The sequence below is a fragment of the Bradyrhizobium sp. ORS 111 genome, from assembly GCF_045571485.1.
In the GTDB taxonomy this organism is placed as follows: domain Bacteria; phylum Pseudomonadota; class Alphaproteobacteria; order Rhizobiales; family Xanthobacteraceae; genus Bradyrhizobium.
Map to the genome: position 1 here is coordinate 6,383,565 of NZ_CP120701.1, position 55,072 is coordinate 6,438,636.

Annotated in this window: 58 protein-coding genes and 1 riboswitch (2 of these 59 only partly in view); of the genes, 31 read left to right on the plus strand and 27 right to left on the minus strand. The window is 65.0% G+C overall.

Annotation, left to right across the window (positions count from 1 at the left end; translation table 11 throughout):
• On the minus strand, window positions 1-961 hold the 5' portion of the coding sequence (locus P6U30_RS29355; protein ID WP_407166294.1) for an acyltransferase family protein. It extends 269 nt beyond the left edge of the window; 961 of the gene's 1,230 nt are visible here — the first part of the coding sequence; it begins with the start codon at window positions 959-961; its stop codon lies off the left edge, out of view.
• A gap of 245 nt (window positions 962-1,206) precedes the next feature.
• On the opposite strand from P6U30_RS29355, the gene P6U30_RS29360 reads away from it, so the two are divergent.
• The 3 genes from P6U30_RS29360 (at window position 1,207) to P6U30_RS29370 (ending at window position 5,014) form a co-directional block, all read left to right on the plus strand.
• Complete coding sequence (locus P6U30_RS29360; RefSeq protein WP_407166295.1) at window positions 1,207-1,893, plus strand: L,D-transpeptidase; 687 nt, start codon at window positions 1,207-1,209, stop codon at window positions 1,891-1,893.
• 217 nt (window positions 1,894-2,110) lie between these two features.
• Window positions 2,111-3,679 (plus strand): DUF4403 family protein, encoded by a 1,569-nt coding sequence (locus P6U30_RS29365; protein ID WP_407166296.1) that lies wholly within the window; start codon window positions 2,111-2,113, stop codon window positions 3,677-3,679.
• A gap of 126 nt (window positions 3,680-3,805) precedes the next feature.
• A complete protein-coding gene (locus tag P6U30_RS29370; RefSeq protein ID WP_407166297.1) occupies window positions 3,806-5,014 on the plus strand; it encodes an ABC transporter substrate-binding protein in 1,209 nt (402 codons plus the stop codon).
• Window positions 5,015-5,336: 322 nt separating this feature from the next.
• On the opposite strand, the gene P6U30_RS29375 is transcribed toward P6U30_RS29370, so the two are convergent.
• The 3 genes from P6U30_RS29375 to P6U30_RS29385 all read right to left on the minus strand — a co-directional run bounded on the left by P6U30_RS29375 (window position 5,337) and on the right by P6U30_RS29385 (window position 6,832).
• Entirely contained in the window at window positions 5,337-5,627 is a 291-nt protein-coding gene (locus P6U30_RS29375) for a hypothetical protein (protein WP_407166298.1), read from the minus strand.
• Window positions 5,628-5,851: 224 nt separating this feature from the next.
• Window positions 5,852-6,376 (minus strand): PRC-barrel domain-containing protein, encoded by a 525-nt coding sequence (locus P6U30_RS29380; RefSeq protein WP_407166299.1) that lies wholly within the window; start codon window positions 6,374-6,376, stop codon window positions 5,852-5,854.
• A gap of 78 nt (window positions 6,377-6,454) precedes the next feature.
• Window positions 6,455-6,832 carry a PRC-barrel domain-containing protein gene (locus P6U30_RS29385; protein ID WP_407166300.1) on the minus strand — a complete coding sequence of 126 codons (378 nt, stop codon included), beginning with the start codon at window positions 6,830-6,832 and terminating at the stop codon, window positions 6,455-6,457.
• A 353-nt stretch (window positions 6,833-7,185) separates the two neighbouring features.
• On the opposite strand from P6U30_RS29385, the gene P6U30_RS29390 reads away from it, so the two are divergent.
• Window positions 7,186-7,923: a response regulator gene (locus P6U30_RS29390; protein WP_407148029.1), complete on the plus strand. Its 738-nt coding sequence runs from the start codon at window positions 7,186-7,188 to the stop codon at window positions 7,921-7,923.
• Between the two features lie 2 nt (window positions 7,924-7,925).
• Window positions 7,926-9,281 (plus strand): ATP-binding protein, encoded by a 1,356-nt coding sequence (locus P6U30_RS29395; RefSeq protein WP_407166301.1) that lies wholly within the window; start codon window positions 7,926-7,928, stop codon window positions 9,279-9,281.
• Between the two features lie 14 nt (window positions 9,282-9,295).
• Here P6U30_RS29395 and P6U30_RS29400 read toward each other — a convergent pair whose 3' ends face one another.
• Window positions 9,296-9,493: a hypothetical protein gene (locus tag P6U30_RS29400; RefSeq protein ID WP_407166302.1), complete on the minus strand. Its 198-nt coding sequence runs from the start codon at window positions 9,491-9,493 to the stop codon at window positions 9,296-9,298.
• Between the two features lie 354 nt (window positions 9,494-9,847).
• On the opposite strand from P6U30_RS29400, the gene P6U30_RS29405 reads away from it, so the two are divergent.
• The 6 genes from P6U30_RS29405 (at window position 9,848) to thiC (ending at window position 15,545) form a co-directional block, all read left to right on the plus strand.
• Complete coding sequence (locus P6U30_RS29405; protein ID WP_407170562.1) at window positions 9,848-10,336, plus strand: transglycosylase SLT domain-containing protein; 489 nt, start codon at window positions 9,848-9,850, stop codon at window positions 10,334-10,336.
• Between the two features lie 189 nt (window positions 10,337-10,525).
• Window positions 10,526-10,667, plus strand: a riboswitch (TPP riboswitch).
• Complete coding sequence (locus tag P6U30_RS29410; RefSeq protein WP_407166303.1) at window positions 10,655-11,668, plus strand: FAD-dependent oxidoreductase; 1,014 nt, start codon at window positions 10,655-10,657, stop codon at window positions 11,666-11,668. It overlaps the preceding riboswitch by 13 nt.
• On the plus strand, window positions 11,659-11,856 hold the full coding sequence (gene thiS / locus P6U30_RS29415; RefSeq protein ID WP_280976265.1) for a sulfur carrier protein ThiS: 198 nt from the start codon (window positions 11,659-11,661) through the stop codon (window positions 11,854-11,856). The genes P6U30_RS29410 and thiS overlap by 10 nt, the downstream gene beginning before the upstream one ends.
• 188 nt (window positions 11,857-12,044) lie before the next feature.
• Entirely contained in the window at window positions 12,045-12,827 is a 783-nt protein-coding gene (locus P6U30_RS29420; protein ID WP_407166304.1) for a thiazole synthase, read from the plus strand.
• Window positions 12,814-13,422, plus strand: coding sequence for a thiamine phosphate synthase (locus P6U30_RS29425; protein ID WP_407166305.1), 609 nt, complete (start codon window positions 12,814-12,816; stop codon window positions 13,420-13,422). Before P6U30_RS29420 ends, P6U30_RS29425 begins: the two co-directional genes overlap by 14 nt.
• 257 nt (window positions 13,423-13,679) lie before the next feature.
• Entirely contained in the window at window positions 13,680-15,545 is a 1,866-nt protein-coding gene (gene thiC / locus P6U30_RS29430) for a phosphomethylpyrimidine synthase ThiC (RefSeq protein WP_407166306.1), read from the plus strand.
• Between the two features lie 171 nt (window positions 15,546-15,716).
• Here thiC and P6U30_RS29435 read toward each other — a convergent pair whose 3' ends face one another.
• Window positions 15,717-17,402, minus strand: coding sequence for a flavin-containing monooxygenase (locus P6U30_RS29435; protein ID WP_407166307.1), 1,686 nt, complete (start codon window positions 17,400-17,402; stop codon window positions 15,717-15,719).
• Between the two features lie 182 nt (window positions 17,403-17,584).
• On the opposite strand from P6U30_RS29435, the gene P6U30_RS29440 reads away from it, so the two are divergent.
• Entirely contained in the window at window positions 17,585-17,983 is a 399-nt protein-coding gene (locus tag P6U30_RS29440; protein ID WP_407166308.1) for a hypothetical protein, read from the plus strand.
• 105 nt (window positions 17,984-18,088) lie between these two features.
• Here the strand turns inward: P6U30_RS29440 and P6U30_RS29445 are convergent, their stop codons facing one another.
• Complete coding sequence (locus P6U30_RS29445) at window positions 18,089-19,033, minus strand: IS110 family transposase (RefSeq protein ID WP_407166309.1); 945 nt, start codon at window positions 19,031-19,033, stop codon at window positions 18,089-18,091.
• Between the two features lie 367 nt (window positions 19,034-19,400).
• Here P6U30_RS29445 and P6U30_RS29450 point away from each other — a divergent pair, with 367 nt between their 5' ends.
• Together P6U30_RS29450 and P6U30_RS29455 are read left to right on the plus strand one after the other, a co-directional pair.
• Complete coding sequence (locus P6U30_RS29450) at window positions 19,401-19,880, plus strand: NUDIX domain-containing protein (RefSeq protein WP_407166310.1); 480 nt, start codon at window positions 19,401-19,403, stop codon at window positions 19,878-19,880.
• Window positions 19,880-20,401: a mismatch-specific DNA-glycosylase gene (locus tag P6U30_RS29455; RefSeq protein ID WP_407166311.1), complete on the plus strand. Its 522-nt coding sequence runs from the start codon at window positions 19,880-19,882 to the stop codon at window positions 20,399-20,401. Before P6U30_RS29450 ends, P6U30_RS29455 begins: the two co-directional genes overlap by 1 nt.
• A gap of 232 nt (window positions 20,402-20,633) precedes the next feature.
• Here the strand turns inward: P6U30_RS29455 and P6U30_RS29460 are convergent, their stop codons facing one another.
• A complete protein-coding gene (locus P6U30_RS29460; protein WP_407166312.1) occupies window positions 20,634-21,068 on the minus strand; it encodes a hypothetical protein in 435 nt (144 codons plus the stop codon).
• Window positions 21,069-21,218: 150 nt separating this feature from the next.
• Between P6U30_RS29460 and P6U30_RS29465 the strand changes: the two genes are divergently transcribed.
• The 3 genes from P6U30_RS29465 to P6U30_RS29475 are packed head-to-tail and all read left to right on the plus strand — an operon-like array spanning window position 21,219 to window position 22,550.
• A complete protein-coding gene (locus P6U30_RS29465) occupies window positions 21,219-21,692 on the plus strand; it encodes a YeeE/YedE family protein (protein WP_407166313.1) in 474 nt (157 codons plus the stop codon).
• Between the two features lie 2 nt (window positions 21,693-21,694).
• Window positions 21,695-22,159: a DUF6691 family protein gene (locus P6U30_RS29470; protein WP_407166314.1), complete on the plus strand. Its 465-nt coding sequence runs from the start codon at window positions 21,695-21,697 to the stop codon at window positions 22,157-22,159.
• A 4-nt stretch (window positions 22,160-22,163) separates the two neighbouring features.
• Window positions 22,164-22,550, plus strand: a complete 387-nt coding sequence (locus P6U30_RS29475) for a RidA family protein (RefSeq protein WP_407166315.1) — start codon at window positions 22,164-22,166, stop codon at window positions 22,548-22,550.
• Between the two features lie 255 nt (window positions 22,551-22,805).
• On the opposite strand, the gene P6U30_RS29480 is transcribed toward P6U30_RS29475, so the two are convergent.
• On the minus strand, window positions 22,806-23,567 hold the full coding sequence (locus P6U30_RS29480) for an SOS response-associated peptidase (RefSeq protein ID WP_407166316.1): 762 nt from the start codon (window positions 23,565-23,567) through the stop codon (window positions 22,806-22,808).
• 62 nt (window positions 23,568-23,629) lie between these two features.
• Between P6U30_RS29480 and P6U30_RS29485 the strand changes: the two genes are divergently transcribed.
• From P6U30_RS29485 to P6U30_RS29505, 5 genes are all read left to right on the plus strand, one after another.
• The gene (locus P6U30_RS29485; RefSeq protein ID WP_407166317.1) at window positions 23,630-24,130 is read left to right on the plus strand and encodes a hypothetical protein; all 501 of its coding nucleotides are present in this window, start codon (window positions 23,630-23,632) and stop codon (window positions 24,128-24,130) included.
• A 99-nt stretch (window positions 24,131-24,229) separates the two neighbouring features.
• On the plus strand, window positions 24,230-24,649 hold the full coding sequence (locus P6U30_RS29490) for an NUDIX hydrolase (RefSeq protein ID WP_407166318.1): 420 nt from the start codon (window positions 24,230-24,232) through the stop codon (window positions 24,647-24,649).
• A gap of 77 nt (window positions 24,650-24,726) precedes the next feature.
• Window positions 24,727-25,104, plus strand: coding sequence for a TIGR02301 family protein (locus P6U30_RS29495; RefSeq protein WP_407148053.1), 378 nt, complete (start codon window positions 24,727-24,729; stop codon window positions 25,102-25,104).
• Window positions 25,094-25,750, plus strand: coding sequence for an HAD family hydrolase (locus tag P6U30_RS29500; protein WP_407166319.1), 657 nt, complete (start codon window positions 25,094-25,096; stop codon window positions 25,748-25,750). The genes P6U30_RS29495 and P6U30_RS29500 overlap by 11 nt, the downstream gene beginning before the upstream one ends.
• A 153-nt stretch (window positions 25,751-25,903) precedes the next feature.
• Window positions 25,904-26,170 (plus strand): hypothetical protein, encoded by a 267-nt coding sequence (locus P6U30_RS29505; protein ID WP_407166320.1) that lies wholly within the window; start codon window positions 25,904-25,906, stop codon window positions 26,168-26,170.
• A 5-nt stretch (window positions 26,171-26,175) separates the two neighbouring features.
• On the opposite strand, the gene P6U30_RS29510 is transcribed toward P6U30_RS29505, so the two are convergent.
• Window positions 26,176-27,510, minus strand: a complete 1,335-nt coding sequence (locus tag P6U30_RS29510; protein WP_407166321.1) for a dihydroorotase — start codon at window positions 27,508-27,510, stop codon at window positions 26,176-26,178.
• A 129-nt stretch (window positions 27,511-27,639) separates the two neighbouring features.
• Between P6U30_RS29510 and P6U30_RS29515 the strand changes: the two genes are divergently transcribed.
• From P6U30_RS29515 to P6U30_RS29535, 5 genes are all read left to right on the plus strand, one after another.
• Entirely contained in the window at window positions 27,640-28,521 is an 882-nt protein-coding gene (locus P6U30_RS29515; protein WP_407166322.1) for a YgfZ/GcvT domain-containing protein, read from the plus strand.
• Complete coding sequence (locus P6U30_RS29520) at window positions 28,518-29,144, plus strand: DNA-3-methyladenine glycosylase I (protein ID WP_407166323.1); 627 nt, start codon at window positions 28,518-28,520, stop codon at window positions 29,142-29,144. Before P6U30_RS29515 ends, P6U30_RS29520 begins: the two co-directional genes overlap by 4 nt.
• The gene (locus P6U30_RS29525) at window positions 29,141-29,749 is read left to right on the plus strand and encodes a hydrolase (protein WP_407166324.1); all 609 of its coding nucleotides are present in this window, start codon (window positions 29,141-29,143) and stop codon (window positions 29,747-29,749) included. The genes P6U30_RS29520 and P6U30_RS29525 overlap by 4 nt, the downstream gene beginning before the upstream one ends.
• Window positions 29,750-29,820: 71 nt before the next feature.
• Complete coding sequence (locus tag P6U30_RS29530; RefSeq protein WP_407166325.1) at window positions 29,821-30,327, plus strand: tyrosine phosphatase family protein; 507 nt, start codon at window positions 29,821-29,823, stop codon at window positions 30,325-30,327.
• A gap of 112 nt (window positions 30,328-30,439) precedes the next feature.
• Window positions 30,440-33,124 carry a DUF2339 domain-containing protein gene (locus P6U30_RS29535; protein ID WP_407166326.1) on the plus strand — a complete coding sequence of 895 codons (2,685 nt, stop codon included), beginning with the start codon at window positions 30,440-30,442 and terminating at the stop codon, window positions 33,122-33,124.
• Between the two features lie 25 nt (window positions 33,125-33,149).
• Here the strand turns inward: P6U30_RS29535 and P6U30_RS29540 are convergent, their stop codons facing one another.
• From P6U30_RS29540 to P6U30_RS29570, 7 genes are all read right to left on the minus strand, one after another.
• Window positions 33,150-33,383, minus strand: a complete 234-nt coding sequence (locus tag P6U30_RS29540) for a DUF6894 family protein (protein ID WP_407148062.1) — start codon at window positions 33,381-33,383, stop codon at window positions 33,150-33,152.
• Between the two features lie 144 nt (window positions 33,384-33,527).
• Entirely contained in the window at window positions 33,528-34,115 is a 588-nt protein-coding gene (locus P6U30_RS29545; protein ID WP_407166327.1) for a hypothetical protein, read from the minus strand.
• A 178-nt stretch (window positions 34,116-34,293) separates the two neighbouring features.
• Complete coding sequence (locus tag P6U30_RS29550; RefSeq protein ID WP_407166328.1) at window positions 34,294-35,280, minus strand: MDR family oxidoreductase; 987 nt, start codon at window positions 35,278-35,280, stop codon at window positions 34,294-34,296.
• A 47-nt stretch (window positions 35,281-35,327) separates the two neighbouring features.
• Window positions 35,328-36,572, minus strand: a complete 1,245-nt coding sequence (locus P6U30_RS29555) for an MFS transporter (RefSeq protein ID WP_407166329.1) — start codon at window positions 36,570-36,572, stop codon at window positions 35,328-35,330.
• 237 nt (window positions 36,573-36,809) lie between these two features.
• Window positions 36,810-38,279, minus strand: coding sequence for a cell wall hydrolase (locus P6U30_RS29560; RefSeq protein WP_407166330.1), 1,470 nt, complete (start codon window positions 38,277-38,279; stop codon window positions 36,810-36,812).
• 421 nt (window positions 38,280-38,700) lie between these two features.
• Window positions 38,701-41,577 (minus strand): pyruvate, phosphate dikinase, encoded by a 2,877-nt coding sequence (gene ppdK, locus P6U30_RS29565; protein ID WP_407166331.1) that lies wholly within the window; start codon window positions 41,575-41,577, stop codon window positions 38,701-38,703.
• Window positions 41,578-41,667: 90 nt separating this feature from the next.
• Complete coding sequence (locus P6U30_RS29570) at window positions 41,668-41,823, minus strand: DUF3096 domain-containing protein (RefSeq protein ID WP_407148068.1); 156 nt, start codon at window positions 41,821-41,823, stop codon at window positions 41,668-41,670.
• A 238-nt stretch (window positions 41,824-42,061) separates the two neighbouring features.
• Between P6U30_RS29570 and P6U30_RS29575 the strand changes: the two genes are divergently transcribed.
• The gene (locus P6U30_RS29575) at window positions 42,062-42,421 is read left to right on the plus strand and encodes a DUF1236 domain-containing protein (RefSeq protein WP_407166332.1); all 360 of its coding nucleotides are present in this window, start codon (window positions 42,062-42,064) and stop codon (window positions 42,419-42,421) included.
• 195 nt (window positions 42,422-42,616) lie between these two features.
• Here the strand turns inward: P6U30_RS29575 and P6U30_RS29580 are convergent, their stop codons facing one another.
• The 9 genes from P6U30_RS29580 to P6U30_RS29620 all read right to left on the minus strand — a co-directional run bounded on the left by P6U30_RS29580 (window position 42,617) and on the right by P6U30_RS29620 (window position 50,567).
• Window positions 42,617-43,708: a hypothetical protein gene (locus P6U30_RS29580; RefSeq protein WP_407166333.1), complete on the minus strand. Its 1,092-nt coding sequence runs from the start codon at window positions 43,706-43,708 to the stop codon at window positions 42,617-42,619.
• 92 nt (window positions 43,709-43,800) lie between these two features.
• Window positions 43,801-44,211: a GFA family protein gene (locus tag P6U30_RS29585; RefSeq protein ID WP_407166334.1), complete on the minus strand. Its 411-nt coding sequence runs from the start codon at window positions 44,209-44,211 to the stop codon at window positions 43,801-43,803.
• Window positions 44,208-44,807: a class I SAM-dependent methyltransferase gene (locus P6U30_RS29590; RefSeq protein WP_407166335.1), complete on the minus strand. Its 600-nt coding sequence runs from the start codon at window positions 44,805-44,807 to the stop codon at window positions 44,208-44,210. Before P6U30_RS29590 ends, P6U30_RS29585 begins: the two co-directional genes overlap by 4 nt.
• Before the next feature lie 3 nt (window positions 44,808-44,810).
• Window positions 44,811-46,907, minus strand: a complete 2,097-nt coding sequence (glyS, locus tag P6U30_RS29595; protein WP_407166336.1) for a glycine--tRNA ligase subunit beta — start codon at window positions 46,905-46,907, stop codon at window positions 44,811-44,813.
• Window positions 46,907-47,857 carry a glycine--tRNA ligase subunit alpha gene (locus tag P6U30_RS29600; protein ID WP_407148075.1) on the minus strand — a complete coding sequence of 317 codons (951 nt, stop codon included), beginning with the start codon at window positions 47,855-47,857 and terminating at the stop codon, window positions 46,907-46,909. The genes glyS and P6U30_RS29600 overlap by 1 nt, the downstream gene beginning before the upstream one ends.
• A 275-nt stretch (window positions 47,858-48,132) precedes the next feature.
• Entirely contained in the window at window positions 48,133-48,324 is a 192-nt protein-coding gene (locus tag P6U30_RS29605) for a hypothetical protein (RefSeq protein ID WP_280976225.1), read from the minus strand.
• A 116-nt stretch (window positions 48,325-48,440) separates the two neighbouring features.
• Complete coding sequence (locus tag P6U30_RS29610; RefSeq protein ID WP_407166337.1) at window positions 48,441-49,352, minus strand: S49 family peptidase; 912 nt, start codon at window positions 49,350-49,352, stop codon at window positions 48,441-48,443.
• Window positions 49,353-49,579: 227 nt separating this feature from the next.
• Window positions 49,580-50,347: a tRNA1(Val) (adenine(37)-N6)-methyltransferase gene (locus tag P6U30_RS29615; protein ID WP_407166338.1), complete on the minus strand. Its 768-nt coding sequence runs from the start codon at window positions 50,345-50,347 to the stop codon at window positions 49,580-49,582.
• Entirely contained in the window at window positions 50,340-50,567 is a 228-nt protein-coding gene (locus tag P6U30_RS29620) for a DUF2007 domain-containing protein (RefSeq protein ID WP_407148078.1), read from the minus strand. The genes P6U30_RS29615 and P6U30_RS29620 overlap by 8 nt, the downstream gene beginning before the upstream one ends.
• A gap of 132 nt (window positions 50,568-50,699) precedes the next feature.
• Here P6U30_RS29620 and P6U30_RS29625 point away from each other — a divergent pair, with 132 nt between their 5' ends.
• Together P6U30_RS29625 and P6U30_RS29630 are read left to right on the plus strand one after the other, a co-directional pair.
• Window positions 50,700-51,710, plus strand: coding sequence for a polyprenyl synthetase family protein (locus P6U30_RS29625; protein WP_407166339.1), 1,011 nt, complete (start codon window positions 50,700-50,702; stop codon window positions 51,708-51,710).
• Between the two features lie 312 nt (window positions 51,711-52,022).
• Entirely contained in the window at window positions 52,023-53,240 is a 1,218-nt protein-coding gene (locus tag P6U30_RS29630; protein ID WP_407165572.1) for an IS4 family transposase, read from the plus strand.
• A 244-nt stretch (window positions 53,241-53,484) separates the two neighbouring features.
• Here the strand turns inward: P6U30_RS29630 and P6U30_RS29635 are convergent, their stop codons facing one another.
• On the minus strand, window positions 53,485-54,324 hold the full coding sequence (locus tag P6U30_RS29635; protein WP_407166340.1) for a GyrI-like domain-containing protein: 840 nt from the start codon (window positions 54,322-54,324) through the stop codon (window positions 53,485-53,487).
• Between the two features lie 292 nt (window positions 54,325-54,616).
• Between P6U30_RS29635 and P6U30_RS29640 the strand changes: the two genes are divergently transcribed.
• A protein-coding gene (locus P6U30_RS29640) for an ABC transporter substrate-binding protein (protein ID WP_407166341.1) crosses the window boundary here: on the plus strand, window positions 54,617-55,072 show its 5' end (the start). 774 nt of this gene lie beyond the right edge of the window; only the first 456 of its 1,230 coding nucleotides appear in the window; the start codon lies at window positions 54,617-54,619; its stop codon lies beyond the right edge, outside the window.

Sequence of the window (55,072 nt, forward strand, 5' to 3'; positions counted from 1 at the left end):
ACAGGTAGATCCCGTAGGAATAGTCGCCCTTGGAGAATAGCGGCAGGCGCGGCAGTTTCGACACGCCAAGAAACGCTGTGATGTAGACCAGCGCCGGACAAACCAGGGCATTGAGCACGGGCTGGGTCATCCAGTCCGCCGGCCCGAGCAGCGCGACCACCGCGCAGAGTGCGCAGCAGGCGGCCAGAATGCGGCCGTCATAGGGAATCCGGTTGCGATAAAGGTAGATCGCAATGCCGAGCATAAAGGCGACCGGCAGCTTCGCGCCGCGTCCGAGAAAGGGCGCCGTGCTGAAGATCTTGTCGTGGAGCGAGCCGGCGACGCCGGCCGGCAGCTCCGAGGGTTGTGCCGTATGCCCGGTGACCTGGAGCGCAAGGCCGATGCTGACCAGCACGACAGCACCGAGGACGATGGCCGACGGCTTGCGCAACAGCCCGAACACGATGAACACCGTCATCAGTGCGTAGCAGCCATATTCGAACGGCACGGTCCAGAGCGAGCTGTTGACCTCCGGCGCGGGATTGCCGGCGAACACGCCCGGCAGGACGTAATTCACGAGGCCGACGATGTTGGTGAAGTATTTGTAGGTGCCGGCGCTGCCAAAATAGTCCGACAGCGGCAGCGCGGTGAAGATCGGTCCGAGGATCAACGCCGACAGCACGATCTCGACCGCGAGCGCGGGAACGATCCGCATTCCGCGGTTGACCAGAAACTCCTTCAGGCTGAGCCGCAGGCCGCTCGCTGCGATCAGAAATCCGCTCAGCGCGAAGAACATCACGAGAATGGCGTATTGCGGAAACCAGACGATCCACATCTGCTCGGGCGCGCTGCCGCCCGTGGCGACATAGGGCGTATGGGCCGCGACCACCGAGATCGCCAGCGCGATACGCAGAAAATCGAATCCGGGACCGAAGCCTTTTTGCTGATCCAGCATGCTGCCGATCGAGGGGCCCTGCATCATTTCGTCTCCGTCCTCAAACCACGCGTTGGGACAGCAAGGGCCGTGCCAAGGATATTTGTCCTGAGCTGGTACACCTCCCGGTAACCTTGGTTTAGCCGCGCGACGAAACACGCGCGAAACATTGCCTAACGCGACGAAACCATTTTGGCGATTTCGTGCAAACGTCCTGAAACGCCGCACCTGTACTGATTTGCACCAACGACGCGCCGCAATGGCGCGCAAGGCGCAAACAACAGGGGTCGACAATGTTCAATTCGATGAAGCTGAACTCGCGTCTCGCTGCCGCCGCGCTTGGTGCGCTTGCGATCGGCACCGTTGCCTTCTCCGCTCCCGCGGCAGCCGCTCCGCTGCCGCTCTTCCCGTTCATCCTGCTGCCGCCACCCCAGGCCGTGCCGCCGGTGCAGTCGGAACCGCAGGTGCAGGATGAAGGCCGCACCGCCGAGCTGCCGGCACGGTTGCGCCGCCAGATCGTCGACTATCCGACCCGCGAGGCGGCCGGCACCATCATCATCGATACCCCGCACACCTATCTTTATTATGTGCTCGGCGGCGGCCGCGCGATCCGCTACGGCATCGGCGTCGGCCGCGACGGCTTCACCTGGTCGGGCACCCAGACCATCACCAAGAAGGCGGAGTGGCCGGACTGGACCCCGCCGCCGGAAATGATCGCCCGCCAGCCCTACCTGCCGCGCCACATGGCCGGCGGCCCCGGCAACCCGCTCGGCGCCCGCGCGATGTATCTCGGCGGCACCGTCTACCGGATCCATGGAACCAACGCGCCGGAGACCATCGGCACCCACGTCTCCTCCGGCTGTCTGCGCCTCACCAACGCTGACGTCATCGACCTTTATTCGCGGGTCAGCGTCGGCACCAAGGTGATCGTGCTGCCGATGACCGACCGCCGCGCCGATCTCGGAACAGCCGTGCGCTGAACCGGATCGCATTGGACATCGCAACGGCCTCGGCATCGCGCCGGGGCCGTTGTCATGTTGGGGGCCGTTAACCGCTTCGCCGCCGCCAGTTAACCTGTTCGCCGCATTGATGGCACGCGACGCGTTCCGCCCCCGAGAGAGCTTGATCCGGCCACACTGGCGCCCTGCTCCGCAGGCCTGTACAACCGGCGTCACTTTCATTTCATCCGGGGGGATGATGCGTCTGCCGATGCATCCAAGGACGATATTGCTCGGGATCGCAGTGCTGGCGGCCTCGTTCGTGGTCAGCCTCAAGGCGATGGACTGGCTCGCGCCCCGATCGACGGTGCCGAAGCCGCCGCTTGCGCAATTGCCACCGCTGCCGCCGGCGTCACGCTCGTCGACGATCGCGGCCAAGGTCACCGTCGCGCTGTCGGCGATCCGCGACGCCGCCGAGCGCGGCGCCCCGAAGACGTTTGCCGGCAAGGTCAACAATCCCGCCACCCAAATCCTGGAGAACGCCGACATCGGCTGGACCGCCTCGCGCGGACCGATTGCGGTCAGCGGCGCGCAGGACGTGCTGACGCTGGCAACCCCGATCAACGGAGCGCTCAAGGTCACCGGCTCCTTGTCGGCCAAGGCAAGCGGCGCGGTCGGCAACGCGCTCGGCAGCCTGCTCGGCGCCAATGTCGCCAAGCAGATCGGCGCGGTGAACATCAAGCAGATCAACGCCAACGCCGACATCAAGGGCAGCGTCACCCTCACCTCGCGCCCGAAGCTCGGCGCATCCTGGCGGATCGAGCCGAACCTGCAGGCGCAGGTCAATCTCGACGACTCCAGCCTGTCGGCGGCGGGCGTCCGCGTCAGCGTGCCGGCCCAGGTCAAGCCGGTGATCGACAAGACGGTCGCCGATCAGATCGCCGCGGTGGAAGCGAAGCTGCATAACGATCCGACCTTCGAGAACAATGCCCGCGCCCAGTGGGCCAAGGCCTGCCGCTCGATCCCGCTGCAAGGCACCGGCGGAACCTCGTCGATGCCGCCGATGTGGCTCGAGCTGCGGCCGACCAGCGTGATCGCGGCCCAGCCGAAGGTCGATGCGTCGTCGATGAGCATCACCATGGGGGTCCGGGCCGAGACCCGCATCACGGAAACCCAGACCACCCCGAATTGTCCGTTCCCCGAAAAGCTCTCGATCGTGCCGCCGATGTCGAGCCAGGTCTCGATCGACCTGCCGGTTGATCTGTCGTTCACCACGCTGACCCAGCTTGTCGAGGAGCAGCTCAAGAACAAGACCTTTCCGGAGGACGGCTCTGGCCCGGTCGATGTCACCGTCAAGCATGCGAGCGTCGCTGCCTCCGGCGATCGCCTGCTGATTTCGCTGTTGGTGCACGCCAAGGAAAAGACGAGCTACTTCGGCCTCGGCGCCGAGGCCAACGTCTATATCTGGGGCCGGCCCCGTCTCGACGAGCAGGCACAGACATTGCGGCTGACGGATGTCGAGCTGGCGGTCGAATCCGAGGCGGCCTTCGGCCTGCTCGGCGCCGCGGCGCGCGCGGTGATTCCACACCTGCAACAGGCGCTCGCCGATCGCATGGTCGTCGATCTTAAGCCGTTCGCGAGCAACGCGCAGCGGAAGATCGCCGCCGCCGTCGCCGACCTGCAGAAGAACGAGGAAGGTATACGCGTCGACGCCGACATCACCAGCATCCGCCTCGCCGGCATCGATTTCGATTCGAAGACGCTGCGGGTGGTGGTGGAAACCGAAGGCACCATCAGCGCCGCCGTGAGCGCGCTGCCGGCGCTGTAGACTGCGGACGCGAGCCACAATCCGATACCGGCATGCTCAAAAAGTCGTCTTTGCGACAGCTCGCCGCACCGGATAGAAGGGCCTCGCGAAACCAGTCCTCACCAAGAAGTCAGGGAGAAAAACACGATGAAATCGCTCTTGGCCGCAGCGGCGGCCGGCCTCGCACTTGCTGCCTCAGCCTCCGCAGCCAACGCCCAGATCTCCGACGACGTCGTCAAGATCGGCGTGCTGACCGACATGTCGAGCCTCTACGCGGACGCCACCGGCAAGGGCTCGGTCGCCGCGGTCGAGATGGCGGTGGCCGATTACGGCGGCAAGGTGAAGGGCAAGCCGGTCGAGGTGATCGCGGCCGACCACCAGAACAAGCCGGACGTCGGCGTCAACATCGCGCGCAACTGGTACGACAACGACAAGGTCGATGCGATCCTCGACGTGCCGACGTCCTCGGTCGCATTGCCGATCTCGGCGCTGACGCGCGAGAAGAACAGGATCAACATAAATTCCGGCGGCGGCTCCTCTGACATCACCGGCCCGGCCTGCTCGCCCAACACGGTGCATTGGACCTACGACACCTACGCGCTGTCGAACGTCGCCGGCAAGGCGATGGTCAAGCGGGGTGAGGATACCTGGTTCTTCGTCACCGCCGACTATGCCTTCGGCCAGGCGCTGGAGCGTGACGCGGCCAACGTCGTCAAGGAAAGCGGCGGCAAGGTTCTCGGCGACGTGCGTCATCCCCTGAACACGTCTGACTTCTCGTCCTTCCTGCTGCAGGCGCAGGCCTCCAAGGCCAAGGTCGTGGCGCTGGCGAATGCCGGCGGCGACACCACCAACGCCCTGAAGCAGGCCTCCGAGTTCGGCCTCACCCAGGGCGGTCAGAAGATGATCGCGCTGCTGCAGGAGATCACCGACACGCATTCGCTCGGCATCAAGGCGACCCAGGGCCTGATCGTCACCGACGCTTTCTATTGGGACATGAACGACGAGACCCGCGCTTTCTCGAAGCGCTTCTACGACAAGGTCGGCCACATGCCGACCATGATCCAGGCCGGGCTGTATTCGGCGACCATGCATTACCTGAAGGCGATCGAGGCCATCAGCACCGACGAGGCGCCGAAGGTGATGGCGCAGATGCGCGCCACCCCGATCAACGATTTCTTCGCCAAGAACGGCAAGATCCGGATCGACGGCCGCATGGTGCACGACATGTACCTGTTCGAGGTCAAGAAGCCCGAGGAATCCAAGGGCGAATGGGATCTCTACAAGCTGATCGCCACAGTGCCGGGCGACGAGGCGTTCCGCCCGCTCGACAAGGGCGGCTGCCCGCTGGTGAAGTAGCAACGGGCTTCGGACGGTCGTCGCATTCGGCTTGAGCGCGGCTGAGCCTTGGGACCGAGCCTAGAGGATGTGGATCTCGATCCATGTCCTCTGCACACGAAAGACACCGCGACGAGATCAGATTGAGCTTGAGCGGCGGCGGTGCTTCACCTCCCCCTTGGGAGAGGTCGATTTGCGCAGCAAATCGGATGAGGGGTCACGGTCTATCGAGAGCGCAACGCTCTCACCCGGATTGCATCTGACGATGCAATCCGACCTCTCCCCAACGGGGAGAGGTGAAGCGAAGCCGCAGCTAGTCGATTCACCCTGAGCGCACCTCGCCTTAGCGGCCGCGATGACGTGAGCCCCGGCGCGGCAGAGGGACGATGCCGATGCCGCTCTCCCGTGCCTGAAGCGCCTGCAGAACTTCCGGCGGCTCCAGAACCAGTTTCGCCGCGGGCGTCGGGGCGCCGTCGTTAAGCACGTCGCGATACGGATATTGGGCCTGAAATGCAGCCGGTTCGGACATCGCTGGTTGGGCCGACACCGCCGTTGCCGTGACGGCCGCCAGCGTTGCGGCCAGCGCGACGGTCTTGAACGTGGTCCGGCCGACGCGGGACATCCTCGAGGTCATGGTCGCGCGCTCCCTGCGCTTCGCATCGCATGCGACCGATCCGTTCGCGCCAGATGGATGCGCAGCGAGATCGGGCTCGGGAATCCTGATTAAATCTGCGGTGAGATATTCGGGCGCGCGGGCTCAATTGTTCGTGCGGCGTGCATGGGCCGGCCGACCAGCGAACAACAAACGCGCCCGGCGGCGCCGGGCGCGTCTTGCAATTCAGATGACGCGATCGCGCGTTACTCGGTCGAGTACTTGAACTCGGGCATCGCCTTCAGCTCGTCCTTGGACGCGTTGAACACGGCGTGATCCGGATACCACGGGTTCGGCTTCGACGTGGCGGACGACGGCGCGGCGCCCGTTGTGGTGTTCGTCGACATCTTGTTGGTGCTGCCGGTGTTCGACGCACTGCCGCCGGTGTTGGCGACCGGCTCAGTGACGAATTTCACCTTGTCGAGTGGCACTGCGACCAGATGCTCGCCGACGCCAAGGAAACCGCCGACGCCGATCACCACCGCCTTGATGGCACCGCCCTTGTCCATCAACAGGTCGTTGATCGAGCCGACGCTCTCGTTGCTGTCGTTATAGACACGGAGACCAACGACCTTGGACGCGCGCCAATCGCCCTGATACGAGGTCGACGATGTGCTCGCCGCAGGAGCCATGCCTGCCTTGTCGCTCTTCTCCGTCGGTGTTTGCGCGAAAGCAACGCTCGCGAGCAACACTGTCCCGGCTACGCCGGCGACGATTGATCTGACTAGCATTGATGGGTTCTCCTCAATTCGCAGAATCGATGCGAGAAAAACCCGTCACATCAGGGACCGTTCCTAATCAACCTGCGATCAAAAGCCGCCCCAATAGGGAGGAACGCCGTAGAAGCGATGCAACTCGGCTTCCTGCGAACGGTCGCCCCAGTCGAAATCCTTGTCGGCACGGAACGACGGCGCGCGCTTCAGCTCCTCATCGTCGATATCGAGCTCGTAGGCCTCGAACTTCGGGTTGTAGTGCAGCCGGCCCCACGGCAACGGAATAAGATTGGTTCCGATGCCCAGGAAGCCGCCGAAGCTCAAGATCGCGTACGATACCTTGCCCGAGATCTTGTCGATCATCAGTCGCTCGATGTGACCGATCATGTCGCCATTGGGCCGCCGCACTGCGGTCCCCTCGACGCGATCGCTTGCAATCAGTTGATGGGGCCTTGTCTTGGCCTCGACAGTCATCTCACCCTCCCCTGTGTAAAAATAATCAACGCGCCGTCGGAAATCGAGTTCCCGGAAGATATGGCAACCTTCCATCCCTTTTGTGCGCTGCGTCGCGTGTGGGGCTATCCGCACCACAGGAGTTGACAGGCTTTCTCCCGTAACCGGGCGGGATTTGCGAACTTTGTTTTGGGCTGCCGCGACCGAAGCCGCGACTACCGCCGGAATTTCAATGCATTGCGCTTTGATGAAGGAACGATAACTTTCCAGCCCGTCGCCGACCTGTTAACTGTGATTGCCGGGCAAGATTTCAGAAACACACTGAAACAAAAATTCCTGCGCCGCCTTCCCCGAATCACGGACAAGAGAACGGTATGACTCAGGCTACGCCCAACATCCTTGTCGTCGAGGACGACCGCGAAACGCGGGCCCTCATCGCCAAATATCTCCGCACCAATTCCTGCAATGTGACGACCGCGTCCGACGGCCGCGAGATGGCCCGGGCGATGGCCGACCATCGGGTCGATCTGTTGATCCTCGACGTCATGCTGCCAGGCGAGGACGGCCTCAGCCTGTGCCGCAAGGTGCGCGCGGAATCGCAGATGCCGATCATCATGCTGACCGCGCGCGGCGAGGATGTCGATCGCATCCTTGGCCTCGAGATGGGCGCCGACGATTACCTGCCGAAGCCGTTCAATCCGCGCGAGTTGCTGGCACGGATCAACGCCGTGCTGCGCCGGCAGGCGGCGGCGCGCAATGCCAGCGCGATCGAGGGCGCGACCACGCTGTCGTTCCTTGGCTGGCGCATCGACATCCGCCTGCGCGAGCTGCGCAATCCCGACGGCGCCCGCGTCGCCATGACCAGCGCCGAATTCGACCTGCTGCGGACATTCTGCGAGCGGCCCGGCCGCGTGCTGTCGCGCGACAGCCTGCTCGACCTGACGCAAGGCCGCAGCGCCGGCTCGTTCGAGCGCTCGATCGACGTGCTGGTGAGCCGCATCCGCCGCAAGATCGAGCCCGACCCGCAGGAAGCCACCATGATCAAGACCGTACGTTCCGGCGGCTACATGTTCACCCCGAGGGTGGAGGCGGTCGCCGCCACCAGCAACTGACCATGAAACTGCTGCGTGTGCTGAGTCTGCGGGGAATCGGCGCGCAGATCGCGGCGCTGGTGGTCGTGTCGATCGTCGCGCTGCATCTCATCATCACCGCAAGCTTCCTGATCCATCGTCCCGACCAGTCCGAGCCGGCCGATCGCTGGCACACCCAGCTCGCCGCCTCTGCGCAACTGCTGGGGCATGCGCCGCCGTCGGAGCGGCCGCGGCTGAAGGAGGACATCGCGCGCGCCTTCCCGCAGCTTGGGATCAGCGACCTGCCCGCCGACACGGTCCCGTTGAGCGAGCCCGCGCCGGAGCTGCACGCGCTGCGCCGGCTCGGACCCAGTTATCGCGTCTTCACGCCGCCGCGCGAGGCCGGCGCGCCGCGTGACGGCGAGGTCCGCCGCATCGGCATCCGTCTGCCCGACGGCAGCATGATCGCTGCGAACCTGGTGCCGGATCAGCACCTGCGGCCGTTCTGGGGCGGTCCGTGGATGATGACGGTGCTGTTCGCCGTCATCAGCGTCACCCTGCTCGGCCTGTGGGCAGCGTGGGCGTTGACGGCACCGCTGTCGTCCTTCGTCAAGGCGGCCGAAACGTTCAGCCTGAGCGGCGCCGCCGAACCGCTGCCCGAACGTGGGCCCGAGGAGATCCGCTCGCTTGCCAAGGCGCTCAACCGGATGCGCGAGCGCATCACCGCCCTGATCGACGACCGCACCAAGATGCTGGCCGCGATCAGTCACGATCTCAGAACGCCGATCACGCGGATGCGGCTGCGCGCGGAGTTCATCGAAGACGAGACCCATCGCCATCGCATGCTGCGCGATCTCGACCAGATGCGCTCGATGCTGGAATCGGTGCTGTCGTTCCTGCGCAACGATCGCAAGCTGGAGGAGATGACGCTGGTCGACATCGCCAGCACGCTGCATCTCGTCACCGACCAGTTCGCCGACATGGGCCACAAGGTCACCTACGAGGGCCCGCAGCACGCAATGGCGATCGCACGGCCCGCCGACCTGCATCGCAGCATCACCAATCTGGTGGAGAACGCCGTGCGCTTCGGCGGCGAGGTCGCCGTCCGTCTTGCCGCCAATCCCGACGGGCTCACCATCGACATCGAGGACGACGGCCCCGGCATTTCGGATGCGCACAAAGCGAGCGTGCTGGAGCCGTTCGTGCGCGGTGACCATGCGCGCAACATGGACGAGGCCGAAGGCTTTGGTCTCGGCCTGTCGATCGCCAACGCCATCGTGCTCGCGCATGGTGGCACGCTGTCGCTGCACGACCGAAAGCCGCACGGGCTCGTGGTCCGCATCCAGTTGCCGGTGCGGCAGCAGCCACCGCAGCCGGAGCCACGGAAATCCGCGGCCTGATCAGGCTATCGGCTTCAGGCTGCGAGCGGTGTGATCACTTGCTCAGGCTCGTAGATTGCGATCGCCTCGAAGCGGTAATTGCAGGCGCGGCAATTCCACAGATAGGACGTGCGGCCTTCGCCGTGCTCGACCCAGTCCGGACGCGAGATCGGCTTGCCGCATTGTGCGCAGGGATTTTCGCGAGGCAAAGAGCCGGAGTCCTGACGGGCCATGGCGCATCTCCCTTGTGATCGTTCTACGTTTTTTTGCGTGGACAATCGTGCTGACCTGGATCGCGGCACGCTGTCCACAGGAATTGTAGACCCTTGTTGAATCATTTGCACGACAATCCGCCATGCAGGCGTGCGGCAAAGCAGGTCCTGACAATTCGAAGCATCCCTCTCCCTGATTCCGCGCCCGGTTCATCCCCCAGGACACGGACAGCCACGACTTTCGCGGCTGCGAAGGTTTTGCCACATTCCTGCCCGCTCGCCGTACCAATCAGGACGCAGAAGACCGACGCACATTGAGGGCCCCCGGGGCGATCCGACATGACAAAGCTGCAAATCCTCGTCTCGTTCGCCACAATGGTGCTGCTGGGGTCCTGCGTGAGTGCGAGTGCGCAATCCCGCGCGCAATATGAGGCGATGGTCGCCGCCGAGGCCCAGGCCAATCTGGTGCCGGAAGAGCTGGTGCATCGCGTCATCGTCCGCGAGAGCAAATACCATCCGCAGTTGATCGGGCGCGGCGGCACCATCGGGCTGATGCAGATCAAGCTCGGGACCGCCCGCGGCCTCGGCTACACCGGTACCGCCGCAGGCCTGCGCGATCCCGCGACCAACCTCAAATACGGCATCAAATACCTCGCCGGCGCCTATCGTGCCGCCAATGGCGATCACGATCGAGCCGTGCGTTATTTCGCGGGCGGCTATTACTATGCCGCAAAGCGCCAGCGCATCGAGCACCTGAGAGAGGCAAAGTTTGTTGGCGAGAGTGCACCGCCAAAGGCCCTCGCCCAGCAGGATCAGTTGGTCACCGAAGCCGCCGACGCGGGCGAGGAACAGGCTTCAAAATAAGAGCGATCGCGGCCGCCCCGTGTCGGGCATGAGGCGACCCCGCCGAGCCTTCAGCCTGCCGCTCTCCATACCAGCGCCGCCATCATTCGGCACCGCACGCATCGCGCGCACAGGACATCCCGCGGCACCACAGCGCGGCGCGGTTCCTGGCATAATGCGTTGACACACCCACCGATCCGCCTACATTAGAGCCGTTCCGAGGGGTGCTCCGAGGAGGAGCTGAGATACCGCAAGCTTGGACTTGGCCAGTTGGCGAACAGTCCGGGACCGCGGTGACCCTTTGAACCTGATCCGGGTCATGCCGGCGAAGGGACAGGGATGTACCAGACGTCAAGACCGCGGGGGGAGTCCCCCGTTTCCATCATCGGCGCAGGCATAGCGGGTGCCTGGCATGCGCTGTTGTTCGCGCAAGCTGGACACGCCGTCACCCTGCACGAGCGCAGTGACGCTGCGATGACGGAGTCCACAAGCCACTTCGCCGGCGGCATGCTGGCGCCGTGGTGCGAGGCCGAGGCCGCCGAGCCCGTGATCTCGCGGCTCGGCCTCCGCTCGCTCGGCCTGTGGCGCGACCATTTTCCACAAACCCCGTTCAACGGCTCGCTGGTGGTGGCGCATCCGCGCGACCGCGTCGACTTCGAGCGCTTCGCCCGGCTCACCACCGGCCATCGCCGGCTGGATGCGCAACAGGTCGGCACGCTCGAGCCGTCGCTCGAGGGCCGCTTCCGCGACGCCCTGTTCTATCCCAACGAGGGCCATGTCGAGCCGCGCCGCGTGCTGCCGCAGCTCCATGCGGCGATCGCCAAGGCCGGCGGTGCCATCAAGTTCAACAGCGATGCCGAGACCGCTGATCTCGACGGCCTCGTGATCGATTGCCGCGGTCTTGCGGCGCGCGATCGCGAGCCGACCCTGCGCGGCGTCAAGGGCGAGATGATCATCATCGAGACCGCGGAGGTCGAGCTGGCGCGCCCGGTGCGGCTGATCCATCCGCGCTGGCCGCTCTACGTGATCCCGCGTGGCGACGGCCGCTTCATGCTGGGTGCGACCTCGATCGAGGCCGAGCACGGCGGCGTCAGCGTGCGCTCGGCGCTCGAGCTGTTGGGTGCGGCCTATGCGGTTCATCCGGCCTTCGCCGAGGCGCGCATCGTCGAATTCGGCGCGGGGCTACGCCCGGCCTTTCCAGACAATCTGCCGAAAATCAGGATCGAGCAGGAACGCATCATGGTGAACGGACTCTATCGTCACGGCTTCCTGCTGGCGCCCGCGCTGGCCGAGCTGACGCTCGCTTATGTCGCGCGCGGCGAAATCGACAACGAGGTGATGCAATGCGCGTGATCGTCAACGGCGAGCAGCGGGAGATCAACGCGGCGAGCGTCGGCGCGCTGCTGACCGAGCTCGACTACGAGGGCACCCATTTTGCGATCGCGCTGAACTACGACGTGGTGCCGAAGAGCCGCTGGGCCGAGACCGCGCTGAAAGCCGGCGACGAGATCGAGATCATCACGCCGCGGCAGGGAGGGTGATGTGAGATCTTGTACGAACTCCATCCACGTGTCGTCCCGGCGAAAGCCGGGACCCATAACCACAGGCCTTCGTTGGTGCGAAGGTCGTCGCCCCGCGTGCCTCGCTGAAGGACCGCGGCGTATAGGTCCCGGCTTTCGCCGGGACGACGAGTTGAGTGTGTGGCTGAGAGCAGAGAGACACTGACACGATGGTCACCTTCTACGGCAAATCCTTCACCTCCCGCCTGTTGATCGGCACGGCGCTCTACCCCTCGCCTGCGATCATGCAGAATGCGATCCGCGCCTCCGGCGCCAATATCGTCACGGTGTCGCTGCGGCGCGAGGCGGCCGGCGGCAAGACTGGCGATGCGTTCTGGTCGCTGATCCGCGAGCTCGGCGTCACCGTGCTGCCGAATACCGCCGGCTGCCGCAGCGTGCGCGAGGCGGTGACGACCGCGAAGCTCGCGCGCGAATTGTTCGACACCGCCTGGATCAAGCTTGAAGTGATCGCCGACAACGACACGCTGCAGCCCGACGTGGTCGGCCTGGTCGAGGCCGCCGGCATCCTCATCAAGGACGGTTTTGAGGTCTTCCCCTATTGCACCGAGGATCTGTCGGTCGCCTCGCGCCTGGTCGATGCCGGCTGCAAGGTGGTGATGCCGTGGGCTGCGCCGATCGGCAGCGCCAAGGGCATCATCAACCGCGACGCCTTGAGGCTGCTGCGCGACCGCCTGCCCGACATCACGCTGGTGGTCGACGCCGGTCTCGGCGCGCCGTCGCACGCGGCCGAGGCGCTCGAGCTCGGCTTTGATGCCGTGCTGCTCAACACCGCCGTCGCCAAGGCCGCCGATCCGGTCGGCATGGCCAACGCCTTCCGCCTCGGCGTCGAGGCCGGCCGCACCGCCTACGAGGCCGGGCTGATGGAAGCCCGCGACTTCGCCTCCCCCTCCACCCCTGTCGTTGGGACTCCGTTCTGGCATGCCGTATCCTGATAAATTCTATCCCGTCGTCGACAGCATCAAGTGGGTCGAGCGGCTCACAAAGCTCGGCGTCGGCACCATCCAGCTCCGCGCCAAGGAGCTCGACGACGGCCAGGCGCTGCAGATCGTCAGCGACGCGCTGGCGGTGACCAAGGGCACGGGCACAAAGCTCGTCGTCAACGACTACTGGCGCGCGGCGATCGTCGCCGGTGCCGAGCATCTGCATCTCGGCCAGGAAGACCTTGCCGACGCCGATCTCGCCGAGATCCGCAAAGCAAAGCTCACGCTCGGCATCTCCACCCATGACGACGCCGAGCTTGCCACCGCGCTTGCCGCCAAGCCCGACTATGTCGCGCTCGGCCCGATCTTCTTCACCACGCTGAAGTCGATGCGATTCGAGCCGCAGGGCATTCCGAAGATCACCGAGTGGAAGCAGCGCATCGGCGCCATCCCCCTTGTCGCGATCGGCGGCATCAAGTTCGAGCACGCCGCGGAAATCTTCGCCGCCGGCGCCGACTCGATCGCCGTCGTCTCCGATGTCACCCAGAACGCCGACCCCGACGCACGGGTGCGGCAGTGGCTCGGCCTCAGCGCGGAGGCCGCGTGATGGCCCTGTCGAAAAATCTCGTGCCACTCACTCCGCCGTCATCGCCCGGCTCGCCGCCTTCGCTAAAGCTGCGGCGTGCCAAGGATTCATGGCCTCGTCGAAGCCTTGGCGTAGACGGGACCGGGCGATCCAGTACGCCGCGGCTTTTCCGTATCCCGCCGCAACCCCTGGAATACTGGATCCCCGCTTTCGCGGGGATGACAGCGATATTTGTCTCCCGCGCAGCGATGCCAACGAATTAAAACGGAGGATCCCTCATGAACATCCGCTCCAATCCCGACACAACGCTCCCCGCCGTCACGACCGGTTCGCTGCCCGCCTCGCGCAAGATCTTCGCGACGCCGGAGGCCGCGCCCGATCTGCGGGTGCCGCTGCGCGAGATCATCCTCTCGGAAGGTGCCGGCGAGCCGAACCTGCCGGTCTATGACACCTCCGGCCCCTACGCCGATCCCGCGGTCACGATCGACGTCAACGCCGGCCTGCCGCGCAATCGGCTCGCCTGGGTCAAGGAGCGCGGCGGCGTCGAGGAGTATCAGGGTCGCGAAATCAGGCCGGAGGACAACGGCAATGTCGGCGCTGCGCATGCCGCGAAGGCCTTCACCGCGCACCACAAGCCGCTGCGCGGGCTCGACGGCCACAAGATCACCCAGCTCGAATTCGCCCGCGCCGGCATCATCACCAAGGAGATGATCTACGTCGCCGAGCGCGAGAATCTCGGCCGCAAGCAGCAGCTCGAGCGCGCGGAAGCAGCGCTGGCCGACGGCGAAAGCTTCGGCGCCTCGGTGCCGGCCTTCATCACGCCGGAGTTCGTCCGCTCCGAGATCGCGCGCGGACGGGCCATCATCCCCTCCAACATCAACCATGCCGAGCTCGAGCCGATGATCATCGGCCGCAATTTCCTGACCAAGATCAACGCCAATATCGGCAACTCGGCGGTGACCTCGTCGGTCGAGGAAGAGGTCGACAAGATGGTGTGGGCGATCCGCTGGGGCGCCGACACCGTGATGGACCTCTCGACCGGGCGCAACATCCACACCACCCGCGAATGGATCCTGCGCAACTCGCCGGTGCCGATCGGCACCGTGCCGATCTACCAGGCGCTGGAGAAGTGCAACGGCGATCCCGTCCAGCTCACCTGGGAGCTCTACAAGGACACGCTGATCGAGCAGTGCGAGCAGGGCGTCGACTACTTCACGATCCACGCCGGCGTGCGCCTGCCCTACATCCACCTCACCGCCAACCGCGTCACCGGCATCGTGTCGCGCGGCGGCTCGATCATGGCGAAGTGGTGCCTGGCGCATCACAAGGAGAGCTTCCTCTACACCCATTTCGACGAGATCTGCGACATCATGCGCAAGTATGACGTCTCGTTCTCGCTCGGCGACGGCCTGCGTCCCGGCTCGATCGCGGACGCCAACGACCGCGCCCAATTCGCCGAGCTGGAGACCTTGGGCGAACTGACCAAGATCGCCTGGGACAAGGGCTGCCAGGTCATGATCGAGGGCCCCGGCCACGTGCCGATGCACAAGATCAAGATCAACATGGACAAGCAGCTCCAGGAGTGCGGCGAGGCACCGTTCTACACCCTCGGGCCCCTGACCACCGACATCGCGCCGGGCTATGACCACATCACCTCAGGGATTGGCGCCGCGATGATCGGCTGGTTCGGCTGCGCCATGCTCTGCTACGTCACGCCGAAGGAGCATCTCGGCCTGCCCGACCGCAACGACGTCAAGACCGGCGTCATCACCTACAAGATCGCAGCCCACGCAGCAGACTTGGCCAAGGGCCACCCCGCAGCGCAGCTCCGCGACGACGCATTGAGCCGCGCGCGGTTCGACTTCCGCTGGGAGGACCAGTTCAACCTCGGCCTCGATCCGGAAACCGCGCGCAACTTCCATGACGAGACCCTGCCGAAGGAAGCCCACAAGGTCGCGCATTTCTGCTCGATGTGCGGCCCGAAGTTCTGCTCGATGAAGATCACCCAGGACGTCCGCGACTACGCCGCGACGCTGAACGACAAGGAACAGGGCATGGCGCAGATGAGCGCCAAGTTCAAGGAGATGGGAAGCGACGTATATCTGGATGCGGACAAGGTGAAGGAGAGCAATCGGGTGTTGTGAGCTCTCTCCACTCGTCATGCCCGGGCTTGACCCGGGCATCCATCAGAGACGAAGAGGCCGGGCGAAAGCCCGGCTTCTTTTGCAAGCGAGTAGCCCGGATCAGCGAAGCGACATCCGAGCATCCGTCCCGCATATCGCTGCGCTCATGCGGGCTACCAACTATGCCGAAAGCTACCCTGACGCGCCAGCGGCCGCCGCCTGGACGCGGTCCTCGGTCCTTGCACTGAACTCAATCTCCGCATACCCCTTCTCCGCCACGCCATTGATGATTCCCAAAAACTTCGGTGTGCCCCCGTTGTAGACGAAATACCGCACCGTCCCCTCTTCGTGGCCAGGCACGTTGGAGTTGTAGCCAGTGAACCAGCCCTTGGCTTTGCGCATCAGCATGATCTCGTACATCTTGACGACATGCGCGGTCCAGCGCTCCTGTGCTTCCAACGTGGCGTCGGCGCGCGTGTACCCGCGATCCCACATGTATTGCAGCAAGTTGGTGCACCAGTTGACGCCGTTCTCGATGCCGCGCGGGAAGTTCGTTGACGCGGAGGCGCTTTGCGGGCCGGTGGGCATCAGCAGGTTCGGGAAGCCGTGCACGAGCATGCCGAGGAAGGTGGACGGCGCGTGCTTCCATTTGTCCGCGAGCTTCGCGCCGCCGATGCCGGTGATGTCGATCAGGTCATAGGCGCCGGTGATGGCGTCGAAGCCGGTGGCGTAGACGATGATGTCGAAGTCATAGTCGCGCGCCGTGGTGCGCAGGCCGGTCTCGGTGACGCGCACCAGCGGCGTCTCGCTGAGATCGACGAGATGGACATTGTCGCGGTTGTAGACCTCGAAATAGTTCGTCTCGAGCGGCAGGCGCTGCACGCCGAAGCCGTGATCTTTCGGGATCAGCTTTTCGGCGATCTTGGGATCGTTCACGCGCTGACGGATGCGACCTGCGATATATTCCGACAGTTCGGCATTGGCGGCTTCATCCATGAAGATCTCGCGGAAATTCGCCAGCCAGATGCCGAAACCGGGCTCGTCGTAGAGCTTGTCCCACAGCGCAAGGCGCTCCTCGCGGCTCACCTCGTAAAAGCCGCGCTTGTCCGGCCCGTGCAGGAAGCTGCCGGGCGTCAGCGCGCAGGCGGCGAAGATCTCGTCGTAGCGGGCGCGGATGCCGGCCATTTCCGCTTCCGAGATCGCGCTGTTGTTGAGCGGCGCGCTCCAGTTCGGCCGGCGCTGGAACACGGTGAGCTCGGCGACCTTGTCGGCGATCTCGCCGATCAACTGGATGCCGGTGGCGCCGGTGCCGATCACGGCCACTCTCTTGCCACCGAGATCGACCGGCTCGTGCGGCCAGTAATAGGTATGGAACGAGCGCCCCTTGAAGTCGTCGATGCCCTCGACGCGCGGCATGGTCGGCGCTGACAACAGCCCGATCGCGAGCACCACGAAGCGGCAGGTCAGCTCGCGGCCGTCGCTGATCCTGAGTTGCCAGAGGTCGCGCGTCTCGTCGAACCGCATCGCCTCGACCTTGCAGCCAAACTGCATGTGCCGGCGCAGGTCGAACTTGTCGGCGACGAAATTGAGATAGCGCAAGTTCTCTGATTGCCCGGAGAAGCGCTCCTTCCAGTGCCACTCGTCGAGCAGCTCGCGCGAGAACGAGAAGCCGTAGGTATAGCTCTCGGAATCGAAGCGGCAGCCGGGATAACGGTTCCAGTACCAGGTGCCGCCGAGATCGGGCGCCGCTTCGAGCACGGTGGCGTCGATGCCGAGATCGACCAGCCGCTTGATCTGATAGATGCCGGCGACGCCGGCGCCGACGACGATCACCTCGTAATGAGTCTTGTCGTGATGTGTCTTGGCCGCTCCCGTCATTTTCAGCTCCCGCAATTCTTCTTGATCTGTTTCGATCGATTACAGACCCTTTTGCCTGATCAGGCAATCGCCACGCCGGCGGGCGCAACTTGCGTTGAGACGCTACGTCAGGGATTTATATCCGCCCCGCATATCGCTACGCTCATGCGGGCTACGATCGCGTACACCCTGTTAGGAGCACCATGACCGACACTCTCACCGGCATTTGGGACGGCAGCTATGTTCAGCCGGGCGCCGGCGTGGTCACGTTTCTGGCGACGCTGATCGAGACCGGCGACGCGCTTGGCGGCAGCGTGACCGAACCCTGCATGACGCCGGCTTGCCCGATCATCACCCATAATGCTTCGATTGCGGGCCATCGCTCCGGCAGCGCGGTGTCGTTCGTCAAGCGCTATGAACCATCCGGCTACGGCTACGACACGGTGCACTACGACGGCGCGGTCAATGCCGAGGCGACGGAGATCGATGGGCGCTGGAAGATAATGGGCACATCGTTCTCGGGAACGTTCCTGATGGTGTGCGCGACCAGGCCGGCAGAGTCGGTCACATCAGACGAACGGATCAAGGAGCCAGCGCGTTAGCGCAGGATGGGATTGGGTGGAGCTGCCGAAGCAGGACCAGAAGTCACCTCTCCCTTGGGAGAGGTCGATTTGCGCAGCAAATCGGGTGAGCGACTATCTGGATTGTCAAGTTGCATTGGGGTAAGCGGCACGCGCATCGCGTGCTTTGGCGTTGAGGCGGACTAGGAGCTTGCGGGCGAGCGCAATGCGCACGACCATTTTCTCCTTGCCAGCCTTGAGCAGCCGGTCGCGGAACTCGCCGAGGCTGTTGTCGTAGCGGGCGGCGATGGCCGCGACGAGGAAGAGGATGGAGCGGACGCCGGCGGCGCGGCCGCCGCGGGTGGGTCGCTTACCCCTGCGCTTGCCACTGTCATTGGCGATCGGGGCGAGACCGGCAAGCTTGGCAATGGCCTTGTTGGACACCGTGCCGATCTCCGGCAGCTCGGCATGGAGGCGGGCGACGGTCCGTCCGGCAACGCCCTTCATCTCGCGCCAGGTCTCGGCGAGCTTTGCCCACAGCGGGTCGTCATCGATCATCGAAGCGATCTCCCCTTCGAGCGAGAGGGATTGGCGCTTCAGCAGGACGATCACCTCGTCAATGCTCGCACGCATCTCGCCGTTGTCGAACATGCTGGCGCGGCGCTGCTTCTGGACGGTCAGATCGTCGGTGACCTGTCTGAGCCTTGTCACCAGGGCCTTCAGCCGCTGCTGGGCTTTGCTTGGCAGCGGGGTCGCTGCCAAGTTCTTGGCATGGGCGAAGCGGGCAATCACCGAGGAATCGATCCGGTCGGTCTTCTCCAGAATGCCCATCGCCTCGGCATAGCGCCGGACGCTGCGGGGATTGGTCAGCGCGCAACTGATCCCCTCCTCCCAGAGCCCGACGAACACCCCTCGCTCGTAACCGCCACTGGCCTCCATCACCGCCAACGTGACGGCGTGCTCGCGACAGAACGCGGCCAGCTTGGCAATGCCTGCGGCATCATTATCGAAGCTCGCAAACCGTTGTCCGGGTTCGATACAGGCATCGAGCCTGGCCTTCGAAACGTCCACTCCACAAATCGTCTTCTTCACGGTAACCTGCCTTGTCCATGCGATCGGAACTCAAGCGACTGTTCGGTCGTGCGTGACATGGCGAAGATCCCAGAGCTCACCCACGGTTGTAGCCGGAGGGGCAAACGGGCGACATCGCCACGCGCTTTGGCCGGTGGCCACCGGCCAAAGCGCAAGTCGCTTCCATCGCACAAATCATGGCCCTGCAGATACAAGGGGTTACGGTCCATCGAGAAGGCAAGAGCCCTCACCCGGATTGCTCCGGACGATGCTGCGCATCGCCGAGCGCAATCCGACCTCTCCCCGTCGGGGAGAGGTGAACCGCGAGTCCGGGGGCGGTGATGAGCCCGCGCCCGATAGGCGTTGAAGCAACTCTTTGGAATCGACCATGGCCAAACGAAGTGCCGGCTTGCTGATGTTTCGTCGCGCGCGTGGTGGCCCGGAGGTCCTGCTCGTGCATCACGGCGGTCCGTTCTGGGCGAAGAAAGACGATGGGGCATGGTCGATCCCGAAGGGTCTCTACGAAGACGGCGAAGATCCGCTTGTTGCCGCGAAGCGGGAGTTCGAGGAGGAAACAGGACAGCGGCCGACCGGCTCGTTCATCGAGCTCGGAGTGTTCAAGCAACCAGGCCGCAAGCATGTCAGCGCGTGGGCGTTCGAAGGCGAGTTCGACCTGGCCACGTTCAAGAGCAACACCTTCGCGATGGAATGGCCGCCAAGGTCGGGACGCCTTGCGGAATTTCCGGAGGCGGACCGCGCCGGCTGGTTTCCGGTGAAGGACGCATTCCGCAAGGTGACCAAGGGCCAGCTCGCCATTCTGAGCAGCCTGCTCGACAAGCTCGGACTGTCCGCAGATGATTTAGCGTGATGTCCGACCACATCTCCCATCGCCTGCCCGACCAGCTCCGCGCCGATCTGCGCCTCGTCTTCGTCGGCACCGCGGCCAGCGCGCGCTCGGCCGCGGTCGGGCATTACTACGCCCATCCCGGCAACCGCTTCTGGCGGGCGCTGCATGAGGCCGCCATCACGCCACGGCGCTATCGGCCGGACGAGTTCGCGGCACTGCTCGCACTCGGCATCGGCTTCACCGATCTCTGCAAGACCGGCGCCGGGATGGATCACGAGATCGCCAAACAGTCGTTCGACGTCATCGGCTTCAGGATGAAGATCGAGACGTATCGTCCGAGGACGATCGCCTTTACGAGCAAGAAGGCGGCGAGCCTGTTTTACAACAGGCCGACCAGCGCGATCGCGCTCAGTCGGCAGCCCGCGATGGGCGGATTTCCCGACGTGTTCGTGCTGCCCTCGCCGTCAGGCGCAGCGTCCGGACATTGGACGTTGCAGCCGTGGCGCGAGCTGGCCGAGTGGATCAAGGCGCCACTGGCCTAGCCGGATGGGTCCTACTGCGTAGCAAACCTTGTACCCCTCATGGTGAGGAGCACAGAACGCGCGTCTCTGGACGATGCTGCGCATCGCCAGGCGAACCATGAGGCCCATCCGTGGCCTACCTCCTTCGAAACGCCCGCTTCGCGGTCTCCTCGGGATGAGGACACACATCATCTATGACACAGTGAGACTAATCTATGACGCAGTGAGACTAACCCACCCGACGTGCGAGTTGCTACTCCTTCAACGTGATCGCAAGCCCGCTGAGGTCGACATTGGCCATCAGTCCGACCTGCTTGCCGCCCAATTCCAGGACCGCGCCGTTCGGGTTGGTCAGCAGGATGCCGCGCACGCCGGCGCCGAGCGCAACGCCCATGCCCGCCGCGGCATAGACGCCGGCGATATCCTGAGCCCGGCGGATATTGCGAACCCGCCCCTGCAACGTCGTCTGCGAACCGCCGAAGACGAGGCCATAGTCCAGCCCGCCGGCCGTGAGTCCGTAGGTCTTGCCGTGGAAGGTCATGACGCCCTTGCCGACTGAGCCGCCGAAGATCCAGCCGCCCTTGAAGATGACCAGCGTCACGGCCGCCTCGTCGGCCCGGGCGGCGGACGATCCGGTGAGCAGCGCCAGCGCGAACAGCACGGCGCGGGCGGCGGATGACAATCTCATGGGGAGTTCTCCGAGCGATGTGGGGGAGGCAGATCGATTCGCGCCAATCTAACCGACTGATGGCGCCGTTGAAATGCCCGCAGGGCACGCCCGATAGCGCTTGTCCCAGCTATTGCGGGGTTTATCATTAGCCGCGCTCAGCGCGAACCCTTGGCTGACCGCCCCGGGTATCTAGGCGCCGGGGCGACAGGTGCCACCATGCACAACTTCACACCTTTGTCCGGCCTCCTCGGCGGCGCGCTGATCGGGCTCGCCGCGGCGCTGCTGATGCTGCTGACCGGGCGGATCGCTGGTGTCACCGGCATCGTCGGCGGTGCGCTGCAGGGCAGCTCCGAGGGCCGCGGCTGGCGCATCGCGTTCGTCGCGGGCCTGATCGCGGCGCCTTTGATTGCAGCACTGTTCGGCGCGCCGCTACCGCGGCCCACGATGAATGCGAGCCTGGCGGTGATCGCGATCGCGGGCCTGCTGGTCGGATTCGGCACGCGGATGGGCAATGGCTGCACCTCCGGCCATGGCGTCTGCGGTTTCGCGCGGCTGTCGGTGCGCTCGATTGCGGCGACTTGCATCTTCATGCTGACGGCGATCGTAACCGTGGCGATCGTCAGGCACGGGTTCGGAGGCTAGCGATGCAGATTGTCGCCAGTTTGGTCTGCGGGCTGATCTTCGGTGCAGGCCTCCTGATCTCGGGCATGACCGATCCGCAGAAGGTGCTCGGCTTTCTCGACATCTTCGGCGCCTGGGATGCGACGCTCGCCTTCGTGATGGCGGGCGCGGTTGCGGTGACGGCGGCCGGCTTCGCGATCGCGCGGCAGCGCGCAGCGCCCACCCTCTCGGCCCGCTTCCTCTGGCCCGACCGCAATGACATCGACGCGCCGCTGGTGACAGGTGCCGTGCTGTTCGGCATCGGCTGGGGTCTTGTCGGCATCTGCCCCGGGCCGGCGCTGGTCAACCTCGCCGGCCTCACGCTGCCGATCGTGGTGTTCGTCGCGGCGATGATTTTGGGCATGATCGGCCACGCGTTCTGCGGCCGGCACGCCACAGCGCCGCGTGCCGTGCAGAGCCCAGCCCTTCCCTCACGCGCAGACGGGTGACACCATGACAGCGATCAAACGCTTTCCTCCTCCGCCAGGCATCAAGGCGCCGCCGCTCTCGTTCGGCGCCCGCGTCGGCGATTTGCTGTTCATCTCAGGCATTCCCGGCTTCGACGCCAATGGAGATTTGCCCGATGGCTTCGAAGCGCAGTTCGCCAACGTCGTCACCAATCTCAAACGCGTGCTGGAGGAGGCGGGCGCCACGATGCGCGATCTGGTCAAGGTCAACGTGCTGCTGACGCGCACCTCCGACGTCGCGACGATGAACGCGCTCTATGCCGGCGCCTTCGGTCCCCCGCCTTACCCTGCGCGCACCACCTGCGTGGTGGTCGCATTGCCCAACCCGAAGATGCTGATCGAGATCGAGGGCGTGGCGTCGGTGACGGGGTGAGGGCACAATGACTGAGTTGCCCGACGTGGCAAGCTCCCCGCAATGACAGCGTGAGACATCGAGCGAGAACCATCCCGGGCGTCGTCCCGGCGCAGGCCGGGACCCATTACCCCAATGCCCATTGTTGCGCGACGCTGGGGCCACGATCCCATTCATCACCAAACGCAGTGGTTATGGGTCCCGGCTTTCGCCGGGACGACGGCGAGAGAGGTGCGCGTCGGTCTCCGTCACGCAGCGCGCACCTTCAATCGATCCCTAAAACAACGACCCCTGCCCGTCATCCTCGCGCGCCGGCGCCTTGCGCGGCGCTTGCTTCTTCGGTGGCGGAGCGTCCTCGGCGGCGATTTCGTCCGCGGTCATCGGCAGCGTCAGTTGCGCGTCGTCGTTGGCAAAGCCGTTCACGCGCGTCGTCACCCGGTGCCAGGCGAACTCGCCGATCTCGGGACCTTTCAGCATCGGCATCACGGCATCGACGTCGTTGGCGCGGCAATCGAGCCAGCGCTCGAACGCATCGGGCGCGATCGTGACGGGCACGCGGGGATGCAGGCTCGCGAGGTCGCGGCTGGCCGGCGCGGTGACGATCGCGACGGTGTCCTGTTCCTCGCCGTTCGGGCCCATCCAGGTCTCGGTCAGCGCAGCGAATGCGATCGGATGGCCGTCGCGGCGATGAATGAAGAACGGCCGCTTGCGGCCGCCGGCATCCTGCCATTCGTAATAGCCGTCGGCCGGGATCAGCGCGCGGCGTCGCAGCAGCGCGTTCTTGAACGCCGGCTTCTCGCGCACCGTCTCGGAGCGCGCGTTGATCAGAAGCGAGAAGGTGCGCGGGTCCTTGACCCAGGACGGGATCAGGCCCCAGCGCATCAATTGAAAATGCCGGCCGCCATTGTCCAGGATCACCACCGGGATCGGCTGGGTCGGCGCAACATTATACCGCGGCGGAAAATTCGGCTGCTCGATATAGCCGAAGATCTGCCGCAACGCCGCCGGCGGCGAGGTGATCACGAAGCGTCCGCACATATCCCGTCCAGAGTGGTATTCATTTATCGCCCTTTAACCCGGACCGCCGAAGACTGCGAGCGATGACCTCAACGGCCGCCATAGCGAGGCCCGCCCCGCGACCGACGCAGCCCGACGAGGCGCGCGCCGCGCAGTTGCGCGCCGCCAACATCAATCCCCGCACCGGCCTTGCGACCGACTACCTCAATCACTTCAACGAAGCCATCATGCTGCTGGAGATGATCCCGGACATGCCGGAATGTGCCAGCGATTTCCTGGAATGGCGGCCGCTGTCCTATGCCGAGCATTTCACCGCGTCCGGCTTCAAGGCGCGCGATCTCGCGATCGAGGCCTATCAGATGGCAGATAGCGAGATCCGCACCGAATTCGACCACCTTACCGCTAGCATGACGCGGATCCTGCTCGAGGTCGGCACCGCGATGCGGCAGTTGCAACAGGACAAGAGCCGGATCGCGCTCGCCGAGCAAGCGATCGTCTGGGTCAAGCCGCTGGTGATGCTGACCGCCGGCGTCATCAACGGCGCCGCCGAGGCCGACGTCGACAGCATCATGGCGAGCGGCTGATTTATCGGGCATGATGACATTTCTATTTGAGCATGATCTCTTCGGAAAACCGGCTGCCACTTTTCCGGATCATGCTCCAGAAACCGGTTGCCGATTGCTTTGACCTCTTCAGCCCCCCCGATCCGTCCGCAGCTCGCCGTCTCCGCCGCCATCTTCCGCGACGGCAAGGTGCTGCTGGTGCGCCGTGCCCGCTCCCCTGGCAAGGGCTTCTATTCCCTGCCCGGCGGCCGGGTCGAATTCGGGGAGTCCCTGCACGCCGCCCTGCACCGCGAGGTCGACGAGGAAACCGGCTTGCGCGTCGAGATCGTGGGGCTGGCCGGCTGGCGCGAGGTGCTGCCGACCGGCCCCGGCGCCGGGCACTACCTGATCATGACCTTCGCAGCGCGCTGGGCCGGCCAGGAACCGGTGCTCAACGACGAGCATGATGATTTCAAATGGCTGCGGCCGGAGGAGATCGGCGAGCTCAAGGTCACCGGCGGGCTCCATGAGGTGATCGCGGCGGCCAAGGGGCTGGTTTGAGGGCCGGATTTGGGGCCTTCAGCGCCTTGCCTCGGGCGCATTGCGGGGGCATACCACGGGCCATTCCGGAACTCTTGATGCGCAAAGCTTGTCTCGCCGTTTTGATCCTGCTGTCGGCATGCCTGGTGACGCCAGCCCGGGCGGAGGACGCGGCTGCGCCGTTCGACGGCGACCTGCAGCGGCTGGCCGAGATTCTCGGCACCCTGCACTATCTGCGCGGCATCTGCGGCGCCAACGACGGCGGCAAATGGCGCAACGAGATGCAGGCGCTGATCGACGCGGAGACCCCCTCGGGCGACCGCCGCGCCCGGATGATCGCGGGCTTCAACCGCGGCTATAACGGCTTCCAGCAGACCTACCGCACCTGCACGCCCGCCGCGGCGGTGGCGATCCGCCGCTATATCGAGGAGGGGTCGAAGATCTCGCGCGACCTGACGGCCCGCTATGCCAACTGACGGCGCGATCTTCTTCGATCTCGACGGCACGCTGACCGACCCCAAGCCGGGCATCACCGGCTCGATCCAATATGCGCTGCGTAAGCTGGGTCGCCCGGTTCCCTCGCAAGACGAGCTGACCTGGTGCATCGGGCCGCCTCTGCGGGCCAGCTTCGCGACGCTGCTCGGCGGCGAGGAGTACGCCGACCAGGCGGTTGCGCTGTACCGCGAGCGGTTCGGCGATGTCGGGCTGTTCGAGAACGCCGTCTATCCAGATATCGTCGAGGTGCTGGCCACGCTCCGGCAGGGACCGCGCCGGATGTTCGTGGCGACCAGCAAGCCGCATGTATTCGCGACGCGAATCATCGCGCACTTCGGGCTCTCGGGCTATTTCGACCACGTGTTCGGGTCCGAGTTCGACGGCACCCGCGTCAACAAGGTCGACCTGCTCGCCTATGCGCTGGAGCAGACCGGGGCGGATCCGGCGCAGGCTGTGATGATCGGCGACCGCAGCCACGATGTGATCGGGGCGAAAAGAAACGGCATCCGCGCGGTCGGTGTCACCTACGGCTACGGCACGGCTGAGGAGCTGATCGAAGCCGGCGCCAGCCACCTCTGCGCCTCCCCGCGCGCGGTGCTGGATCATATCCACAGCTCATTTGGCTAAGGCGCGGCCGATGGCGGGAATTCCCCTTCAAATGTCGAAACCGGCGTTAACCTTTCTTAAAGATATCGGCTAGGCGGTACCCGCATGCGTGCTACACCTCGCCTGTGTCGCCGTGGTTCGCTTCCGGACCGCGCACCAATTTTGATGAGTTTCATGCGCCATCCAGCGTCCTTCTCCCTTCACCACGATCCGCGGCCCGATCACGAGCAGAAGCAGGCCGCGCTGGGCTACCTCAACGAGGCCTGGGCGGAGGCGCGTCATGACGGCGTCGACGGTGACTGCCTGGCGCAGGCGAGCCTGTTCGCGGCGCTGGCCGAACTCGTCTCCACCTATGGCGAGGACGCGGTGGCCAAGTACGCCGAAGGGCTCGCCGCGCGGGTGCGCAACGGCGAGTTCTCGCTCACGCTCGCCCGGCAGTAGATCAATTACGGCTTCAGCGTCTCGAGGAACCGCACCGGCTCGCCGGTCGACGGCGCCGTCAGCTCGCCCTGCCACATCACGCGCTTGCCGCGCACGAAGGTGCCGACCGGCCAGCCCTGCACCCGCACGCCGTCATAGGGCGTCCAGCCCGCGCGCGAGGCGACCCATTTGTCGGTGATGGTCTCGCTGCGCTTGAGGTCGACGACCGTGAAGTCGGCGTCATAGCCCGCCACGATGCGGCCCTTGCAAGCGATGTTGAACAGCCGTGCGGGACCTGCGCTGGTGAGATCGACGAACCGCGCCAGCGACAGCCGGCCGGCGTTGACGTGGTCGAGCATGATCGGCACCAGCGTCTGCACGCCGGTCATGCCCGAAGGCGAAGTCGGATAGGTCTTCGCCTTCTCCTCCAGCGTGTGCGGCGCGTGGTCCGAGCCGAGCACGTCGATGATGCCCTGCTCGATGCCGGACCAGATGCCGGCCCGATGATCGGCCGAGCGCACCGGCGGGTTCATCTGGGCGCGGGTGCCGAGCCGCTCGTAGCAGTCCGGCGCGGCCATCGTGAGGTGGTGCGGCGTCGCCTCGCAGGACGCGACATCCTTGTGGTCGCGCAGATAGTCGATCTCCTGCTTGGTCGAGATGTGCAGCACGTGGATGCGCTTGCCGGCCTCGCGCGCGAGCTTGACGAGCCGCTCGGTCGCCATCAGCGCCGCGGTCTCATCGCGCCACACTGGATGCGAGCGCGGGTCGCCCTCGACGCGCAGCGGCTTGCGCTCGTTGAGGCGGTATTCGTCCTCGGCGTGGAACGAGGCGCGGCGCCGGATCACGTGGAAGATCCGCCGCAGGCTCTCGTCGTCCTCGACCAGCAGCGCGCCGGTGGAGGAGCCGATGAACACCTTGACGCCGGCGCAGCCCGGCGCCCGCTCGAGCTCCGGCAGATCCTGCACGTTCTCGCGGGTACCGCCGATGAAGAACGCGAAATCGCAATGCATGCGGTGGCGGCCGCGCTTGACCTTGTCGGTGAAGTTGGCCTCGGTCACCGTCAGCGGGTCGGTGTTCGGCATCTCGAACACGGCGGTGACCCCGCCCATCACGGCGCTGCGCGATCCCGTCTCCAGGTCCTCCTTGTGGGTCTGGCCGGGCTCGCGGAAATGCACCTGGGTGTCGATCACGCCGGGCAGGATGTGCAGGCCCTTGCAGTCAATGACCTCGCCGGCGGAGGCCTGGCCGAGCGAGCCGATCGCGACGATGCGACCGTCGGCGATGCCGATATCGCGGACGCCCTCGCCGTCCTGATTGACCACGGTGCCGGATTTTAGAATGGTATCAAAACGCTGATTCATCGGTCCTCGACGCCCGCTTTCCACTGTCCCGCGGGCCTTGTTCGGTGCACTTTAGCGCCTTAGCTTGGCAGGAGATATGCGCGAGCCGCGCGTTTCCCAAGGAACTTGGAAAAAGAGCCAATTTTGCGAATGAAAGCAGCGTTTCTTCCAGATCGGGGCGTGGTCAAGGTCTCCGGCGAGGACGCCCGCAACTTCCTCAACGGCCTCATCACCGCAGACATTGCCGACCTATGCCCGGGGCAGGCCCGGTTCGGCGCGCTGCTGACGCCTCAGGGCAAGATCATCGTCGATTTCCTGATCACGGAGACACCCGCCGGACAGGGCGGCGGCTTCCTGATCGACGCGCCGCGTGCGCTCGCCAAGGCCCTCGCCGACAAGCTCGGCTTCTACAAGCTGCGCGCCAAGGTCGTGGTGGAGAACCTCACCGACAACCTCGGTGTGCTGGCAGCATGGGATGGTACGCCAACGGTAACGCCCGATCTGGCCTTTGCCGATCCGCGCAACGCGCAGCTCGGCTGGCGCATCCTGATTCCTGAAGAGCTGAAGCAGAAGCTCGCAGATTTGATCGGCGCCGATCTCGTCGACAGCAGCGCCTACGAGGCGCATCGCATCGCGACCGGCGTGCCGCGCGGCGGGCTCGACTTCACGTATGGCGATGCGTTCCCGCACGAGACCAACATGGATCACCTGCACGGCGTCGATTTCGACAAGGGCTGCTATGTCGGCCAGGAAGTGGTGTCGCGCATGCAGCACCGCGGCACGGCGCGCACCCGCACTGTCAAGATCATCCTCGATGGCCCCTCGCCCGAGACGGGCGCAACGATCCTGGCCGGCGACAAGCAGGTCGGCACCATGGGCTCGGCCGCAGGCGAGAGAGGCCTCGCGCTGGTCCGCATCGACCGTGTCGCCGACGCACTCGATGCCGGCCAGCCGCTGACTGCGGGCGGCTTGTCACTTCGCCTCGCCGAGCCTGATGTTGTCCGCACCCCACCCAGGCAGACCGTCGCATGAGCCGCACCGCACAACTGCATCCGGACGGCAAGACGCGCTGCCCCTGGCCGGGCGAGGACGCCTTCTATGTCGCCTATCACGACAATGAATGGGGCGTGCCGGAGTATGACGACCGCGCGCTCTACGAGAAGCTGATCCTCGACGGCTTCCAGGCCGGGCTGTCCTGGATCACGATCCTGCGCAAGCGCGACAATTTCCGCAAAGCCTTCGACGACTTTCGGCCGGAGAAGATCGCCCGCTACAGCGACAAGAAGGTGCACGCGCTGATGAACGACGCGGGGATCGTCCGCAACCGTGCCAAGATCGAGGGCACGATTGCGAGCGCAAAGTCGTATCTGGAGATCATGGAGAAGGGGCCCGGCTTCTCGAAATTCTTGTGGGACTTCGTCGACGGCAAGCCCAAGGTCAACGAGTTCAAGACCACCGCGAGCGTGCCGGCCTCGACGCCGGTCTCGATCAAGATCTCCAAGGAGCTCGGCGCACGCGGTTTCAAGTTCGTCGGACCGACGATCGTCTACGCCTTCATGCAGGCGACCGGCATGGTCAACGATCATCTCGTCACCTGCTTCTGTCACCAGACCTGCGGCGGCAAGCACCGCGCACCGCGGCTCAAGACGAAATGACCGCACGCAAATCGACGGAAACCGCGCGCGCCTGGCAGCGGATGCTGTCCGGGCGCCGGCTGGACCTGCTCGACCCCTCGCCGCTCGACATCGAGATCGTGGATATCGCGCATGGGCTCGCGCGCGTTGCGCGCTGGAACGGACAGACCAGCGGCGCGCATATTTTCTCGGTGGCCCAGCACACGCTGTTGGTCGAGGCGGTGATGCGTCAGCAGATGCCGCGCGTCGATGCCAGCTTCCGCCTGGCGGCGCTGCTGCACGACGCGCCGGAATACGTCATCGGCGACATGATCTCGCCGTTCAAGGCCGTGCTCGGCGGCGACTACAAGGTGGTGGAGAAGCGGCTGTTGTCCGCGATCCACGTCCGCTTCGGCTTGCCTGCCGTGCTCGCGGAGGAGGTCACCCAGCAGATCAAGGCCGCCGATCGCGGCGCGGCCTATCTGGAAGCGACCCACCTTGCGGGGTTCTCGCAAAGCGAAGCCAAGCGGCTGTTCGGCCGCGATCCCGGATTGCCCGAGGCGACCGCGCGCGACTATCTGACGCCATGGACCGCGGCCAGGGCCGAAAAGCAGTTCCTGGAGCGCTTCAACGGGCTGCATTCCTGACTGGCTGCGGCGGCTTTCACCGCCTCCCACACGGGCCTATAATTGCGGGACAGAGAGTTCCAAGGACTATCATGCTTCACGTCTGTTCACTTGCCGCGCTTCCCGACACGGTCAGGACCACGGGTGCCAGCCATGTGCTCACTGTGATGGCCAATGTCGATCAGGTGCAGCGGCCGCCTTCCGTGCTTCCCGCCAATCATCTGAAAGTGTCGATGGATGACATCACTGAGGCGGTGGACGGCTTCGTCGCACCCAATGAGGCGCATATCGAAAGGGTGCTGAGCTTCGTGCGCGGCTGGGATCGTCGCGCGCCGATGGTGGTCCACTGCTATGCCGGCATCAGCCGCTCGACCGCGAGCGCGTTCGCCGCCGTCTGCGCACTCAATCCGCAGCGTGACGAAATGACGATCGCCCGGCTGATCCGCGAAGCCTCTCCGATCGCGTCTCCCAACCGGCTGATCGTCAGCCTTGCCGACAAGGCGCTAGGACGCGAGGGCCGGATGCTGCGGGCGCTCGATGCGATGGGCCCGGGCAGTATGAGCGTCGAGGGCCGCCCATTCCGCATCGATGTGGAATAATACGAACCCGCCCTGCCCGATCGCTTGAACTTCCGGCCCCTCAGGCGGCACATAATAGGTTGCGACGGGCCGCTGGCTGGCCAAGAGTCCGGCGCGCTTTGCCGGAGGCCCAATGTTCGATTCACCGTTCGACTTCCTGACGCTGGTGATCGCCATCGTCGCGGTCATCTTTGCGCGCAAGGCGCTGAACCAGATTGCCGCGTTGCGCGACCGGCTGGACGCGATCGAAGCCGCGACGGCAGCCGGCGCGCGCCCGCTCACGCCGGCGCCGCCCGAGCAAGCCGAGCAGACGCGGCCGGCTGCGCCATCAACTGCACCGATGCCGCCGCCGTTGCCGGAGGCGGCAGCCGTTGTGCCCGACACGCAGGATCAGCCGACGACAAGCGCGCCGAGCGGTGCGCCGCCGCCCCTGCCACAGAGGTCGCCCGGGCTGGAAGAGAGACTGGGTACGCGCTGGGTGGTGTGGATCGGCGGCCTGACACTCGCGCTCGGCGGCTTCTTCATGGTGCGCTACTCGATCGAGGCCGGCCTGCTCGGCCCCGGCGTGCGCACGATGCTCGGCGGACTGTTTGCGCTGGCGCTGCTTGCGGCCGGCGAATGGACGCGGCGCAAGGAGAGCATCTCGAGCATCGCGGCGCTGCCGATCGCCAACATTCCGGCGATCCTCACTGCCGCCGGCACCGCGGTGGCGTTCGCCACGGTCTACGCCGCCTATGCTCTCTATGACTTCCTCGCACCGGCAAGCGCGTTCATCCTGCTCGGCCTGGTCGCGCTCGGCACGCTCGCCGCGGCGCTGCTGCACGGACCTGCGCTTGCCGGGCTCGGCATCGTCGGCGCCTTCGTTACGCCTGTCCTGGTCTCGTCCGACAAGCCCGACTTCTGGTCGCTTTATGTCTATCTCGCGATCGTGACCGCCGCGGCATTCGGGCTCGCGCGCATCCGGTTGTGGCGCTGGCTTGCGATCACGACGATCGTGTTCGCGCTGCTGTGGACCTTCCCCTGCCTGCAATGCGGAGCTGAGATGATCGCGCCGCACGCCTTCCACGTGATCGCGGGCTTCGTGCTGGCCGCGCTGCTCGTGGTCTGCGGCTTCATGTTCGGCCCGGCCAGCGACGGCGAAGCGATCGAGCCGATCTCATCCGTTTCGCTCGCGGCCTACCTGTTCGGCGCAACGATGATCGTGCTGAACAGCTCGCATGCCGACGCCGCCATGATCAGTTTTGCGCTGCTGGTGGCCGGCAGCCTCGTCGTCGGCTGGCGCGCGCCCGCCGCAGTGGGCGCGATCGGCGCCGCGTCAGCATTCGCCTTCATCGTGTTCGGCGAATGGGCGGTCCGCAGCAACGTCGATATGCTGGTGCTGCCGGGCGGAGCGATCCCCGGCATCGGCCCGTCGGCGACCGATGGTTCGGTCTCGCTGCATCTGGTCACCGCGGCGGTCTTCGCGGCCGCATTCGGCATCGCGGGCTTCCTCGCCCAGATGCGGTTTGCCACGACGAAGATCAGGGTGACCTGGGCGGCGACGGCCGTGTTCACGCCGGTCGCGCTGTTGATCGCGCTCTATGCCCGCATCGCGCATCTGGATCGCTCGATCCCGTTCGCCATCCTCGCGGTGCTGCTGGCTGCAATCTACGCTGCCGCAACGGAGGCGCTGACGCGGCGCGGCGAACGGCCGGAGCTCGCTCCCTCGATCGCGCTGTTCGCCACCGGTGCGCTTGCGTCGTTGGCCCTCGCGCTCACTTTCGCGCTCGACCGCGGCTGGCTCACCATCGCCCTCGCATTGCTCTCGATGGGTACCGCATGGCTTTCGGTGCGGCGGCCGATCCGGTTCCTGCGCTGGCTCGCGGCGATCCTCGCCGCTATCGTGGTACTGCGCATCGGCTATGAACCACGGATCGCCGGTGATGCGGTCGGTACCACGCCGATCTTCAACTGGCTGTTATGGGGTTACGGCATTCCGGCACTGTCGTTCTGGGCGGGCGGCCACTTCCTCCGCCGCAACGGCGACGACGTTCCGCTGCGGATGGTCGAATCCGCCGCCATCCTGTTCACCGTGCTGCTCGCCTTCATGGAGATCCGTCACGCCGTCAACGGCGGCGACGTCTATCGCGATACCGCGGGACTGAGCGAGGTGGCGTTACAGGTCGGCGTGGCGCTTGCAATGGCGATCGGGCTGGAGCGTTTGCGGCTGCGCAGCGGCAGCGTGGTTCACAATGTCGGCGCCATCCTGCTGACTGCGTTCGCCGCGCTCGGCACCGTGTTCGGACTGCTGGGGCTGGAGAACCCGATGCTGTGGTCCGAGAATGTCGGCGGCAGCTTCATCAACCTGCTGCTGCTCGGTTATGCCCTGCCCGCCGTGCTGGCGCTGCTGTTGTCCTACGCCGTGGCCGGGCATCGTCCCGCGAGCTACGGCAACACCATCGCCGCCGGCGCGCTGATCCTCGCGCTGGCCTACGTGACCTTTGAAATCCGCCGGCTCTATCACGGACCGTTGCTGACCTACGGCGAGACCACCGACGCGGAGCAATACACCTATTCGATCGCCTGGCTGATGTTCGGCGTCGCGCTGCTCGGAATCGGCATTCTGGTGAACTCGCAGCGTGCGCGGCTGGCGTCCGCTGTCGTGATCGGCCTGACGGTCCTGAAGGCGTTTCTGGTCGACATGTCGACGCTGACCGGCGTCTACCGCGCGCTGTCCTTCATGTGTTTGGGCATCGTGCTGGTCGCGATCGGCTGGCTGTATCAGCGCATCCTGTTCCGCAGGCAGGCTCCGCCGCCTATTCCACTGGCAGAGGGATAGGCGGAGCGATGCAGCGCGGCGAACGTCAGTCGACGGATTCCGCGACGAGGCGGATCCTGAACACGGGCTTGCGGCCTTCGTCGAGCAACTCCATGTGCCACTCGCTGTTCTGCTTGAGATTGCGCGAGATACTGCCAAGGAAGTTGCTGCAGACTTTCGTCATCTCGGCCCAGGCCATGTCCCGGTTCTCGAACTCTGTCGCCTGATCGGAGGCGCCGGCATATTCGCCGTGGCTGATCCTGAAAAAATACTGCGCCATAACTCTACTCAAATGCGTGGGCCAACGTCCGGGCTTTCGGCGGACGTTGGACATTGAGTAGCTACCAACGCATGACGGCCGCCATCCGTATGACTACGGCTTGGCGGCCGTCCTTGGTCCCGGCGCACAGATCAACTTGTGGGATTACTCGGTCGAGCGACGCAGCTCGGGCGGGCTCTCGCTCTTCGCCGGCTCGGATTTGACCGGCTCGAGCTTGTTGCTTTGGACCCGCGGCGTTTCCACGCGTGCCGTCACCTCGGTTTGCGACGCGTCGGCCGAACGGGTCTGCTCCACCCGACGATGCGAACGCGGCCGCGCCACCGCGCGCGCCATCAGCATCTGATGGCCACCCTGATGGTGAAAGTCGCAATAGGCAAAGCCCAACCCGGAGACCGAGCCGCGGAACGAGCGATCGTCCTGCTTGTCGAGATTGAAGCAAGGCTCGAACGGCAGCCCCTTCAGCGAGGCGCAAACGCTCTGGCCACGGATCTGCAGCGTGTTGCCGGGCAGTCGCACGTGGCGGATCGGCCCCGAGCCGGAGAACTGGATCGAGCCCGCCGCACCCATGTCGTCGAGAATGCGGCCGGCGCCGCGGGTGCCATCGAAGCAGGTGAAGGCGAACACCTTGCCGGCGACGAACTTGCGGGCTTCGTCGGCGTTCATCATACCTGCGAACGCCGGCATGACCATCGCTCCGGCCGTGACGGCCCCCAACATCAAACGCGCAAGCATGCAGCTACTCCAACTTACGAGCGCGGGCTCCCGCTCCTTATATTCGCACGATCCTCGTGCAGGCGCTTTCGACATCTGCGCGAGGCCCCCAGATCATGCTGTAGGTCTCTTTACCCGCTGCTTACCATACCAACAGTGGCAACATTGGAGCAGCTTGGTTGGTAAAGTCTGAACGCGCTCAGACTATTTTTACCGCGATGCGGCCGCGGACCTGGCCGCCGAGGATTTTCGGACCGTAGGCGGCGACCTCGTCCAAGGCGATTTCGTGAGTAATATCAGCCAGTTTTGCCTTATCCAGATCGCTCGCAAGGCGACGCCAGGCGGTCCTTCGCAACTCGATCGGGCACATCACGGAATCGATGCCGAGAAGGCACACTCCCCGCAAAATGAACGGCGCGACCGATGTCGGCAGGTCCATACCGGCCGCCAGACCGCAAGCTGCAATAGCGCCGCCGTAGCGGGTCATGGAGAGCAGATTCGCCAGCGTGGTCGATCCGACGCTGTCCACGCCGCCCGCCCAGCGCTCCTTCGCCAGCGGCTTCGCCGCACCCGAGAGCTCGGCGCGATCGATCACCTCGGACGCGCCGAGGCCCTTCAGATAGCCGGCCTCTGACATCCGTCCGGTCGAGGCGATGACGTGGTAGCCGAGCTTCGAGAGCACGGCGGTCGCGACCGAACCGACGCCGCCGGCAGCCCCGGTCACCGCAACCGGCCCGCTCTTCGGCGTCAGGCCATGCCTCTCCAACGCCAACACCGACAGCATCGCAGTATAGCCCGCGGTGCCGATCGCCATCGCATCCCGCGCCGAGATGCCGTCCGGCAGACGCACCAGCCAGTCGCCCTTGACGCGGGCCTTCTCCGCATAGGCGCCGAGATGGGTCTCGCCCATGCCCCAGCCGTTGCAGACGACCTTGTCGCCCGCCTTCCAGTCGGGATGGCTGGATTGCTCGACGGTGCCGGCGAAATCAATGCCTGCGATCATCGGGAACCGGCGCACCACTGGCGCCTTGCCGGTCAGCGCGAGGCCGTCCTTGTAGTTCAACGTCGACCACTCGACCCGCACCGTGACGTCGCCGTCCATCAGCTCGGCTTCGTCGAATTGCGTGAGCGCGGCGGTGGTACCCTTATCCGCCTTGTCGATCCTGATTGCCTTGAACGTTGCCACGATGTGCACTCCCGAAATCCTTAAGGTTTCGGGGCATGTTTAACCCATCAGGCAGGCTGCGCAACCGGGCGCGCGACCGGGGCCTCGACGATCGGCAGGTTGATCAGCGCCGACAGCACGCCGAACAGGATCGAAAGCCACCAGACCGGCGCGTAGGAACCGTACTGCTCGAACACCACGCCGCCGAGCCAGACGCCGAGGAAGCCGCCGACCTGATGGCTGACAAAGGCGAAGCCGTAGAGCGTGGAGAACCAGCGCGTGCCAAACATCAGCGCCACCAGCGCCGAGGTCGGCGGCACGGTGGACAGCCAGGTGACGCCCGATACAGCGCCGAACGCGATCGCCGAGAATGTCGTGATCGGGAACGAGATGAAGGCGACGGTCGCAAGTGCGCGGGTGAAATAGATCGCCGACAGCACATAGCGCTTCGGGACGTAGGTCTGCAGCCAGCCGACGCCGAGCGACCCGATGATGTTGAACAGGCCGATCGCTGCGACCACCCAGCCGCCGGTCGATGCCGGAATGCCGCGATCGGCAAGATACGCCGGCAGATGAATGGTCACGAATGCGAGCTGGAAGCCGCAGGTGAAGAAGCCCAGCACCAGCAGCACATAGGAGCGATGGCCGAAGGCTTCGGCGAGCGCGGTCTTGAACGATTGCTGGTCGGCGGCTGGGACATTGCCGGTCTCGGCGGGCGGCGTCGCCAGCGCCAGCGACAGCGGCAGGATCAACAGCATCAGCGCGCCGAACACGACAAGCGCGGTCTGCCAGCCGAAATTGTCGATCAAGGCGACGCCGAACGGCGCGAACAGGAATTGGCCGAATGAACCGGCGGCGGTGCCGGCGCCGAGCGCGATGCCACGCCGCTCGGGCGGCAGCAGCTTGCTGAAGGCCGCTAGCACCAGGTTGAACGACGAGCCCGACAGGCCGAACCCGATCAGCACGCCGGCGCTGAAATCAAGCGACAACGGGCTCGTCGAGTAGCGCATCAACAATAGGCCGGCGGCGTAGAGCAAGGCGCCGACGATCATGACGCGCAGCAGGCCGAAGCGATCGGCGATTGCGCCGGCGACCGGCTGGCCCAACCCCCACAGCAGGTTCTGAAACGCGATGGCGAGGCCGAAGATGTCACGGCCCCAGCCGAACTCCCGGCTCATCGGCTGCACGAAGAAACCGAGGCTGGAGCGTGGGCCGAAGCTGAGCAGCGCGATCGCGCAGCCGCAGACGATGATCACCAGCGGCGTGCGCCACGTGCTGGACGCCGGACGAAGGTCTCCGGTGGTTACAGCCATCTGATCTCTCCCCCGAACTGCCCGTGCACGGCGCCGGCCGCGCGAAACGTTACAGGGAGTTAATGCACCTGCATGGAAACCCCAAGGGGCCCGGGAGAAAAATTTTCGCCCGCAGGACAGCTCTGCAGAATCGGAAAAGCATGACAGCCGTCATTCCGAAGCGCCAACGGCGCGCGCGAGCGCATCCGAGGTCTGCCCCCTTCGGGCCATCCCGGAACGACGTTGTGACGATATCCGCTACCGTTTCGCGCTGGCCTGCTCGGCCGAGCTCTGCGCGGCTTCGGCCAGCTCGGCCGAGATCTCGGCGGTTTCCGCCGCATTGCCCCACTTCGGCGCGTCGCTGCCATCGCCCCAGGCGCGCGGGCGATAGAAGGTGTGGACACCGAATCTGTAGGTCTTCTTCATCTCGCTGACCCAGGACGGCCGCACCCAATAGGCATGGTAGTGCGTCGAGCGGTTGACCTCAGGCAGCCACAGCTTGCCGTCGAGCATCGCCTTGGCGATCTTCTTCGCGCGATCCCACATGTCGGGCTCGCGGACGACGTCGGGAATGTTGTCGCAGGCGAAGGTGAACTGGCAGGCGAAGTGCCGGTTCTTGTTCTGGTAGACCACGCCGCACACGGTCTCCGGATATTTGCCGGAGAAGACCCGGTTCATCACCACCTGGGCGACCGCGATCTGGCCACGCACGGCCTCGCCGCGGGCCTCGAAATAAACCGCTTCCGCAAGGCACTTCTCAGACTTGGCGCGCGACTTCGCATCGAACAGGCCGAGCCGCTCGGCCGGCGTCTTGGCGCGCTGGTTGTCGGCGTTGACCTCGCCCTTCGGTGCAATGCTTTCGCCCATCTCGGCGGCCTTGACCGGACCGTCGGCATCGACCGGCAAGGATGCCATCACTTTCATGTCGGGATCCGGCGAGGCGGCCGGCGCCACGATGACAGGCTCCTCGCCGGGCAGCCAGCGCTCAATGCTCTCCGGCGAGCCAAGCGACGAGCCGAAGAACAGGCTCGCGGTCTGGAACGAGAACGGATCGCTCGGCGGCGTCGCGCGGACGGCGGACGGCTGCGCGGCGGGTGCGGGCTTCAGGTCGTCGAGCGGATCGGCCTCGAGCGACAACGACACATCGTATTGCGGCGGCGGCGATGTCGAATATTGCGGCAATGGCGGCGCACGCAGCGCCTCCTGCAATTCGGGATCAAGCGGCGCGTTCTCGGCGGGCGCCTGGTCCGCCGTCTTCATGCCCCTGACCGACCCATTCGACGTTGCGGGGTCCTCGTGCGACGGGGCCGCGTTGGACGGTGCGGCCGGATCGGGCTTGGTGACGACGAGGCGATCGCCCTTCAGCGTGCGATCGACCTTGGGAAAATCGGAGGCCTGGTACCGCGGCGCGGGAGCCGCGATCGGATTGCGCGTCACCGCACGGCCGATGTCGATGCCCTGATTGTCGAGCCTTGCGAGCAGCAGCGTTGGTGCTTGCGGCAGCGACGTTCCGATCGGGCGGCCGAAGCTGTAGGTGGCGACCTGGATCGCGCCGAGGGCGGATGTGAATACGCGCTTCTGCCAGCGCTCCGCAACGCCCGGCTGGCGGGCGAGCAGCGAGGCGATATCCTGATATCCGGTCTCGGTCGGCATCAGGGCGAAGATGCTGAGGCCGAGACCGAAGAGCGCAAGCCGAGCGCTCTTCGGCTGGTTACGCAACACAAACATCGTACGCTCACGCAACGCTTACAGAGTGCGATCGAAGCGGCGAATGCGCGCAATTCGATCCTTTTTGTAGCTAACCTGTTTAGGTTGCCGCGGAGTTAATCGGCGTTGCTCAAGCGCTACACTCAAGCCTTCGCGGATTTTTCGCAGGTCACATCGCGCGGCTTGGTAAATGCGCGGGGCATGAAAGTCGTAAACAACAGGTCAACGAAGATGGTGAACAAAGTGTTGAAGACGCAGCGACGGCCAACACGACCGCCATTGCGAGTTCGGACCGGCGTGAAGTCGCCGGTCCGCTTTGAGCGAAAACGGGTGGGTGCACTAGGAGCCAACGGCTCGCAATGACGACCTTTGCTGAAGCACCCGACAAATAAAATGGCCGGGACGGGTCCCGGCCATTGCACTCTCCGAACTGCGTGATCGCTTACGCCTGGCTCGCGATCGGCTTGCCGAGTGCGGCCTGCGCCGCGGCGAGGCGTGCGATCGGCACGCGATAGGGCGAGCACGAGACGTAGTCGAGGCCGACCTCGTGGCAGAACGCCACCGAGGCGGGATCGCCGCCATGCTCGCCGCAGATGCCGACCTTCAGGCTCGGCCGCGTCTTGCGGCCGCGGGTGACGCCGATCCTGACGAGCTCACCGACGCCGTCGCGATCGACCGAGATGAACGGATCGATCTCGAGAATGCCCTTGGCGACATAGGTGCCGAGGAAGCTCGCCGCGTCGTCGCGGCTGATGCCGTAGGTGGTCTGCGTCAGGTCGTTGGTGCCGAACGAGAAGAACTCCGCGGTCTCCGCTACCTGGCCGGCCATCAGGCAGGCGCGCGGCAGCTCGATCATGGTGCCGACCTGGTAGTTCAGCTTGACGCCGGTCTCCTTCATCACCGCAGTGGCGGTCGCATCGATGCGCGCCTTGACCAGATCGAACTCGGCCTTGGTCGCAATCAGCGGCACCATCACCTCGAGACCGACCGGCTTGCCGGTGCGCTTGCCGGCTTCGACCGCGGCCTCGAAGATCGCGCGCGCCTGCATCTCGGCGATCTCCGGATAGGCGATCGCAAGACGGCAGCCGCGGAAGCCGAGCATCGGGTTGAACTCCGACAGTTCGCGAGCCCGGTCGGCGAGCTTGCGCGGATCGGTGTTCATGGCGCGCGCCACTTCCTCGATCTCGGCCTGCGTGTGCGGCAAGAACTCGTGCAGCGGCGGATCGAGCAAGCGGATCGTGACGGGCAGGCCCTTCATGATCTCGAACAGCTCGACGAAATCGGCACGCTGCATCGGCAGCAGCTTGGACAGCGCTGCACGGCGCGACTGCTCGTCCTCGGAGAGGATCATCTCGCGCACGGTGCGGATGCGGGTCTCCTCGAAGAACATGTGCTCGGTGCGGCAGAGACCGATGCCTTCGGCGCCGAACTTCACCGCGGTGCGAGCGTCATCGGGGGTATCGCCGTTGACGCGAACGCCGAGCTTGCGGACCTGGTCGGCCCAGCCCATCAGCGTGCCGAACTCGCCGGACAGCTCCGGCTCGATCATCGGCATGCGGCCGGCCAGCACCTGGCCGAGCGAACCGTCGATGGTGATGACGTCGCCGGTCTTGAAGGTGCGCTGACCCACGCTCATGGTGCCGCGGCCATAGTCGATGCGGATGGTGCCGCAGCCGGAGACGCAGGGCTTGCCCATGCCGCGCGCGACCACCGCCGCGTGCGAGGTCATGCCGCCGCGCGTGGTCAGGATGCCTTCGGCGGCGTGCATGCCGTGAATGTCTTCCGGGCTGGTCTCGATCCGGACCAGAATGACCTTGCGCCCGTCGGCCTGCAGCTTGGCGGCTTCGTCGGACGAGAACACGATCTCGCCCGAGGCGGCGCCGGGCGATGCCGGCAGGCCGGTCGCGATCACGTCGCGCTTGGCGGCGGGATCGATGGTCGGGTGCAAGAGCTGGTCGAGCGAAGCCGGATCGATCCGCGTCACCGCGTCCTTCTTGGAGATCAGTCCTTCATTGGCGAGCTCGACGGCGATGCGAAGCGCTGCCTTCGCGGTGCGCTTGCCGCCGCGGGTCTGCAGCATCCACAGCTTGCCTTGCTCGACCGTGAACTCCATGTCCTGCATGTCGCGGTAGTGCTTCTCGAGCAGCGTGTAGATCCGCGTCAGCTCCTTGAACGCGTCGGGCATCGCGACTTCCATCGACGGCTTGTCCGAGCCGGATTCCTGGCGCGCTTCCTCGGTGATGTCCTGCGGCGTGCGGATGCCGGCGACGACGTCCTCGCCCTGCGCGTTGATCAGGAATTCGCCGTAGAGCTTGCTCTCGCCGGTCGAGGGGTTGCGCGTGAATGCGACGCCGGTTGCCGACGTCTCGCCCATGTTGCCGAACACCATCGCCTGCACGTTGACGGCGGTGCCCCAGGACTCCGGAATGTCATGCAGCTTGCGGTAAGTCACCGCGCGCGCATTCATCCAGGATGAAAACACCGCGCCGATCGCGCCCCACAACTGATCGTGCGGATCCTGCGGAAAGTCGCTGCCGGTTTCCTTGGCCACCGCTTCCTTGTACTTGCCGACCAGTTCGACCCAGTCGTCTCCGGAAAGATCGGTGTCGAGCGAATAGCCCTGGCTGTCCTTGAAGGTGTCGAGGATGTCCTCGAAGTGATGATGCTCGAAGCCGAGCACCACGTCCGAGTACATCGTGATGAAGCGACGATAGCTGTCATAGGCGAAGCGACGGTCGCCGGAGAGCTCGGCGAGCGCTTCGACGGTCTGGTCGTTGAGACCGAGGTTGAGCACGGTGTCCATCATGCCCGGCATCGAGGCGCGCGCACCGGAGCGGACCGAGACAAGCAGCGGGTTCTTCGGATCGCCGAACGACTTGCCGGTCAGCTTGCCGACATAGTCGAGCGCTTTTTCGACCTGCGCCTTCAACTCCTTCGGATAGGTCTTGCCGTGCTCGTAGAAATAAGTGCAGACCGAGGTCGGGATCGTGAAGCCGGGAGGCACCGGCAGACCGAGATTGGCCATTTCCGCCAGATTAGCGCCCTTGCCGCCGAGCAGATCGCGCAAGGTCGCCTGGCCCTCGGCCTTGCCGTCACCGAACGTATAGACCCACTTGCCCGCCTTGATTGCAGCGGGCGACGTCTTCGCGGAGGCCGCCTTGCTGGCCGGCTTTGCCGCCGGCTTGACGGCAGCTTTCGGCGCCGCCTTGGCGGCGCTCTTCTTCAGAACCTTGCGGGCCTGCGGCACGGCCTTGCGGGCCGGCACGGAGGGCTTTGATTTCGCTGCTATTTTCTTGGACTTCGCGACGGCTTTGGCCATGTCAGACAACAATCCGAAAAGAGGGGTCGAAGATGCGCGCTTACACCATTTTGGGGGGTCCCGCGCAAGCTGCGAAACCCCGCTTTCCCGCTACATGTGGAGCCAGCGCAGCAGGCCCATTCCAACCAATCCGATGAAGATGAGGTAGATGGCGACGATGAAGTTCAGGAGCCGCGGCATGATCAGGATCAATATGCCCGCGACCAAAGCCACGATGGCAGGCACATGCGCAGCGGTGATGACCATTGAAGTTTCTCCGACTGGTTTTTGGAAGTTCGAATCGAGGATGGCAGTTTATCGGCTGGCGATGTGCCGACATCAAGACGCCCGAGGCGCCAACGGGTTCCCGTAACCCACGAAATTTACTCCAAAATACCGCGTATATGACGGTGATTTTTCCGGAACATCGCCACACCGGGTGCATTGGCCCCAATGCGCGTCGGCAACGGCCGGCGTGATGCAGCGTGAAAAATTGGAGAGAGCCATGCGAAACAGAATCCTTACCGTTGCGGCCGTTGCTGCTGCGATCACGGTGCCGCCTGTTGCCGCACAGGCCCAGACTGTCGGCGTCGTCCGCGGTGGTCCTCCTGTCGCAGTCGAGAGTGACGGAGGAATTACGGTCGAGCAGCGTCCGGCGTTCCGCGAATACATCGTCCGCGAGCGCGTGCCGAATTACACCATTCCGGATCGCGTCGGGGTGGGCACCGTGCTGCCCGAAGCCGGCGTGACCTATTACGACGTACCGCAGCGGTTCGGCGCGACGCCCTATCGCTACACCGTTGTGAACGGCGAGACCGTCCTAGTCGAGCCGCGCTCGCGTCGCATCGTTCAGGTGATCGACTAATGGCATGATCCGGATCCGGAGGGTCGCGTCAGCAGAGAGTGGCGCACGGCCTTCCGATCCAGGTCATGTCCGAGATAGCCTGAACGATCAGTCCGGGCGCCGCGCAGGCGGATGTGCGCGAAGATCGACCGGACCCGGCCCCGCCTGGCCTCCCCTCCAGGCGGGGTCTTCTTGTTTCGTTGCGCGATGGCCCGCTTACGACTTGAGGAGCGAGAGCAGCGTCGAGGTCGACTTGTAGTTCTTGATCGCGGCGTCCTGGAAGTCCGGCGTCCAATTGGTCGCCTGCCGTTCCTCAGCGCTCATCGAGGAATACTGCTTGAGGATGCCGAGGCTGAACTGGCGCGGATCGCCGGCGGACATGCTCTGCTTCAGCGCGTCGAGCACCGCCAGACGCGTCCGCGTGTTGAGTTCCTGCTTGGCCGCGTAGATTTCCTCCACGGAAAACTTCTGGTCCTGGTTCAGTGAGATCGCCGAAAGCGAGCGGTTGTCGAGCGCGGACAGATCGGCCAGTTGCCCCGTCTTGCGCCTGGGATCGTAGACCAGCTCCTTGCCGTTGCTTGCCGCCTCGCTCCTCTGGCGGTCGAGAAACGCGCGGACGTCGCTCGCGACGCTGCTGAAGTCGCGGCTGTTGCCTTTCGCAGGAGGCGTGGCGCCCGCGAGCGCCGCCGCGATCGGGTCCCCCGTAATTCCCGATGGCGCTGTGGCCGGATCCTGCTGCGTCGCCTGATAGCCCTTGAGCACTGCCGTACGCTGGCTGGCCCAAATTGCCGTCGCCTTCTCTTCCGGACTTGCGCCATCGAGATAATCGAGCGCCGCCTTGTAAGCGACGCTGTAGTCGCCGGTCAGGCGCGTGGTTGCAAGCGATGGCGCCAGCGCCGCATCGAAGCGCTGCTTCAACTCGCCGGCCGCGACCGCCTGCTCGTCCGGTGTGAACTTGCCGCCATTGTTGGTCGAGATCGCAAACAGCGAGCGGCGGTCCAGGGATGAGAGGTCGATGCTGGTCTTGCCGTCGACGATCGGGCCTTTCACGCCGGCGACGGTGTAGAGCCGGTCGAGCGTGATGCGCGCGTCACTTGTAACCGTCGCGAAGTCAGGCAGTGGCGCCTTGGCAAGCTGCGCGCGGGCGGCATCCGACAGCGTCAGCGTGGTCGCCGAGTTGGACGTCGAGAGATCGCCGGCCGTGCCGTCGCCTGACAGTGTCGCAGCAAGCGACGGCACAGCCGCCGCCCGCGCGTAGGCCGAGCCGTATTGAGCGTAGGGATTGAGCGCGGTGCCGATCGAGGTCACGGTTGAGGTCCCTGCATTGGCGCGAGGGGCAACATCTTAAGAAATCGTTGATCCCACGAGACCTTGGCAGGGCATGGTTAACAGATCGCAAATTATTTCCGAATATTTCCGTCCGGCTCGGGGCTGACCTGCCATTTGTCGACGACCCAGGCATGGCGGCGCTGCGTGTAGACCGCTTGCGAGGGAGCCGGAAAATCAGGGTCAGCGAAGGCGCCGACCGCGACGGCGACGAGATCGGGCGCGCGGCCGGGCTCCCAATAGACCGACGAGCCGCAGGTCGGGCAGAAATGAAAGACCACCGGAAAACCACTGTCGCCCGTGCGGGCATACTCCCGCGTCTCGCCTTGCAGCTCCACATCGGCGCGACCGAAGAACGCAGCGACGCCGTAAGGGCTGCCGGTCCGCTTTTGACATTCGAGACAGTGGCACTGCGATATTCTCACGGGCTCGCGGCGACAGGTCACACGGAGCCGTCCGCAGGCGCATGTCGCGAGCCTTGTCATGATGGCCCTCCCTTACTGATCACCAGCCGGTGAATCCGCTTGCCGGAGGACACGCTGACCAGCTCCTCATCGAGCAACAACGGCGCCGGTCCGAGCTCGGCTCGCACCTCGGCCGCATCGAACGCCGCATAGAGCCGCCCGTGCGCATCGCGCAGGTCAGCACCGTCAGTCACGCGCCAACTGAGATAGAGAATGCCGCCGGGCTTCACGATCTCGAGCATGCGGCGAACCGACGGCGCGATCAGCGCGCGATCGAGATGCATGATCACGGTCTCGCAGAGCACGTTGTCGAAGCTGCCCGACGCCATGCCGCGCAGCTCGGGCAGTTCAGCGCGGGCAAAGCGCAATTGCGGATAGCGCGTGCGGGCCTCAGCGAGCAGGCCCTCGGAGGCGTCATAGCCTTCGGCCGGAAAGCCGTTGGCATTCAGCCACGCCACCTCGCGGCCGCTGCCGCAGCCGATATCGGCGGTCGAGCCGCCCTGGATGAAGAAGCGTGCGACGATCTCTTGCAGGTCGACCGGCGCCGGCTGCTCGTGCCAATCCTGCGCGAACGCCGCCGCCTCCTTGTCGTAAGCGGCAAGCGTCGCGCGGTCCATCGATCAGCCCTCGATCCTGGAGAAGTCGGCCACCGCACGCGTTGCCGCGCGGATCTCGTTGAGCAGCTTCAGGCGGTTTTCGCGAACTTTCGGGTCATCGTCATTGACCTTGACCTTGTCGAAGAACGCGTCGACCGCCGGACGCAGCTTTGCCATCGCGCTCATCGCGGCGGCGAAGTCTTCCTTGGCGACCGCGGCGGAAGCCTCGCTCTTCGCTTCGGCGATCGCCTTCGCCAGCGCCTTCTCCTCGTCGAGCTTGTAGAGCGCGGCATCAGGCGCGCCGTCGAAGGTCCGCTTGTCCCGCTTCTCCTCGATCGCGAGGATGTTGCTGGCGCGCTTGGTGCCGGCGAGCAGGTTCTTGCCGTCATCGCTGTCGAGGAATTTTCCGAGCGCCTCGACGCGGCGAACGACAAGCAGGAGATCATCCTGGCCGCCGAGCGAGAACACGGCATCGACGAGATCGTGACGCGCGCCCTGATCGCGAAGCTGCACCTTCAGGCGGTCGGCGAAGAAGGCGAGCAGGTCGTTCGGCAGCGCTTCGGCATCAGCTTTGGCCGGCAGCCCGAGCAATGCAGATTTGGCGGTGTTCAAGATCGGAAGGCGCAGCGTGTTCTCGACGATCAGCCTGATCACACCCAGCGCAGCGCGGCGGAGCGCGTAAGGGTCCTTCGATCCCGTCGGCTTCCCGTCGATGGCCCAGAAACCAACCAGCGTGTCGAGCTTGTCCGCCAGTGCCACCGCAACGCTCACCGGATCAGTCGGCGCGCGATCGGTCGGCCCCTGCGGCTTCCAGTGCTCTTCGCTCGCGGCCGCCACGGACGCATCCTCGCCCTGCGCCAGTGCGTAATACTTGCCCATCAGGCCCTGCAGCTCGGGGAATTCGCCGACGACTTCCGTCAGCAAGTCCGCCTTCGCTAGGTGCGCGGCGCGCTTGGTCTTCTCGACGTCGGCGCCGACCAGCGACGCGATCTCGGCGGCGAGCCGCTCGATCCGCTTGATCCGCTCGGCCTGGGTGCCAAGCTTCTCGTGGAACACGATCTGCTCGAATTTCGGCAACCGGCTCTCGAGCTTGGTCTTCAGGTCGGTCTCGTAGAAGAACTTGGCGTCCGACAGTCGCGCGCGGATCACGCGCTCGTTGCCGCCGATGATGGTCTTGCCGTCGTCGCTCGCCTCGATATTGGCGGTCAGGATGAATTTGTTGGCGAGCTTACCCGTCTTGGGGTCGCGCACCACGAAGCATTTCTGGTTGTTGCGGATGGTGGCACGGATCACCTCGTCGGGGATCGACAGGAACTCGTTGTCGAACGAGCCCATCAGCACGACCGGCCATTCGACGAGGCCGGAGACCTCGTCGAGCAGCACCTGGTCCTCGACCAGCTCATAGCCTTGCGCGAACGCCAATTGTTTCGCATCGGTCAGAATGGCGTCCTTGCGGCGCTCCGGATCGACCACGACCTTGGCGTCGAGCAGCTTCGCCTCGTAATCCTCAAAGCGGCGCACCGAGATCGGACCCGGCGCCATGAAGCGATGGCCATAGGTGGTCTGCCCGGCCTCGATGCCTTCGACGGCGAACTTGACGACGTCGGGCTCCTCGGTCTCGAGCCCAAAGGTCGCGGTGATCGCATGCAGCGGACGCACCCAGGTGAGCGAGCCCGATTTGGCCGAGCGCGCGCCCCAGCGCATCGATTTCGGCCAGGGGAAGGTGCGGATGATCACCGGCAGCATTTCGGCGATGACGTCGATCGCCGGGCGGCCCGGCTTCTCGATCAGCGCGATGTAGAAGTCGCCCTTCTTGTCGCTCTGGATCTTTGCCTCGCTGATCGACGTAAGGCCGGTGGCCTTCAAGAAGCCCTGGATCGCGGGCCCGGGTCCGCCGACGCGCGGGCCGCGGCGCTCTTCCTTCAGGTCGGGCTGGCGTGTCGGGATGCCATGCACGGTCAGCGCCAGCCGACGCGGAGTGGCGAACGCCTTCGCACCCTCGTAGACGAGGCCTTCGGCGACAAGCTTGTCGGTCACCATGCGGCGCAGATCGTCCGCCGCCTTGGCCTGCATGCGCGCGGGGATCTCTTCGGAAAACAGTTCGAGGAGAAGATCGGGCATCAGACCGCCCTGCCCGCTTCGGTGTGAACCCACGCCTCGCCGCAGGCCTTCGCCAGCTCGCGCACGCGCATGATGTAGCTCTGCCGCTCGGTCACCGAGATGACGCCGCGGGCGTCGAGCAGGTTGAACACATGGCTCGCCTTGATGCACTGGTCATAGGCCGGCAAGGCCATCAGATGTTCCTTTTGGTTGCTGCTCGGGTTCTTGGAGTTTTCTTGCCAGCCGGCGGCGAGATATTTCTTGCAGGCGTCCTCCGCCATCCGGAACTGCTCGAACAGCATCGCGGTGTCGGCATATTCGAAATTGTGCCGGGAATATTCCTGCTCGGCCTGCAGGAAGACGTCGCCATAGGTGACCTTCTCTGCGCCCTCACGGCCGTTGAAGTTGAGGTCGTAGACCCGATCGACGCCCTGCACATACATCGCCAGACGCTCGAGCCCGTAGGTGAGCTCGCCGGCCACCGGTGCGCATTCGACGCCGGCGACCTGCTGGAAATAGGTGAATTGCGACACCTCCATGCCGTCGCACCAGCACTCCCAGCCGAGGCCCCAGGCACCGAGCGTCGGGCTCTCCCAGTCGTCCTCGACGAAGCGGATGTCATGGACGGCGGAATCGATGCCGATCGCGGCGAGCGACTTCAGGTACAAGTCCTGAAGGTTCGGGGGCGACGGCTTCATGATCACCTGGAACTGATAATAGTGCTGCATCCGGTTGGGATTTTCGCCGTAACGGCCATCCTTGGGCCGCCGTGACGGCTGCACATAGGCCGCGTTCCAGGGCTTCGGTCCCAGCGCGCGCAGGGTGGTGGCGGGATGGAAGGTGCCGGCGCCCATTTCCATGTCATAGGGCTGCAGGATGACGCAGCCCTGCTCGGCCCAGAAGCGCTGGAGAGCAAGGATGAAGCCCTGGAACGAACGTTCCGGGCGCATGTGATCAGGCAGAGCGTCCATCGTCAGTACAGGTCTCGCGAGGGGGTAAAGCGCGCGGGACCGTATCGGCGGCGGCCAATGGAATCAAGGCGATGGGGATGCTTCGGCCATCTCTTACCTCGCCCCGCTCGCGGGGAGAGGTCGAAATTTCGCGCAAGGCGCGAATTTCGGGTGAGGGGGATTCTCCGCGCGTTCCGGTCTATCGAATTTGCGGAAACGGCCCCTCACCCCACCCCTCGAAGAGCGAGCTACGCTCGTCTCGACCCCGCAAGGGCGGGGCGAGGGAGATTCATACTTCAGCCCGGGCGATAAGCCCCGGTCACGGGGTCGCGGCGCAGGGTTTTGATCTCGCTCGCACGCGCGGCTTCGGCCACGCGGGCCAGCCGCGCCTCTTCCAGTTCCTGGTTGATCCGCACGGCCGTCCTGTAGGCCCATCGGACCACGGCCAGGCCACCCAGGACGCCTGCAAATGCGATCAGCGGCGGCATCGGTCGATCCTTGTCGTTCACGTCGGTCAGGCCCCCAATGACCGGTATTCTCCCTTAACGCGGCCTGCGCCGCAATCGCACTTTTGGGACTAATTGGCGCGCTCAATTCCGCGTGTTCAGAACCCGAATCTGGCCCAAATCGCCCTGGTCTCCAATGCCGAGATCACTTCGTCCGGCAGGCCGCCGAATCCGTCCAGAGCCGCCAGCGACCCTGCCCCCGGCGCCCGGCGACCGAGCAGGCCGGACAGCAAGCCGCTCGACGGCGCGATCACCGGGGTCAGCACCTTGTCGCCGTAGCGGGCGCGCAGCGTCGCACGCAGATCGCCGATGCCGTCGGCGAGCCCAAGACCAAGCGCGGTCTCGCCCGCCCAGTATTCGCCGCTGAACAGCACATCGTCGGCGCCCTTCAGGCGGCCGCCGCGGCTCTGCCGGACCAGCGCGATGAAGATCGCGTGAATCTCGCGCTGGATCGCCTTGAGGCGCGCCACATCGTCGGGATTCTCGGGCAGGAACGGATCGAGCATGGCCTTATGGCTGCCCGCGGTATAGAGCCGCCGCTCCACCCCGATCTTCTTGATCAGTCCCTCGAGACCGAAGCTGCCGCCGACCACGCCGATCGACCCCAGGATCGAGGACGGGTCGCAATAGATCTCGTCGCCGGCGCAGGCGATCATATAGCCGCCGGAGGCGGCGACATCCTCGACGAACACCAGCACCGGCAGCTTCTTCTCCGCAGCCAACTGGCGGATGCGCAGATAGATTTGCCGGGACTGCACCGGCGAGCCGCCCGGCGAGTTGATCACCAGCGCCACCGCCTTGGCATTCCGCATGCCGAAGGCGCGCTCCAGCAGCTTGGCGACGCCGGCAAGGGTCAGGCCCGGCCGCAGCGGCGTCACCGCGCCGATCACGCCGGATAACCGCACCACCGGCACGACGGCGACGCCGGGCCTGAACCGCACCGGAAGCATGTCCTGCATCCGCTCGACCAGTCCCGGCTTCGCTGCGCGATCACTTGTTTGTTCACTCATGCCGTTACCTCAGATTAACCACTTCTTATCACGCCACTGTCATTGGAAAGCGCGGAACGCGTTTTGCATTGTGTCCGTTGGGGCTGCAATGCGCGGCGGAGAGAGCGACATGAAGATCTATCTGCTGATTTTGCTGATCGGTACACTCCTCACCGCAATCCATTTCACGTCCAGGGCCGAGCGGCAGTCGGAGACGGCTCCGCACTAAGCCCGAGCGGAACTGGCCGCTACGGCCGCGCCATCGGCAATGCTTCCTTTCCAGTCAAGATGTCCTGCACCCATTTATTGGGCACGCCTGATTGATCATTGAGCAGCAGCGCGGCATGAAGCCGCGTCGGTGCCCGCCCGCCCTTGATGGCGCGAACCAGGATGCGGATTGCCGGTGACGCCGCGTCGGCGTGAACGGGCAGGATCTCGACGCTGCCGAAGCCGCGACCGAGTGCAGCCAAGACCTCGGCGATTCCGTCGGCCCGCCAGATCACGGCAAGCCGCCCGTTCGACTTCAGTATCCGCCGCGCGACATGAACCCAGCTCTCCAGCGTCGCCGCGGTCGCGACATGGGCGCGTTCCCGCACGCGATCCGGCGAGGCGCGATGCCGGGCGGGATCGTTGAAGGGCGGATTCATCAGCACGACATCCGCGCTGTCAGGACCAAGACCAGCCGCGGCGAACGCCGACGCTTCGGCCTCGACATCGAGCACGACCACGTCGGCCATGATCGCGTTGGCGCCGGCATTATTCCGCGCAAGCTCGGCCAGGGCCGGATCGATTTCAACGAGCGCGAGATCGATCCCGTTGACCCGGCGTGCCACGGCCAGCCCCGCCGCGCCGATCCCGGAACCGAGATCGACGACACGATCGCCCGGCCGCGCCGGCGTGGCCGCGGCGAGCAGGATCGCGTCATGGCCGGCGCGATGACCGCGGCGCGGCTGCCGCAACCGCAATTGCCCGCCGAGGAATCCGTCCTCAGTGAGGTCAGCGGCCGGATTACTCATCGGCGCGCAATTCGTGACCGAGGCCGGCCTCGGTCAAGAGCTGCCGCGCCTCGTGGTTGTCGTCCTCATGCACCAGGATCCGGCGCGGCAACACACCGAGCGAGCCCTCGATGATGCTCATGTTCTGGTCGAGCACCAGATGATGGATGTTAGCGCTGTCGAGCAGTGCACCGACGGCCGAGACCAGCACCATGTCATTGGTTCGAACCAATTCCCGCAAATCACGCTCTCCTCTGGCCGGCTGTGCTGACACGGCAACACTGTCAACAACTTCGTGGCCTTGCCGCTTCACCGCGCAGTTTCTATTGTTATAGCTGAGGATAGTGCGAATTCGGCAAAATTGGAGACCAGCGTGGCGGTTATTGTACCCTTCGAAAGCCCGTCCAATGCTTCGATCGACGGGCTGGTGGGACTTGTCGCCGCCGACATGGAGCGCGTCAACGCGACGATCATTTCGCGGACCGGCTCCGAGGTCACCATGATCCCCGAGGTCGCCAATCATCTGATCTCCTCCGGCGGGAAACGGCTGCGGCCGATGCTGACGCTGGCGATGGCCCAGCTCTCCGACTATTCCGGCGATGGCCATATCAAGCTCGCCGCAGCGGTCGAATTCATGCACACCGCGACGCTGCTGCACGACGACGTGGTCGACGAGAGCGAGCTGCGCCGCGGCAAGCTTTCGGCCCGCATGCTGTGGGGCAACGAGGCGAGCGTGCTGGTCGGCGACTTCCTGCTCGGCCAGGCCTTCCGGATGATGGTCGAGGTCGGTTCGCTGCGCGCGCTCGACATTCTCTCGGCCGCCGCGGCCACCATCGCCGAGGGCGAGGTGATGCAGCTTGCCGCCGCCAAGAACACCGCGACCACCGAGGACGAATACCTCGCCGTGATCAGAGGCAAGACCGCCGAGTTGTTCGCCGCGGCTTGCGAGGTCGGCCCGGTGATCGCCAACCGGCCGAAGGCCGAGCAGACCGCCTGCCGCTCGGTCGGCATGAATCTCGGCATCGCCTTCCAGCTCGTCGACGATGTGCTCGACTATGGCGGCAAGTCCGCCAAGCTCGGCAAGAATGTCGGCGACGATTTCCGCGAGGGCAAGATCACGCTGCCGGTGGTGCTCGCCTTCCGCCGCGGCAACGACAGCGAGCGCAAGTTCTGGATCCGCGCGCTCGAGCGCGGCGAGATCGGTGCGAACGATCTCGATCACGCGATCGGCCTGATGACCAAGCACCGCGCCCTCGAGGACACGATCAGCCGCGCCCAGCACTACGGCGCGATGTCGGTCGACGCACTGGCGCTATTCCCGTCCTCGCCGATGAAGACGGCGCTGGAAGAGGTAGTCGCGTTCTGCCTCGCGCGCTCGCACTAGGCGCGCGCAGGCACACCCGCAGCCCCTGGCGCGGTGTCGTCCCTGCGCAAGCACTAGGGCATCTACACATCTTTGGGGCGCGACAGATTGACTCGGGACGGCATGATGTGCGGTCGCCGCAGCGACTTGTATGATTCTCTGTCTGGCGTTTTGATTCGAAGGAGCGCCAGAGATGCAGCAGGAACCGGATTTGTCCCTTGGCAAGTTTGGAGACGTTCGCCTTGATAAAAGGGGGCGGCGCTTCTCCGGGCTGTGCTTTGCACGCGCAACGTCTGTTTGCGCCAGATGGCGCAGGGCGACTGGGCTGCGAACATGGCGTTCTGGCGGTTTGTGAACAATCCACGGGTCACGACCGACAAGCTGGTTGAAGGCTGGAGCCTGCAGACGTCAGCCGCGGTCAGCGGGCGACATGTGCTGGCAATCCAAGATACCAGCGAGATCAAGTTCCACACCCGTCCGGGACATCGGCGCGGCTTGGGCAAGGTCGGCAAAGGCAACGCGCGTGGCGTGCTGCTGCATGCCATGATGGCAGTCGATGCCGACAGCGGGGTCTGTCTCGGGCTCACTGGCGGCAAGGTGTGGACGCGCAAGCGCACGGCGAAGATCGCTCACGAGAAGCGAGCCTTGGCCGACAAGGAGTCGGCGCGCTGGGTGACGACCGCTGAGCAAGGCCGCGATGTTCTGGCCGCAGCTGGTATGATCACCGTCGTCAACGACCGCGAGGGAGATTTCTTCGCCCACTGGGCGCTGACGCCCGCTGACAATGTCCACCTTCTGTCGCGCGCCATGCACGACCATGCGCTGGTCGATGGCGGCACGCTTTATCAGGCAGTCGGGCGGGCCGGCTTCTGCGGCAAGGCGGTGATCGATCTGCCGCAGCGGATGGATCGCAGCGCTCGCCAGGCCCACCTCTCCATGTGCTTTGGAACCGTTGTGCTCAAACGGCCGCAGCGCCCCGGCGTGAAAGACTTGGCGGAGGGCGTCAAAGTCAGCTTCGTCGAAGTCGTCGAGTTGCACCCCCCGAAGGGCGCCCAGCCCATTCATTGGTTGCTCCTGACCACCCATCCGGTCGCCACCGCCGCCGATGCCTGGCGGATCGTCTCCTGGTACAAGCAGCGCTGGATCATCGAGCAGCTCTTCCGCTCGCTGAAGAGCCAGGGTCTGCGCATCGAGGATAGTCAGCTCGACAGCGCTGAAGGCCTGATCAAACTGGTGGCGATCGCCACCAGAGTGGCATGTCTCGTCATCCAGCTTGTCCAAGCCCGCAATGGCGGTGAAGAATTGCCGGCCGAATTTGTGTTCACGCCGGACGAGATCGACGCGCTCAAGGCCATCAATAAAACCCTGAAAGGCCGCACCGAGCTCCAGAAGAACCACCATCGCCCCAACACTGTCGCCTGGGCGGCGTGGATCATCGCAAAGCTCGGCGGATGGACCGGCTACGCCTCGCATCGCCCACCTGGACCAATCACCTTCCACATCGGGATGGCTCGCTTCCAAATCCTCGTATACGGCACCGCAAACGTGTAGATGCCATAGTGCGCAAGCAGGGACCCATACTCCGCGGCTTGGGTTGTGAGCGGAATTCGTCGTTTCAGCTTCGCAACAATAGACATTCGTGGTTATGGGTCCCTGCTCCTGTGCGCAATTGCGCACGAGGCAGGGACGACACCGAGTTTGTTGCGCCGCTTGTGGTCACGCAGCCGCGTCCTCGCGGCGAGATGCACCCAGATCGGCGGCCCCCTCGGCGGCACATTCCACGCACGGCGGCGCCCTACTCCTCCACGGGCACCCAGATCTCCAATCCGCCATTGCCGGTGCCCGGATCGAAATTTTCGTCATAGCGCTCGAAGTTCGGCGCGTCGGCGACCGTCATGCCGGACTGCGGCAGCCAGCGATTCCAGATCGTGTTGACGGTGCGGCGGATGGTCGAGATGTGATCTTTGTGGGTGAACACGACATATTTCTGCTCGGGGATGCGCACGTGCGCGAACTCGCGCGGCAGGTCGGAGAAATCGGCCACTTCAACGCCGGCGATGTAGTCGAAGTTGCCGGCATCGTCGCCGTTGCAGCAGACGCCATAGGCCACCTTGCCGACCTGGCGGGGTATGTCGCCGCACCGCAGGTGATAGTCCTGCCACTGGCTCGGGATTCCGGCCGTGCTGCCGTTGGCGTGATTATAGCGCTCGCCGATGCCGGCGACGAGGAACGCCTTGCCGGTCGCGATACGCGGTGGATCGATATGATCGAGGGCAGTCGAGATCATGGTGATCGGCTCCTGCAGCTTGAGCGTCGTCAGACACGTTGTCGCGCGCACCGTTTCGGGCGTGACGCCGAAATGGTCGCGGAACGCGCGGGTGAATGCTTCGTGGGAGCCGTAATCCGCATCCAGCGCGAGGCTTAAGATATCGGGCGCGCCTGCGGCAAGCTGGCGCGCGGCCTCGCTGAGGCGCCGGGCCCGCACATAGCGCATCACCGAGAACCCGGTCGCCTCCGCGAACGCCCGCACCAGATGGAAGCGCGACACGCCGGCGACACCGGCGATCTCGTCGAGCGTCAGCGGCGCACCGAGATGGCTTTCGATATACCAAAGCGCCTTCTGGGCTGGGTTCATGGACGACGGCTTTCCCTGGAGCATGATCCGGAAAAGTGTGTAGCGGTTTTCCGAAAAGATCATGCTCAAACCAAAGCGCGGGCATCATGCCCGGACGCCGAGCGCGGTGTTTGACAGTCCTTGCTGCTCGCCGGCCGAAATCGTGGTTCCGCTCCACGGAAATTTAGCCGAAAGGCGTCGCTGGTCACATAGTCCCAATCGTGCATACTCACGGCTGCATCGATCCGACGGCTCACCAAGCTGCCCGATAATCAAGACTGCATGAGCCGCGGCCAGCATGTCAGGGAGGACAATGATGCACTACCGACGCTTGAGCTATGCCCGATCCGCCGCGCTTGCGGGATGTCTCGTACTCGTCGCGAGCGCGGCCAACGCACAGAAAAAATACGATCCGGGCGTGACCGATACCGAGATCAAGGTCGGCAATATCATGCCTTATTCCGGCCCGGCCTCGGCCTACGCCACGATCGGCAAGACCGAGGCGGCCTATTTCAAGAAGCTCAACAGCGAAGGCGGCATCAACGGCCGCAAGATCAACTTCATCTCCTACGACGACGGCTACAGCCCGCCGAAAATGGTCGAGCAGGCCCGCAAGCTCGTGGAAAGCGACGAGGCGCTGCTGATCTTCAATCCGCTGGGCACGCCGGGCAACACGGCGATCCAGAAATACATGAACGCCAAGAAGGTGCCGCAGCTCTTCGTCTCGACCGGCGCCGCCAAGTGGAACGACCCGAAGAACTTTCCGTGG

What these genes read in the sequence shown, in the direction of transcription:
- P6U30_RS29390 (WP_407148029.1), top strand. Translation starts at nt 7,186, where the DNA reads ATGACTCAGGCTACGCCCAACATCCTTGTCGTCGAGGACGACCGCGAA.
- P6U30_RS29575 (WP_407166332.1), top strand. Translation starts at nt 42,062, where the DNA reads ATGCGAAACAGAATCCTTACCGTTGCGGCCGTTGCTGCTGCGATCACG.
- P6U30_RS29440 (WP_407166308.1), top strand. Translation starts at nt 17,585, where the DNA reads ATGACCGACACTCTCACCGGCATTTGGGACGGCAGCTATGTTCAGCCG.
- P6U30_RS29510 (WP_407166321.1), bottom strand. Translation starts at nt 27,510, where the DNA reads ATGAATCAGCGTTTTGATACCATTCTAAAATCCGGCACCGTGGTCAAT.
- P6U30_RS29590 (WP_407166335.1), bottom strand. Translation starts at nt 44,807, where the DNA reads ATGGACCGCGCGACGCTTGCCGCTTACGACAAGGAGGCGGCGGCGTTC.
- P6U30_RS29370 (WP_407166297.1), top strand. Translation starts at nt 3,806, where the DNA reads ATGAAATCGCTCTTGGCCGCAGCGGCGGCCGGCCTCGCACTTGCTGCC.
- P6U30_RS29635 (WP_407166340.1), bottom strand. Translation starts at nt 54,324, where the DNA reads ATGAACCCAGCCCAGAAGGCGCTTTGGTATATCGAAAGCCATCTCGGT.
- P6U30_RS29380 (WP_407166299.1), bottom strand. Translation starts at nt 6,376, where the DNA reads ATGCTAGTCAGATCAATCGTCGCCGGCGTAGCCGGGACAGTGTTGCTC.
- P6U30_RS29555 (WP_407166329.1), bottom strand. Translation starts at nt 36,572, where the DNA reads ATGGCTGTAACCACCGGAGACCTTCGTCCGGCGTCCAGCACGTGGCGC.
- P6U30_RS29405 (WP_407170562.1), top strand. Translation starts at nt 9,848, where the DNA reads ATGGTGCTGCTGGGGTCCTGCGTGAGTGCGAGTGCGCAATCCCGCGCG.
- P6U30_RS29420 (WP_407166304.1), top strand. Translation starts at nt 12,045, where the DNA reads ATGGTCACCTTCTACGGCAAATCCTTCACCTCCCGCCTGTTGATCGGC.
- P6U30_RS29485 (WP_407166317.1), top strand. Translation starts at nt 23,630, where the DNA reads ATGACCTCAACGGCCGCCATAGCGAGGCCCGCCCCGCGACCGACGCAG.
- P6U30_RS29475 (WP_407166315.1), top strand. Translation starts at nt 22,164, where the DNA reads ATGACAGCGATCAAACGCTTTCCTCCTCCGCCAGGCATCAAGGCGCCG.
- P6U30_RS29460 (WP_407166312.1), bottom strand. Translation starts at nt 21,068, where the DNA reads ATGAGATTGTCATCCGCCGCCCGCGCCGTGCTGTTCGCGCTGGCGCTG.
- P6U30_RS29360 (WP_407166295.1), top strand. Translation starts at nt 1,207, where the DNA reads ATGTTCAATTCGATGAAGCTGAACTCGCGTCTCGCTGCCGCCGCGCTT.
- P6U30_RS29570 (WP_407148068.1), bottom strand. Translation starts at nt 41,823, where the DNA reads ATGGTCATCACCGCTGCGCATGTGCCTGCCATCGTGGCTTTGGTCGCG.
- P6U30_RS29495 (WP_407148053.1), top strand. Translation starts at nt 24,727, where the DNA reads ATGCGCAAAGCTTGTCTCGCCGTTTTGATCCTGCTGTCGGCATGCCTG.
- P6U30_RS29535 (WP_407166326.1), top strand. Translation starts at nt 30,440, where the DNA reads ATGTTCGATTCACCGTTCGACTTCCTGACGCTGGTGATCGCCATCGTC.
- P6U30_RS29520 (WP_407166323.1), top strand. Translation starts at nt 28,518, where the DNA reads ATGAGCCGCACCGCACAACTGCATCCGGACGGCAAGACGCGCTGCCCC.
- P6U30_RS29615 (WP_407166338.1), bottom strand. Translation starts at nt 50,347, where the DNA reads ATGAGTAATCCGGCCGCTGACCTCACTGAGGACGGATTCCTCGGCGGG.
- P6U30_RS29605 (WP_280976225.1), bottom strand. Translation starts at nt 48,324, where the DNA reads ATGCCGCCGCTGATCGCATTTGCAGGCGTCCTGGGTGGCCTGGCCGTG.
- P6U30_RS29455 (WP_407166311.1), top strand. Translation starts at nt 19,880, where the DNA reads ATGTCCGACCACATCTCCCATCGCCTGCCCGACCAGCTCCGCGCCGAT.
- P6U30_RS29450 (WP_407166310.1), top strand. Translation starts at nt 19,401, where the DNA reads ATGGCCAAACGAAGTGCCGGCTTGCTGATGTTTCGTCGCGCGCGTGGT.
- P6U30_RS29600 (WP_407148075.1), bottom strand. Translation starts at nt 47,857, where the DNA reads ATGGACGCTCTGCCTGATCACATGCGCCCGGAACGTTCGTTCCAGGGC.
- thiC (WP_407166306.1), top strand. Translation starts at nt 13,680, where the DNA reads ATGAACATCCGCTCCAATCCCGACACAACGCTCCCCGCCGTCACGACC.
- P6U30_RS29505 (WP_407166320.1), top strand. Translation starts at nt 25,904, where the DNA reads ATGCGCCATCCAGCGTCCTTCTCCCTTCACCACGATCCGCGGCCCGAT.
- P6U30_RS29435 (WP_407166307.1), bottom strand. Translation starts at nt 17,402, where the DNA reads ATGACGGGAGCGGCCAAGACACATCACGACAAGACTCATTACGAGGTG.
- P6U30_RS29530 (WP_407166325.1), top strand. Translation starts at nt 29,821, where the DNA reads ATGCTTCACGTCTGTTCACTTGCCGCGCTTCCCGACACGGTCAGGACC.
- P6U30_RS29470 (WP_407166314.1), top strand. Translation starts at nt 21,695, where the DNA reads ATGCAGATTGTCGCCAGTTTGGTCTGCGGGCTGATCTTCGGTGCAGGC.
- thiS (WP_280976265.1), top strand. Translation starts at nt 11,659, where the DNA reads ATGCGCGTGATCGTCAACGGCGAGCAGCGGGAGATCAACGCGGCGAGC.
- P6U30_RS29480 (WP_407166316.1), bottom strand. Translation starts at nt 23,567, where the DNA reads ATGTGCGGACGCTTCGTGATCACCTCGCCGCCGGCGGCGTTGCGGCAG.
- P6U30_RS29540 (WP_407148062.1), bottom strand. Translation starts at nt 33,383, where the DNA reads ATGGCGCAGTATTTTTTCAGGATCAGCCACGGCGAATATGCCGGCGCC.
- P6U30_RS29400 (WP_407166302.1), bottom strand. Translation starts at nt 9,493, where the DNA reads ATGGCCCGTCAGGACTCCGGCTCTTTGCCTCGCGAAAATCCCTGCGCA.
- P6U30_RS29375 (WP_407166298.1), bottom strand. Translation starts at nt 5,627, where the DNA reads ATGACCTCGAGGATGTCCCGCGTCGGCCGGACCACGTTCAAGACCGTC.
- glyS (WP_407166336.1), bottom strand. Translation starts at nt 46,907, where the DNA reads ATGCCCGATCTTCTCCTCGAACTGTTTTCCGAAGAGATCCCCGCGCGC.
- P6U30_RS29385 (WP_407166300.1), bottom strand. Translation starts at nt 6,832, where the DNA reads ATGACTGTCGAGGCCAAGACAAGGCCCCATCAACTGATTGCAAGCGAT.
- P6U30_RS29365 (WP_407166296.1), top strand. Translation starts at nt 2,111, where the DNA reads ATGCGTCTGCCGATGCATCCAAGGACGATATTGCTCGGGATCGCAGTG.
- P6U30_RS29630 (WP_407165572.1), top strand. Translation starts at nt 52,023, where the DNA reads ATGGCGTTCTGGCGGTTTGTGAACAATCCACGGGTCACGACCGACAAG.
- P6U30_RS29395 (WP_407166301.1), top strand. Translation starts at nt 7,926, where the DNA reads ATGAAACTGCTGCGTGTGCTGAGTCTGCGGGGAATCGGCGCGCAGATC.
- P6U30_RS29410 (WP_407166303.1), top strand. Translation starts at nt 10,655, where the DNA reads ATGTACCAGACGTCAAGACCGCGGGGGGAGTCCCCCGTTTCCATCATC.
- P6U30_RS29500 (WP_407166319.1), top strand. Translation starts at nt 25,094, where the DNA reads ATGCCAACTGACGGCGCGATCTTCTTCGATCTCGACGGCACGCTGACC.
- P6U30_RS29545 (WP_407166327.1), bottom strand. Translation starts at nt 34,115, where the DNA reads ATGCTTGCGCGTTTGATGTTGGGGGCCGTCACGGCCGGAGCGATGGTC.
- ppdK (WP_407166331.1), bottom strand. Translation starts at nt 41,577, where the DNA reads ATGGCCAAAGCCGTCGCGAAGTCCAAGAAAATAGCAGCGAAATCAAAG.
- P6U30_RS29610 (WP_407166337.1), bottom strand. Translation starts at nt 49,352, where the DNA reads ATGAGTGAACAAACAAGTGATCGCGCAGCGAAGCCGGGACTGGTCGAG.
- P6U30_RS29425 (WP_407166305.1), top strand. Translation starts at nt 12,814, where the DNA reads ATGCCGTATCCTGATAAATTCTATCCCGTCGTCGACAGCATCAAGTGG.
- P6U30_RS29525 (WP_407166324.1), top strand. Translation starts at nt 29,141, where the DNA reads ATGACCGCACGCAAATCGACGGAAACCGCGCGCGCCTGGCAGCGGATG.
- P6U30_RS29515 (WP_407166322.1), top strand. Translation starts at nt 27,640, where the DNA reads ATGAAAGCAGCGTTTCTTCCAGATCGGGGCGTGGTCAAGGTCTCCGGC.
- P6U30_RS29560 (WP_407166330.1), bottom strand. Translation starts at nt 38,279, where the DNA reads ATGTTTGTGTTGCGTAACCAGCCGAAGAGCGCTCGGCTTGCGCTCTTC.
- P6U30_RS29585 (WP_407166334.1), bottom strand. Translation starts at nt 44,211, where the DNA reads ATGACAAGGCTCGCGACATGCGCCTGCGGACGGCTCCGTGTGACCTGT.